35 protein-coding genes and 1 tRNA gene (1 of these 36 cut by a window edge) are annotated in these 54,955 nt (G+C 43.8%); 21 read left to right on the top strand and 15 right to left on the bottom strand.

All coding sequences use genetic code 11. From position 1 onward, the window contains the following. Positions 1–118: 118 nt before the first annotated feature. Positions 119–1,147, top strand: a complete 1,029-nt coding sequence (locus tag C8D84_RS04780) for a serine/threonine protein kinase (RefSeq protein ID WP_109590450.1) — start codon at positions 119–121, stop codon at positions 1,145–1,147. Positions 1,148–1,262: 115 nt separating this feature from the next. On the opposite strand, the gene C8D84_RS04775 is transcribed toward C8D84_RS04780, so the two are convergent. The 3 genes from C8D84_RS04775 to C8D84_RS04765 form a co-directional block, all read right to left on the bottom strand. Then, a tRNA-Leu gene (locus C8D84_RS04775) sits at positions 1,263–1,347 on the bottom strand. Positions 1,348–1,562: 215 nt separating this feature from the next. Then, complete coding sequence (locus C8D84_RS04770) at positions 1,563–3,386, bottom strand: sigma 54-interacting transcriptional regulator (protein ID WP_109590448.1); 1,824 nt, start codon at positions 3,384–3,386, stop codon at positions 1,563–1,565. Between the two features lie 62 nt (positions 3,387–3,448). Continuing rightward, on the bottom strand, positions 3,449–4,864 hold the full coding sequence (locus tag C8D84_RS04765; RefSeq protein WP_109590446.1) for a two-component system sensor histidine kinase NtrB: 1,416 nt from the start codon (positions 4,862–4,864) through the stop codon (positions 3,449–3,451). A gap of 135 nt (positions 4,865–4,999) precedes the next feature. Between C8D84_RS04765 and rimO the strand changes: the two genes are divergently transcribed. The 12 genes from rimO (at position 5,000) to C8D84_RS04705 (ending at position 20,235) form a co-directional block, all read left to right on the top strand. Beyond that, the gene (rimO, locus tag C8D84_RS04760; protein ID WP_109590444.1) at positions 5,000–6,607 is read left to right on the top strand and encodes a 30S ribosomal protein S12 methylthiotransferase RimO; all 1,608 of its coding nucleotides are present in this window, start codon (positions 5,000–5,002) and stop codon (positions 6,605–6,607) included. Between the two features lie 228 nt (positions 6,608–6,835). Beyond that, positions 6,836–7,561, top strand: a complete 726-nt coding sequence (gene pyrH, locus C8D84_RS04755; protein ID WP_045444979.1) for a UMP kinase — start codon at positions 6,836–6,838, stop codon at positions 7,559–7,561. Between the two features lie 136 nt (positions 7,562–7,697). Then, positions 7,698–8,252, top strand: a complete 555-nt coding sequence (frr, locus tag C8D84_RS04750; RefSeq protein ID WP_045444983.1) for a ribosome recycling factor — start codon at positions 7,698–7,700, stop codon at positions 8,250–8,252. Positions 8,253–8,565: 313 nt separating this feature from the next. Then, positions 8,566–9,324, top strand: a complete 759-nt coding sequence (gene uppS, locus C8D84_RS04745; protein WP_109590443.1) for a polyprenyl diphosphate synthase — start codon at positions 8,566–8,568, stop codon at positions 9,322–9,324. A gap of 201 nt (positions 9,325–9,525) precedes the next feature. Next, positions 9,526–10,335 (top strand): phosphatidate cytidylyltransferase, encoded by an 810-nt coding sequence (locus tag C8D84_RS04740; RefSeq protein WP_045451791.1) that lies wholly within the window; start codon positions 9,526–9,528, stop codon positions 10,333–10,335. Positions 10,336–10,488: 153 nt separating this feature from the next. Continuing rightward, positions 10,489–11,697, top strand: coding sequence for a 1-deoxy-D-xylulose-5-phosphate reductoisomerase (ispC, locus tag C8D84_RS04735; protein WP_109590442.1), 1,209 nt, complete (start codon positions 10,489–10,491; stop codon positions 11,695–11,697). An 85-nt stretch (positions 11,698–11,782) separates the two neighbouring features. Then, positions 11,783–13,159 (top strand): RIP metalloprotease RseP, encoded by a 1,377-nt coding sequence (rseP, locus tag C8D84_RS04730; RefSeq protein WP_109590440.1) that lies wholly within the window; start codon positions 11,783–11,785, stop codon positions 13,157–13,159. Positions 13,160–13,421: 262 nt separating this feature from the next. Continuing rightward, entirely contained in the window at positions 13,422–15,845 is a 2,424-nt protein-coding gene (gene bamA / locus C8D84_RS04725; RefSeq protein WP_055124445.1) for an outer membrane protein assembly factor BamA, read from the top strand. 146 nt (positions 15,846–15,991) lie between these two features. Beyond that, positions 15,992–17,008 carry a UDP-3-O-(3-hydroxymyristoyl)glucosamine N-acyltransferase gene (lpxD, locus tag C8D84_RS04720; protein WP_109590438.1) on the top strand — a complete coding sequence of 339 codons (1,017 nt, stop codon included), beginning with the start codon at positions 15,992–15,994 and terminating at the stop codon, positions 17,006–17,008. A gap of 111 nt (positions 17,009–17,119) precedes the next feature. Then, complete coding sequence (gene fabZ, locus C8D84_RS04715) at positions 17,120–17,590, top strand: 3-hydroxyacyl-ACP dehydratase FabZ (protein ID WP_198329829.1); 471 nt, start codon at positions 17,120–17,122, stop codon at positions 17,588–17,590. Between the two features lie 202 nt (positions 17,591–17,792). Next, positions 17,793–18,572: an acyl-ACP--UDP-N-acetylglucosamine O-acyltransferase gene (gene lpxA, locus C8D84_RS04710; RefSeq protein ID WP_109590436.1), complete on the top strand. Its 780-nt coding sequence runs from the start codon at positions 17,793–17,795 to the stop codon at positions 18,570–18,572. A gap of 310 nt (positions 18,573–18,882) precedes the next feature. Next, on the top strand, positions 18,883–20,235 hold the full coding sequence (locus C8D84_RS04705) for a sodium-dependent transporter (protein ID WP_087814621.1): 1,353 nt from the start codon (positions 18,883–18,885) through the stop codon (positions 20,233–20,235). 96 nt (positions 20,236–20,331) lie between these two features. Here C8D84_RS04705 and tgt read toward each other — a convergent pair whose 3' ends face one another. Next, entirely contained in the window at positions 20,332–21,483 is a 1,152-nt protein-coding gene (gene tgt / locus C8D84_RS04700) for a tRNA guanosine(34) transglycosylase Tgt (RefSeq protein WP_109590434.1), read from the bottom strand. 235 nt (positions 21,484–21,718) lie between these two features. Here tgt and C8D84_RS04695 point away from each other — a divergent pair, with 235 nt between their 5' ends. After that, positions 21,719–22,369, top strand: a complete 651-nt coding sequence (locus C8D84_RS04695) for an SOUL family heme-binding protein (protein ID WP_109590432.1) — start codon at positions 21,719–21,721, stop codon at positions 22,367–22,369. A 163-nt stretch (positions 22,370–22,532) separates the two neighbouring features. On the opposite strand, the gene asd is transcribed toward C8D84_RS04695, so the two are convergent. Continuing rightward, positions 22,533–23,666, bottom strand: a complete 1,134-nt coding sequence (gene asd / locus C8D84_RS04690) for an aspartate-semialdehyde dehydrogenase (protein ID WP_109590430.1) — start codon at positions 23,664–23,666, stop codon at positions 22,533–22,535. Positions 23,667–24,049: 383 nt separating this feature from the next. Here asd and C8D84_RS04685 point away from each other — a divergent pair, with 383 nt between their 5' ends. After that, positions 24,050–25,174 carry an endonuclease/exonuclease/phosphatase family protein gene (locus C8D84_RS04685; protein ID WP_109590428.1) on the top strand — a complete coding sequence of 375 codons (1,125 nt, stop codon included), beginning with the start codon at positions 24,050–24,052 and terminating at the stop codon, positions 25,172–25,174. Between the two features lie 494 nt (positions 25,175–25,668). On the opposite strand, the gene C8D84_RS04680 is transcribed toward C8D84_RS04685, so the two are convergent. Beyond that, on the bottom strand, positions 25,669–27,072 hold the full coding sequence (locus C8D84_RS04680; RefSeq protein ID WP_109590426.1) for a peptidylprolyl isomerase: 1,404 nt from the start codon (positions 27,070–27,072) through the stop codon (positions 25,669–25,671). A gap of 150 nt (positions 27,073–27,222) precedes the next feature. Continuing rightward, positions 27,223–30,372: an LPS assembly protein LptD gene (gene lptD / locus C8D84_RS04675; RefSeq protein ID WP_109590424.1), complete on the bottom strand. Its 3,150-nt coding sequence runs from the start codon at positions 30,370–30,372 to the stop codon at positions 27,223–27,225. Between the two features lie 417 nt (positions 30,373–30,789). Here lptD and C8D84_RS04670 point away from each other — a divergent pair, with 417 nt between their 5' ends. Together C8D84_RS04670 and murU are read left to right on the top strand one after the other, a co-directional pair. Then, on the top strand, positions 30,790–31,872 hold the full coding sequence (locus C8D84_RS04670; RefSeq protein ID WP_228244467.1) for an aminoglycoside phosphotransferase family protein: 1,083 nt from the start codon (positions 30,790–30,792) through the stop codon (positions 31,870–31,872). A gap of 134 nt (positions 31,873–32,006) precedes the next feature. Continuing rightward, positions 32,007–32,750 (top strand): N-acetylmuramate alpha-1-phosphate uridylyltransferase MurU, encoded by a 744-nt coding sequence (gene murU / locus C8D84_RS04665; RefSeq protein ID WP_087814613.1) that lies wholly within the window; start codon positions 32,007–32,009, stop codon positions 32,748–32,750. 161 nt (positions 32,751–32,911) lie between these two features. Here the strand turns inward: murU and C8D84_RS14020 are convergent, their stop codons facing one another. The 7 genes from C8D84_RS14020 to C8D84_RS04635 all read right to left on the bottom strand — a co-directional run bounded on the left by C8D84_RS14020 (position 32,912) and on the right by C8D84_RS04635 (position 42,539). Further along, a complete protein-coding gene (locus C8D84_RS14020) occupies positions 32,912–33,028 on the bottom strand; it encodes a DUF2474 domain-containing protein (protein WP_372815413.1) in 117 nt (38 codons plus the stop codon). Positions 33,029–33,119: 91 nt separating this feature from the next. Beyond that, positions 33,120–34,136 (bottom strand): cytochrome d ubiquinol oxidase subunit II, encoded by a 1,017-nt coding sequence (cydB, locus tag C8D84_RS04660; protein WP_087814612.1) that lies wholly within the window; start codon positions 34,134–34,136, stop codon positions 33,120–33,122. Next, a complete protein-coding gene (locus tag C8D84_RS04655) occupies positions 34,136–35,632 on the bottom strand; it encodes a cytochrome ubiquinol oxidase subunit I (protein ID WP_109590420.1) in 1,497 nt (498 codons plus the stop codon). The genes cydB and C8D84_RS04655 overlap by 1 nt, the downstream gene beginning before the upstream one ends. A 503-nt stretch (positions 35,633–36,135) precedes the next feature. Next, complete coding sequence (locus C8D84_RS04650; RefSeq protein ID WP_170108270.1) at positions 36,136–38,610, bottom strand: esterase/lipase family protein; 2,475 nt, start codon at positions 38,608–38,610, stop codon at positions 36,136–36,138. A 320-nt stretch (positions 38,611–38,930) separates the two neighbouring features. Then, the gene (locus tag C8D84_RS04645; RefSeq protein ID WP_109590417.1) at positions 38,931–40,091 is read right to left on the bottom strand and encodes a hypothetical protein; all 1,161 of its coding nucleotides are present in this window, start codon (positions 40,089–40,091) and stop codon (positions 38,931–38,933) included. A gap of 279 nt (positions 40,092–40,370) precedes the next feature. Continuing rightward, positions 40,371–41,009 carry a 2-polyprenyl-3-methyl-6-methoxy-1,4-benzoquinone monooxygenase gene (gene coq7, locus C8D84_RS04640; RefSeq protein ID WP_201539625.1) on the bottom strand — a complete coding sequence of 213 codons (639 nt, stop codon included), beginning with the start codon at positions 41,007–41,009 and terminating at the stop codon, positions 40,371–40,373. A gap of 198 nt (positions 41,010–41,207) precedes the next feature. Continuing rightward, a complete protein-coding gene (locus C8D84_RS04635; RefSeq protein WP_109590415.1) occupies positions 41,208–42,539 on the bottom strand; it encodes an MFS transporter in 1,332 nt (443 codons plus the stop codon). A gap of 596 nt (positions 42,540–43,135) precedes the next feature. Between C8D84_RS04635 and C8D84_RS04625 the strand changes: the two genes are divergently transcribed. Continuing rightward, positions 43,136–46,576, top strand: coding sequence for an autotransporter assembly complex protein TamA (locus C8D84_RS04625; protein ID WP_407691870.1), 3,441 nt, complete (start codon positions 43,136–43,138; stop codon positions 46,574–46,576). Positions 46,577–46,769: 193 nt separating this feature from the next. Continuing rightward, positions 46,770–51,764, top strand: a complete 4,995-nt coding sequence (locus tag C8D84_RS04620) for a translocation/assembly module TamB domain-containing protein (RefSeq protein WP_109590409.1) — start codon at positions 46,770–46,772, stop codon at positions 51,762–51,764. Positions 51,765–52,024: 260 nt separating this feature from the next. On the opposite strand, the gene hemP is transcribed toward C8D84_RS04620, so the two are convergent. After that, positions 52,025–52,183, bottom strand: a complete 159-nt coding sequence (hemP, locus tag C8D84_RS04615; protein WP_227672156.1) for a hemin uptake protein HemP — start codon at positions 52,181–52,183, stop codon at positions 52,025–52,027. Between the two features lie 295 nt (positions 52,184–52,478). Here hemP and C8D84_RS04610 point away from each other — a divergent pair, with 295 nt between their 5' ends. Together C8D84_RS04610 and C8D84_RS04605 are read left to right on the top strand one after the other, a co-directional pair. After that, entirely contained in the window at positions 52,479–53,597 is a 1,119-nt protein-coding gene (locus tag C8D84_RS04610; protein WP_109590407.1) for an NUDIX domain-containing protein, read from the top strand. Positions 53,598–54,037: 440 nt separating this feature from the next. Next, positions 54,038–54,955: the 5' portion of a lipocalin family protein gene (locus tag C8D84_RS04605; protein WP_109590405.1), read on the top strand. It continues 246 nt past the right edge of the window; only the first 918 of its 1,164 coding nucleotides appear in the window; it begins with the start codon at positions 54,038–54,040; its stop codon lies off the right edge, out of view.

Below are 54,955 nucleotides of genomic sequence, written 5' to 3'. Positions count from 1 at the left end.
TGTCGTCTTGTCATGATGATTAAGCTCATATGAGTAAATATAGAGTTACTATAGCTTATTCTAAAACAACTGTGCTAATTGATGACACGCCCTAGTTATATAGAGGTATCACTTTACCATGAAACATAATGCCAGTAATTCCTCTAATGCAAAAGCGTGTGCAAAACAAGCATTACAAATGCAAGCGCAGCAAATGTTGCCAATATTGACTGCGTTATTCTTAAGCTTGAATTATAGCGAGATTTCGCATCAGCGTATCAGCCAGCAAAGTAACAATAATAATAACGAGAATGACTACCAAGGCTTGACGCGTGCCCAGCATCCACAGTTTGGTCGAGTGATGATTAAATGGCAGTTAACGGCTGCTACCAATCAAAATTTGGCTGGCTTAACCCATGAAATCGGTATTCTAAAATCTATCAATAATTTATCAGCCAATCAAAAGAGATTTCAAGACAGTCTGTTTGCTATTGCTCCGCCAATACTCGCTTATGAAACTCTAAGGGTAAAGGTATTAGATCAGTTTTCGCAGCTGACGATACTTACCATGCCATATTATCCCAGTGGTAGCTTAGCAACTCAGCTTAATGTTCGAAATCATTCGTCATTAAATTTTCAACGAAAGCATCATTTTATGGTGCAATCTGCGCACCTTATCGCCACTCTACATAGCGCTGGCTGGCTACACAATGATATTAAGCCTAGCAATATTTTGCTAGATGATTTTTTGCCAAATCATGCGGATGATAGCTGTATCAAGGCTGATTTATTGTTAACCGATTTTGCCTTAGCAGAATGTCTTAATGCCCCAACTTTGGCAAGTCCTGCTGGTACACCTGCGTATCTTGCCCCTGAACGCTGGCAAAGTCAGAGTGCGACAGTGCAAAGTGATATCTATGCGTTTGGCATCATGATGGTTGAAATACTAACAGGCAAGCGACCGTTTCAAATAAGTGTTAACAGTAACGACAAATTAAAAGCATGGGCGATTCAGCATTGCCAACAGCCTATTCCAACCTTACCGTTAGAATATAGTCACTATCAATGTATCATTAATAAAGCATTGGCAAAGCGGGTGGAAAGAAGGTATCAGAATATGAAGCAGATACTTTTAGATTTAGAAAGTATTGACAGGTCATGGCTCTAAGCAAATAAATCGGAAAATATAAATCCACCACACTCTAAATACAAAAAGAACAGACACAAAAAAACCTGCTAAAAAGCAGGCTTTGATATTTGGTCTAAGATGTACTATCCGAAAATGGTGGGGCTGGAGAGACTCGAACTCTCACACCTTGCGGCGCCAGAACCTAAATCTGGTGCGTCTACCAATTCCGCCACAGCCCCATTTTCCGTTACTCTATCATTATTAGTGTTTAAACTCAAACACAATATAGACAGTTAACTGATTCGGTAGTGCGTCTCAGTGGTTGGCTATTATATAGAGTTTGAAACGTTTGGCAACCCCTATTTCCATTTATTTTTAATTATTTAGCATTTATTTTCACTTATATTTATAAGTTATTGATATTAATGGTATTCATGTTTATGGGTTTGCGCCTTTAATAACGATTATTTTGTCCTTCTTCTGAAGAAATATCTAATTGCTGTAATTTGCGTGTCAGGGTATTGCGCCCCCAACCGAGTAAATTAGCAGCAGCGATCTTTTTGCCACCACTATGGTTGAGCGCCGCCGTCAATAAAACGCGTTCAAACTCAGGGGTTGCCGTCTGCAAGATATCGGTTTCTCCTGTTTGTAGAGATTGCTTAGCCCAAGCAGCCAACGCTTGTTGCCAACTTGAACTGTGGGAGTGAGGGCGTATTTGGTCATTGTGAGTCATAGTTTGTGAAGGCTGACTTTGCTCTTGATACTCTTCTAAATCAGACGAGATATTTTCAAGTAGCTCTGGTGGCAAATCATCCACCATCACGGTGTCGCCTGTGGCCATCACCGTCAACCAAAGGCAAACATTCTCAAGTTGGCGGACATTGCCGCGCCATTCAAAAGCCTGCATGATATGTAGTGCTGTCGGATGCAGCTGTTTCTCTGCACTGTTCATCTGTTCAGCAGCGCGCTGCATAAAATAATGGGCTAATGCTGGAATGTCTTCAGGTCGTGTCCGTAATGGTGGCAGGGGCAAGCGAATTACATTAAGGCGATAAAATAGATCTTCACGGAATTTGCCTTGTTTGACCAGTTCTTCTAAGTTTTGATGAGTAGCGGCAATGATGCGTACATTCACTTTGACCGGCTGCTGTCCACCGACGCGAAAAAACTCACCATTAGCCAGTACTCGTAGCAGTCGAGTTTGGGTGCTATAAGGCATATCGCCAATTTCATCTAAAAATAATGTCCCACCATCCGCTTGCTCAAAACGCCCTTGTCGCGTCGTCGTCGCACCAGTAAACGCCCCTTTTTCGTGACCGAATAATTCAGATTCAATCAAATCATGTGGAATGGCGGCCATATTTAGGGCAATAAAAGGTTGCTGGTGACGCGGTGAATGCTGGTGCAGCGCACTGGCGACCAACTCTTTACCCGTGCCTGATTCACCAGTAATCAGGACAGTAATGGGTGAGTGTGCCAGTCTGCCAATGGCACGAAACACCGTCTGCATCGCTTGTGATTGCCCAATGATGCCGCTCGGATTGTCATTAGCACTGATGGCAGGTTTAACTTTAATTTTAGGGCTGGATGTTTTATTGGTTTGGCTGATCAGAGTAGCCTTGCTAGCAAGCTTGGATCTGGTATTGGGTTTTACCTTGATATTTGGTAAAGTATCTGATGAATTTTTGGTAACGGTCTTCGGAGTAGGTTCAGGAGTAGAGTTTGCTGCCGCCGCTGCCAGCATATTGGGCTGATAATTAATGGCTTTATAAATCGTGACGACTGCATCATCTAAGTCAAAAGGTTTTGGCAGATATTCAAAAGCACCTGTTTGATAGCTATTAATAGCAGAGGTGAGGTCAGAATGCGCCGTCATAATGACAATAGGCAGCTTAGGGAAATGCTCATGTACCCAGTCACTAAAAGACAACCCGTCCATCATGGGCATACGAATATCAGTCAATATCACATCGGGCAACTGAGCGGCTGATTCCTGCTGTTGCAAAATATCGTTGAGGCGTGTCCACGCCGCTTGTGCTTGAGTAAAGCTAATAACGTTTAAGCCGGCATCTTCAAAAGTATCTGCCAATACCAAACGCAGGGCTGCATCGTCATCGATGAGCCATAACGTTGCAGGGTTAGCATCAGGTGCATTATTGACCGTTACTTTTGTAGCTTGATTATCAGACTCTCGGTTACTAGATTCTTGATTGTCTGATGTTTGGGCAGAGCCTTGATTGTCGCTGTTAGATGTGGCGTTGTCATTATATGCAGTCATTTATCAGGCCTAATAAGCAAGTGATTCAGGGTGATTGTTTCATAGGTTAGGTACTGGCTGTTTTAAGCATGGTGCACTGGCTGATTGAAAGGCAAGTACAGCGTAAAACTGGTGTGTTGGTGGTTGTAGTCATTTTTAACACTGTCGTTAAGGTTTTTTGATTGTTGGGAGCTCACGTCAATCATACCATGGTGATGACTAATGATATCTTGCACGATAGATAATCCTAGCCCGGTCCCTGCGGCACGGCTGGTCACCATTGGGAAAAATATCTGTCCGATCAATGCCGGATCAATGCCTGAACCGTTATCGGTAATATTGATTTGTAGCACTTGCTTATGCTGTTGCCCAGCAATGGTATGTTGAAAGGCAATGCGAGTTTGAATGTGTAGCGTTGGCTTATAACTGGTGCTGTCGTTATTGCTCATTTGTGAAGTGAAAGGCTGTCGCGCCTTAGGCTCGGACAACTCTCTTTGCTGCAGCGTTTGCTCAAACTCAGTCATCGATTCACAGGCATTATTAATCAGATTTAAAAACACCTGTATTAGCTGATCTTTATCAGCGCATAACTCAGGCAGTGACAAATCATAATCGCGCTGTAGCGTCACTTGCGGATATTGATTGACGACCAAAGATAAAACATGCTCCAGTGGCTCATGGATATTTAGCGTTTGCCAATTTGGTAATTGATTGGAGCCAAGAAACTTGCCAATAAGGTGGGTTAGACGATCCGTTTCTGAAATAATGATATCAGTATAATTGCGCAGTTTTTCAGCCGTTTTTTGCAGGTGGCTATTCGGGTTTACCAGAGGGTTTGTGCCAAGAATAGCAGGAGAGGCACTATTAAGAGGCGAGGTGTCACTGAATTTGATGAATTGCCGCTGTAATAATTGCGCCGCCCCGCGAATACCGGCAAGCGGATTTTTGATTTCATGAGCGACCGAGCGCAGCATATGACGGGCAACATTATATTGTTGCTGTTGGCGTTGCTCCTCTGATATACGACTTTGGCGATCCTTGCCCCACATCTCAATAATAAAATAAGGTTGTTGCTCATAAATGACAGGGGTCACGCTATAATCAACTGAGAATGATAAATTACCATTTAGCGGTGTGCTGATAAGGTGATCATGATCGATAAAGGGTTGTTGATACTGCTTTGCTTGCTGAAATCGTTCTTTCAAAGAGCACGGTTGTTCATGGATATCTTCACCACTACTTTTATCGACAGTTACATGGTTATCACTGTCATGATTGCTATCGGCTGATTTCAATGCTTTGGATGTTTCGGATGCAAGCAGTGTCAATATAGACTGACCCAGTAAGCGTCCACTACTAATAGCGAGTAGTTGTTCGGCTTGGGCATTTAGCCAAGTGATCGATAAATCATCATTGATCCATAAAATAGCGGTGAACAAATGCTGTGACATAAATGCTAAGTCAGGTGTCGGTTTTACGGTTGTCAAATGGGTTGTCATGGCTATTGCCTAGAATAAAAGAAGACGCGATATAATATTTAACCATAAATCAACACTATAGAGCGGCAAAACTGGCGATTTTTGCAAAAAAAACGTACAATGCGCACAGCCAATTTATCTCTAGCAAGGTCAGCCATGCCCAACACTTCTACCGAGTCGGTTAATACGACTGTTACTACCTCACCGTCAACTTCTACGCCAACAGATTCTATGTTAAAAGACACTGCCACCGTTTTTAATCCTGCCAAACCAAATATAGCACAAGACAATCAGGCAGATGTCAGTCAAGCAAACACTAACCAACCTTACCATCATAAAGCCAATCACAATCAAAACCGTAGCATTGAGCAAAGCAGCGATGTGACTTCAGGTGCTTTATCGACTGAAAATGCGCCAGTGAGCGCAGCGCCAAAGATTGGATTTGTGTCGCTTGGTTGCCCAAAAGCCTTGGTCGATAGCGAGCGCATTATCACTGAGCTTAGCCGCGATGGTTATCAAGTGGCGAGTGATTACGAAGGTGCAGATCTAGTTGTCGTGAATACTTGCGGTTTTATTGAGTCAGCAGTACAAGAGTCGCTTGATGCCATCGGCGAAGCGATTAGCAAAAACGGTAAAGTCATCGTCACAGGTTGCTTGGGTAAAGAAGCAGATAAAATCCGTGAAATGCATCCCGCTGTATTGGCAGTAACTGGCGCTCATGCTTATGATGAGGTCATTAGAGCCGTTTCGCTGCATGTGCCCAAGCCTGACCGCAGTCAGGACGCTGGTTATGATCCAAAGATAGATTTGATTAATGAGGCGGGTATCAAATTGACCCCAAGCCATTATGCTTATCTAAAAATATCAGAAGGTTGCAACCATCGTTGTACTTTCTGCATTATTCCAAGCTTACGTGGCGATTTGGATTCACGTCCGATTGATAGCGTCATGAATGAAGCACTGGCGCTGAAAAATGCTGGCGTGAAAGAATTGCTTATTATTTCGCAAGATACCTCTGCTTATGGACTGGATTTGAAATATAAGACCAGTTTTTGGAATGGCATGCCGTTGAAGTCGAAGTTTTATGACTTGTGCCAAGCCTTAAATGACTTAGGCATTTGGGTGCGCTTGCATTATGTCTATCCATATCCGCATGTCGATAAAGTGGTTGAGCTAATGGGCGAGAAGAAGCTACTGCCTTATCTCGACATTCCGTTTCAACATGCCAGCCATCGCATCCTAAAAGCGATGAAACGCCCAGCGCATAGCGAAAACACCTTGGCGCGTATCCATGCATGGCGTGAGATTTGCCCTGATATCGTCATTCGCTCAACCTTTGTGGTGGGCTTCCCTGGCGAGACAGAAGAAGATTTCCAATGCTTGCTTGATTGGTTAGTAGAAGCTCGCCTTGATCGCGTTGGTGCGTTTACCTATTCAGAAGTCGAAGGCGCAGTGGCTAATGACCTGCCAAATCATGTGCCAGAAGAGATTAAGCAAGAACGCTATGAGCGTTTGATGACGCTGCAACAAGACATCTCAGCGCAAAAGCTACAAGAGAAAGTCGGTAAAACCTTGATGGTATTGGTCGACGAAATTGATAGTGAAGAGGGCGTTGCGATTTGTCGTAGCTATGCTGACGCACCAGAGATTGACGGTCATGTCTATGTCGATGACATTACTGCTCAAGTTAAAGTCGGACAATTCCTAACGGTCACGATTGACGACGCTAGCGAGTATGATTTGTTTGCCAGTTACAAAGGCTAAGCAGTCACTGTAGCTGATTAGTCACTACAATATACGAGTGAAAATTGCCCAATCGCGGGCAGTTTTTGCTACAATTAGCGCAATTTAGCCTTTTTACACGTTTGTCATCAGTTGCGGTGCTTCCTATATAGTACCTCGGTGATGACACTTCGAGTAAATTCGAAGGCAAACTCTATTTGTGTTTTACCGCTCATTTTAATTATAATTTAATGCTAACAAGGTGACCTCATGTCTGACAAAAACCCGCGTTACTCTCGTATCTTGCTGAAACTCTCTGGTGAAGCCTTAGCTGGTGGCAAAGAGATGGGAATTGATAGCGAAGTGCTCGATAAGATGAGCTTGTCTATCGCCCATTTGCGTGGTCTTGGTGTTCAAGTCGGTATCGTGGTCGGCGGCGGTAACTTATATCGCGGCGCGCAGTTGCAACAAGAAGGCTTAGTCGGCCGTGTGACTGGTGATCAAATGGGTATGTTAGCAACCGTTATGAACGGTCTGGCGATGCGTGATGCGCTTGAGCGCCGCAATATTAAAACCCGCTTGATGTCAGCCTTGCCAATTGGTGAAGTGACCGAAAGCTATAGCAGCCGTAATGCCATTCGCTATCTCAAAAATGGCGAAGTATGTATCTTTGTTGCTGGTACGGGCAATCCTTTCTTTACCACTGATACGGCAGCTTGCTTACGTGGTATTGAGATCGAAGCGGGCTTAATTCTAAAAGCCACCAAAGTTGATGGCGTTTATGACAAAGACCCAAGCTTACATGACGATGCAGTTAAATATGATGGTTTAACTTTTGATGAAGTATTAGAGCAAAAACTTGGCGTGATGGATTTAACTGCCATTGCCTTATGCCGTGAGCACAACGTGCCGCTACAAGTGTTTGATATGACCAAGCCTAATGCGTTATTAAACGTCATTATGGGCGAAAATGAAGGCACACGCGTTTATCACTGATTTGCCTGAATGCTCTAAATATTAATACGAGAATACCAGTCTTTAATAACTACCAGTCGCTAATAATTAGTAGTGAACACCCGTATATTTACTAACAAATGAATGATTTATCGACAGCGATAAATAAGGATATCTAATGATCAAAGAGATTAAGCAAGACGGCGAAGCGCGCATGCAAAAAACACTGGAAGCGCTTGAGAGCACTTTTAGCAAAGTCCGTACAGGGCGCGCACATCCGGGTATGTTGTCAGGCGTGATGGTTAGCTACTATGGGTCGCCTACACCTTTGAATCAAGTGGCGAGTGTCAACGTTGAAGACTCACGTACGCTCATGGTTCAGCCATTCGAGCGTACCATGGTACAAGCAATCGACAAGGCCATTCGCGAAGCAGATTTGGGTCTCAACCCAGTGACCGCAGATGTGATTCGTGTACCGATGCCAGCATTGACAGAAGAGACACGCCGCGACATGCAAAAGCTTGCGCGTGGAGAAGCCGAAAGTAGCCGTGTTTCTATCCGTAATATTCGCCGTGATATGATGAATGACATCAAAGAATTGGCCAAAGAAAAAGAGATCTCAGAAGACGACGAGCGCCGCGCCAGTGATGACATTCAAAAAATCACTGACAAGTATATCGAAACCATCGATAAACGTTTGAGCAAAAAAGAAACTGACTTGATGGACGTGTAAAGCACTGGTTTTTTCGATCATTTTAGAAAAAATCCGTTATGTCATATCCTTATAATAAGCAGCCAATCTGTCAGTACTATTGGCTGCTTATTATTGTGTAGACGGTACCGATAATAGCGTCAATATTATATCAATCGGATACGGTAATAGGCTTGCTCAGATTTGTAAACTGTATTTTATAAGCGTTATCTTGCAAACTAAATCACGCCCATAGACGGGTTTATGATAAGTTTGTGAATTATGGTTATGACGCTTTCTAATCGTTATCGCAGCCGTTATTATTATTTTACCTTAACAATAAGCACTTTCGCCTATGTCCACTTCAGCCGTTTTGGCTCCTGATCTTCTTCCACGCCATATCGCTATCATCATGGATGGCAATAATCGTTATGGTAAAGCCAATGATTTGGGCAAAGGCCAAGGGCATGTGGCTGGCAAAGATGCACTCGATCCTATCGTCGAGTATTGCGTCAATACGGGTATCGAAGTATTAACGGTATTTGCATTTTCTAGTGAGAATTGGCAACGCCCGCCCAGTGAGGTGGCACTACTCATGCAACTGTTAGCCTCGACCATTCATGAGCAAATACCACGCATGAATGAGTATCGTATTCGTCTGCGTTTTATTGGTGACCGCAGTCAGCTGAGTGATGATTTGCAAGCATTAATGGCGGACGCTGAAGCGAAAACAGCAGACTTTAAAGCCATGACTCTAGTCATCGCTATCAGTTATGGTGGGCAATGGGATATTGCCCATGCGGTAAAACAGCTGGCGCAGCAAGTAGAAGCTGGTCAGTTACGTGCTGATGATATTAACAAAGAATTGCTCGGTAACTATGTGCAATTAGCAGATGCACCAGCAGTAGATATGCTGATACGCACAGGCGGTGAATACCGAATTTCTAACTTTTTATTGTGGCAGTCAGCCTATGCTGAGCTATTCTTTACCCAGACATTATGGCCGAACTTCGCAGCCGATGAGCTGTCAGCAATGGTAAAAGAGTTCGCTCAGCGGCAGCGCCGTTTTGGCAAAACCAGTGAGCAGATAGTGATAGAGCAAGCAAGTCGTTAATGGTGTTAAGCATTTGCCTGTTATTTTGTAAAGGAAAAAGCTCTTACAAAGCCGCTATCGTATAAGTAGTTAATATTGCTTGTTTGTGAAATAATAAACCGCGTCAATAAGCGTCAACTGCTATTAGTGGGCTATTGTAGATTAGCTGCTATAATGCACGTTTTGACCATGCGTTTTTCATTATTATAAGGCTCAATAAGTATGTGGCAACGAATTAAGACGGCAGTTGTTCTCGTTATTATCGTTGGTATTGCAATGTTTGCGAGCCAAACTCCTATTTTATTTGCACCGCTGTTAGCGATTGGCGTCATTATCGCTGCTCACGAATGGACTAAGCTGATGCCCAAGTGGCGTCATCCTGCGCTGTTTGTGCTATTGGTTTTGGTGTTGACCCTAGTATCACTCATGTTTAAAGTGACATGGCTGTTTTGGTGGGTGGCTTCATTGGCTATATGGCTAATGGCGCTGTCTTGGGTGCGAGTGTTCCCGACTCATACCAATTGGTATGGCAAAAAACTGGCATTGATGGGTGCGGTGATATTGACCGCATCGATTACGGCGATGTTTTATTTGTGGCAATTGTCAGCATGGTGGTTGCTCTATGTGTTTCTCTTGGTCTGGTGTGCAGATAGTGGCGCTTATTTTGTGGGGCGTAAGCTCGGTCGTCGAAAGATGGCACCGAACGTCTCACCCAATAAAAGTATGGAAGGGCTGGCTGGTGGCTTGGTCACTGGTCTGCTCGTGGTCATTGCCATCAGTGTATTTAAGTTGCAATTGACGGGTGTGCCGTTAGTCGCATTTGTAGCATTATCAGCCTTGACCATTTTAGCCTCGGTACTTGGCGATTTATTTGAGTCAATGCTTAAGCGCCGCGCTGATGTCAAAGATTCAGGAACGATTTTACCGGGGCATGGCGGCGTGCTTGACCGTATCGACTCACTGCTCTCTGCCACACCGATATTTGCGCTTGGTTTTTGGGCGATACAGCAGTTAGGTTTGATAGTGGTTTAGGACTGAAAAAATAATTCATAGACGATGATACGCCCTAATTATAGTGGTTAAGATGAGTGACTCATCAATACACTGGATATCCTCCATCTCTTATTTATCAGACGTTTTGTCGATTTCTTATTTAATTTTTTAGAGCATCATTTACAGGCACCGATGGTTATGACGCAACGCATCGCCGTACTAGGCGCGACAGGTTCGATTGGCGATAGCACGTTAGCAATATTAGCGGCGCAACCACAGCTTTACACGGTCTACGCTCTGTCAGGCTATCACCGTTTAGACAAGCTGTTTGCACTTTGCCAGCAGTTTTTGCCAAAGCGCGTGAGCGTACCGACCGCTGCAGTCGATGATTTTGCCCAGCGACTCCGTGCGGCAGGTCTTGACATCGATGTGGTAGGCGGCGAGGCAGGGCTGGTCGACATTGCCACTGATTCGCAGACGGATACCGTTGTCGCTGCGATCGTAGGCGCAGCTGGTCTGCCTTCTACTTTAGCCGCTGCTCGTGCAGGTAAGCGTATTTTACTGGCGAATAAAGAAGCGCTGGTAATGGCAGGACAAGTGATGATTACTGCTGTCAAAACGCATAACGCTACTTTGCTGCCGCTTGATTCTGAGCACAATGCTATTTTTCAGTGTTTACCACTGGCTATTCAGCAGGACAATACCCAAATCCATCAGCCAAATCACGGCGTGCGCAAGTTATGGTTAACGGCCTCTGGTGGACCGTTTTTGCAAAAATCGTTTGCGCAAATGCAGCACGCGAGCGTCGCTGAAGCGGTCAAACATCCAAATTGGTCAATGGGTCAAAAGATATCCGTCGATTCAGCTACGATGATGAATAAAGGGCTTGAGCTGATTGAAGCCTGCCATTTGTTTGATTTGCCTGAAAATAAGATAAATGTGGTGATTCATCCACAAAGTATCATTCACTCAATGGTAGAATATAGCGATGGTAGCTTTTTGGCGCAGCTCGGCAGTCCCGATATGAAAACGCCCATTGCCCATGCGCTCAGTTACCCTGATCGTATTGATAGTGGCTCGCAGCCGTTAGACTTATTTGCGCTCAATGGTTTAGAGTTTATTGAGCCTGACTTGCAAAAATTTGCCTGTTTGCGTTTGGCAAGACAGGCGATGCAAGCGGGCACACAAGCGACGATTGTTTTAAATGCGGCCAACGAAATTGCCGTGGCGGCGTTTTTGGCTGGGAAAATTCGCCTGACTGACATTGCTGATATCAACGAGCAGGCTTTGAATGATATACAGCTACCACCGTTAAACGAAACGGCTGACATAGAAGATATTCTAGCAATTGATAAAATAGCACGTCACCTGACGGACAAACTTGTGGCAAAGTTGGTGTAACTGTATCAACAACTGCGTCGTTAAAAAACGATGTTAATAAAAGATGCTAAGAAAGAATGCTGAGAAACCATACTGAGAAAAGATCATGACGTTTTTATTAACGCTCCTTGCGGCAATATTTGTCTTAGGTCCGCTTATTGCCTTACATGAGTGGGGACACTATATCGTCGCTCGTCTTTGCGGCGTTAAAGTATTGACCTATTCTATTGGTTTTGGTCCCAAACTCTTTGGCTGGACGAGCAAAAAAAGCGGTATTGATTATCGCATTTCTGCTTTGCCACTTGGTGGTTATGTCAAAATGCTCGATGAGCGCGAAGGTAAGGTAGCAAAAGCTGAGCAACATTTGGCGTTTAATCGTCAGCATCCACTAAAAAAGATTGCGATTGTTGCGGCTGGTCCTATTATGAACTTTATCATTGCTATTGCGCTATTTTGGGTGTTATTTATGACGCCATCAGAGCAGCTGGCGACCAAGATTGGGCAGGTACTACCTGATACGCCTGCTGCTATGGCACAGTTGCCAGTTGGTGATAAAATCGTTGCGATTGATGGGCATGAGGTACAAACGTGGGAAGGCATCAACTATCGGCTTGCTGGACGGATGGGCGAGACGGACAATGTCAGTATTACTCTGCAATCAGAGACACAAGCTGATAATGCAATCAAAACTTATCAAGCGCCCGTAACTCAGTTTATGCAAGGCAGCGCGCAAGGTAAAGATGCGTTGACCAGCTTTGGCATGCTGCCATGGCAACCAGATATTGCACCGATAGTAGGTGATTTGACCGCTGATGGTGCCGCCAGTCGCCAAGGACTAAAAGTAGGCGATCGTATTATTGCTATCAATGATCAACCAATTAAAGATTGGCTCAGTGCCACTCGTATCATCCGTGACAGTCCTGAAACTTTGCTGAATTTCACAGTATTGCGTGATGGTAAACCTGTACAGCTTCAGATTATGCCGCAAGGCAAAAAAGACAATTTGGGTAACGATTATGGGCAAATTGGTGCTATGGTGGCACAGTCCGAAATTGTTATTCCTGACGCTTACAAGACCACCGTAGTTTATGGCCCTGGTGAGTCATTGGTGAAATCATTTGAGAAAACTGAACAGCTTGTAGTGATGACCGTCAGCTCAATGGGTAAGATGCTATCAGGCATGATTGGTTTGGATAATTTGTCAGGTCCGATTACCATCGCCAAAGTGGCCAAACAGAGTTTTGATATCAGTTGGCAGATGGTGTTATCGACGGCGGCTTTGATTAGTTTGAGTCTTGCTGTATTAAATCTTTTGCCCATTCCTGTATTGGATGGCGGTCATATTGTGTATTATCTTATTGAATTGATTCGTGGTAAGCCACTCTCGGAAGGGGTGCAAATGATTGGACTAAATATCGGTTTACTCTTGCTGGCAGGTTTCATGGTGTTAGCAATTGGTAATGATATCAGTCGGCTGTTTTGACCAGCGAATCGCTAATATGATCGATAAGGCACGAGATACTAATGGTTTTACGCCTATTATGGGATGATTATGACCATGATAGGTAGCATGCTTTGTATCATGGCCTCTGTACTAATCGTAATTTTTAGTTTATTTTGTGATGCATTTTATATAAAGTGTTCTGAGTCTGCTGCGTATGCGCTTAAATTTCATGCGAGATGCGCTAGACAATATGGGCTTTTTAACTTAACTTAAGCAAGTTTTTTATTGACGGATAGTGTTTATGCGTACGCCTTTATTTATGAGCGCGGCAGGGTTGCCGTTAGTTGTAGCGATGATGAGTATGCCAGTACAGGCTGCAGAATTTGTAGTCACTGACATCGGTTTCAATGGTTTGCAACGTTTAACCCCCGATAGCCTCTATCCGGTTCTACCTATTTCGGTAGGGGATACGGTAAATGACAGTAGTTTAGCAGCCAGTATTAAGGCGCTTTATGCGACCGAAAATTTTGCTGATATTCAAAGCCGTATCGAAGGTGGACAGCTACGGTTTGATGTCGTTGAGCGCCCAACGATTGCTGAAGTCAATTTTGAGGGCAATAAGCTCATTCCAAAAGAAGGGCTAGAGCAAGGGCTAGACAATGCTGGTCTGTCTGCCGGTAATGTGCTGAAACAAGCCACGCTACAAGGCGTCGCCAACGAGCTACAGCAGCAATATATCAGCCAAGGCTATTACAACAGCAATATCGAGGTTGATCAAACGTTACTTGATGGCAATCGCGTCAAGCTCGATGTGCGTTTTGTCGAAGGCAAACCTGCCAAAGTGGTCGATATTAATATCATTGGCAATAAACACTTTAGTGATGAAGAAATCAAAGACGTTTTTGCGGTAAAAGAGTCTTCGTGGACACGTCTGCTGTCAAAGTCTGATCGTTATGCCAAAGAAAAACTGGCTGCCAGTTTAGAGAATTTAAAAGCGCTTTACCAAAACGATGGTTATGTGCGTTTTGCAGTAGATAATGCGGTGCTCAACATCAGTGAAGATAAGAGCAGCGTGTTTATCGAAGTGAGTCTAAGCGAAGGCGAGCAATATCAGTTTGGTGAAGTGAATTTCTTAGGTAAGCCGACTTTTGAGAACAATGAACTAACAGAGTTGGTGACTTTTGCACCCAATGAAAAATACTCGCAAGCCAAGCTCGATGAAACCACCGCGGCACTTAAGAGTCGTTACGGTAATGAGGGCTATTATTTGGCGCAGGTGAGACCAGTACCACGTATCAATGACGAGACCAAAGTAGTAGATATTGATTATTTCATCGATCCTGCACGTCCCATTTACGTTCGTCGTATTAACTTTACGGGTAACATCAAAACTCAAGACGAAGTACTGCGCCGAGAAATGCGTCAATTAGAAGGCGCGTTGGCAACTAGTGACAAAATCCAGTTGTCACGGACACGTCTGATGCGTACAGGCTTCTTTAAAGCTGTCAACGTTGATGTGAAACCAGTACCGAACCAACCAGACCAAGTAGATATCAATTATACGGTTGAAGAGCAGCCTTCTGGTAGCTCAACGATTGCCGCGGGTTACTCACAAAGCGGCGGTGTGACTTTCCAGTTAGATCTAACACAAAACAACTTTATGGGTACAGGTAACCGTGTGAAAGCGGCACTATCGCGCTCAGAAACCCGTGATTCTTATAGCTTGGGTTATACCGATCCGTACTTTACCGAAAACGGCGTCTCACAAGGTCTTAGTGCCTATTATCGTGAAACGAAATACGATGATAGAAACGTCAGTAACTATGTCACCGATTCTTATGGTGCTACGTTGAACTACAGTTATCCTGTTGATGAAACCAAACGCGTTAGTGCGGGTTTGAACGTTGATAATACTTCAGTACGTGGTGGTCGCTTCTTAGGTGTATCAAACGTTCAGCAAATTATTGATGATGGCGGTACGTTTGAGAACTTTGTCAATGATGACAATGAGGATTCTGGACGCACAGGCTTTAAAAATGATTACAATACTTATAACCTACTATTTGGCTGGGACTATAGCACCTTAGATCGTCCAGTGTTCCCGACCAAAGGTATGAGCCATACGGTCGATGCCACCATTGGCTTGGGTGATACCAACTATCAAAAACTTGTTTATAGCGGCAACATCTATTATCCCTTCTACAAAGACTGGGTAGCACGCGGTTATACTAAGCTTGGCTATGGTAATGATTTGCCGTTTTATGAAAACTTTTATGCTGGGGGCTATGGCTCTGTACGTGGTTATGAGGCCTCAACCCTTGGGCCAAAATCACAAACGTATTATGATGCCATAAATGATGATGTGCGTTACAAAGACGAAGACATCGGTGGTAATGCGTTAGTCAGCTTCGGTAGTGAGCTAATTTTGCCAATGCCGTTTAAGGGCGATTGGGCAGATCAGGTGCGTCCAGTATTGTTTGCCGAAGGTGGTCAAGTATTTGATACGACTGATAAGGAAGATCGCACTTTTATCAATCCTAATGACGGTACTGATACGGGCGTACCACTGTTGACGCAAGACAATAGCATGCGCTTTAGTGCGGGTGCAGGTATAACCTGGTATACGCCAATTGGTCCAATTTCATTAAGTTATGCTGTACCTATTGGTGATAAAGAAGGCGATGAAACTGAAAAAGTTCAGTTCCAGATTGGTAATACGTTCTAACGTAGCATGATTGTTTGCGTTCATGTCATTAACCATAGCAGTTACTTGCATGAACGCAGCATCTGTTAGATATTAGTAGATCGCCAAGGTGATTGTTCAGCTTGGCGATTGTCTTATTCATAATAATATTTATATTAATAGTCACTATGATAACGATTGAGCAACTTATCACTCGGATTGAGCAGCGTCAGCCCATCACCAATAAGGCTGAAATCAGCGCTGAACAGTTACGTCAAAAATTCAGCAGTATTGGTAGTTTGACCACGGCTGGTCATAATCAGTTAAGCTTTTTGGCCGATCCTCATTATATTTCTAGTCTGGCTATTAGCGAGGCAGGGGCTGTATTGGTTACTGCAGAATATCGCGACCAAGTGCCCGCCACAGCGATAGCGTTAGTCGTTGCAAGCCCATACTTAGCTTATGCTGGTGCTAGCCAGTTGTTTGCTCGTGAGTCACTGTCTGGTGGTATTCATCCTAGCGCTGTGATTGCTGATAGTGCGGTCATTGGTGAGCAGGTGAATATCGGACCTTTTTGTGTGATTGCCGATTATGTGCAAATTGGTGCGCGTAGCTCACTTGCGGCGCATGTGATGATCGAAGAAAATACGACTATTGGTACTGATGGTGTTATCAAATCACAAGTGGTGATTGGGCATGATTGTGTCATTGGTGATCATGTGAGGTTACACGCGGGTGTCAGTGTGGGTGCAGAAGGTTTTGGTTTTGCACCAACCAAAGATCCTAGTACCACTGGCTGGGAGCGTATCGCTCAGTTAGGACGGGTCGTAATTGGCAATCATGTGCGAATTGGTAGTCAAACTTGCATTGACCGAGGTGCCATTGACGATACGGTCATTGGCAATCACGTTATTATTGATAATTTGGTACAAGTTGCTCATAACGTGCGTATCGGTGATGGCACAGCCATCGCGGCTCAAACGGGTATCGCGGGCAGTACTAGTATCGGCAAGCGCTGTATTATTGGCGGTGCGGTCGGTATCACAGGTCATATCGAGATTACAGATGATGTCACTTTATCTGGGATGACTATGGTAACCAAATCTATCAAAACCGCTGGTTCATACTCCTCTGGAACGGCTGCTATGCCGACAGCTAACTGGCGACGGGCAGCTGTACGCTTCCGTCAGCTTGGGCGTGATTAGCGAAAATATCAATGCATATATACAAACACAGTAAAATCATAGCGATTTGAAACATAGCAAGGAAGCACCATTATGAGCAGCACCGATATCGATATTTTGAATGATAAAGAAATGAAAAGCTTAGCTGAGCAAGGTCTTACGCTGCCATTAACTTATCATACGTTAAAGCATTATTTGCCACACCGTTATCCTTTTCTTTTAGTAGATAAGATTATTGATTGCACGCCTGGTGAGTGCATTACGGGTATTAAGAATGTGACTATCAATGAAGAGTTTTTCAATGGTCATTTTCCTGATGAGCCGATTATGCCAGGGGTACTTATGGTTGAGTGCATGGCTCAGGTCTCAGGCGTGCTCGGATTTATCAGTGCCGGTCTAACCGCAGAAGATGGTTATTTATATCTGTTTGCAGGTGTTGATAAAGTCCGTTTTAAGCGTCGAGTGATTCCTGGTGATCAGCTGACTATTCGTGCTAAAACAGTGATGCAGAAGCGCGGTATTTATAAATTTGACTGTACTGTACATGTTGACGATGAGTTAGCCGCCAGTGCGCAAATAATGATTGCTCGCCAAGAACAATAACATTTACCAATAGCCATTGTGCCTCGTAGCTGACCTAATTCTTTAAACAAAGCGTCTAAAGAATTAGGTCAAAGCGGGTCATAAGCATTATAATTGACACTCGCATTTAACAGCAGAGCCATGCTTAGGTTTTCTCATAAAACTAAATTGGCTGTATTTGTTTTACCATTTACTCGCATCAGATCATACAAAGGCCCACATTATGAGTCAGATTCATCCAACAGCACTCATCTCACCGTCCGCCCAAATTGATGAGACTGCTATCATTGGTCCGTATTGTATCGTCGGTGATGAGGTCACTATTGGCGCTCACACGGTTCTGCATCGCCATGTAGTTGTTACCAAATTGACTCGTATTGGTCAACACAATGAGTTTTATCAATTTGCGAGCATTGGCGAAGATCCTCAGGATTTGAAGTATGCTGGTGAGCGTACTTGGCTTGAGATTGGCGATCATAATACCGTTCGAGAAGCCTGTAGTTTACACCGCGGCACCGCACAAGATAGTGAGCTCACTAAAATAGGCAGCCATAATCTACTGATGGTGAACACTCATGTGGCTCATGATTGTGTGATTGGCGATCATAATGTATTGGCCAACAATGTTGGCGTTGCAGGGCATGTGACTATTGGTAATCACACGATCATTGGCGGTAATTCAGGTATTCATCAGTTTTGTACGGTTGATGACTATAGCTTGATTGGGGGCGCAAGTCTGATTCTAAAAGATGTAGCCGCCTTTACCATGGTATCTGGAAATCCAGCAACGACTCATGGTCTCAATGTGGAAGGCATGCGTCGTAAAGGATGGTCAAAAGAGACAATTGAGGTATTGCGTCAAGCTTATCGTATGATTTTTAGATCTGGTCTGACGACCGTGCAAGCGCTTGAGGTTTTGAATAATGAGCTGCTACCAAAAGAGCCGAAAATCCAGTTGCTCATTGATTCACTACAAAAAAGCCGTCGTGGTGTGGTGCGCTAGAACGGCGATTGGCTTTTGCTTAAAATCATATATAGTATGCCTTTTTTAATTAGCCAAACTCTTGTCAGTTATAGATAAAATTACCAGAAGCCATAACCAATTGTTATGGCTTTTTATGTTTATGAGCGCTTGACTTTTTTGGTGGCTTAGCAGAAACTGAGCCTTTACGATATTGTAAACAATTCTTTCTTAATGTTGCTGGACGCCTCACATTGAGGTGTTTATTGAATAGCTTGATATTTTTCATGGCTATTTATGATAATCAAGGAAGATTATCAGTGATGTTAATTGAAGCACGAGGACGGAAAAAATGGCTATTAATAAACAAGAACATGCACAGTGGAGCTCAAGTTTTGGCTTCGTATTGGCAGCAGTTGGTTCAGCAGTTGGTTTGGGCAACATATGGAAGTTTCCCTATATGGTCGGTGAAAGCGGTGGTTCAGCTTTCGTTATTGCTTATTTATTCTGTATCGCGCTGGTAGGTTTTCCGATTCTAGTTGCTGAATGGCTGATTGGTCGCCGTGGGCAAAAAAACCCAGTCAATACTTTTGCGGATGTTGCAGCAAGTGAAGGTAAGTCGCGCAGTTGGGGCATCATTGGCGCGTCAGGTATTTTAGGTGGTTTCTTAATTCTATCGTTTTATAGTGTGATTGGTGGTTGGGCACTCAACTATATTACTAAAGCAGGTACAGGCAGTTTTATTGGTCAAGACAGTGATTCTATTGCTGCGACCTTTGATGCTATGTTGGCTTCAGCAGGGACGTTGACGATTTGGCATACTGTGTTTATGGCTATCACTGCTTTGATTGTCGGTATTGGTGTGACCAAAGGTATCGAAACTACGGCTAAAGTTTTAATGCCACTACTAGGCGTGATTTTGTTCGTCATCGTTGGTTATAACGTGATAAACGGTGGTTTTGGTGAAGCAGTGGCTTATCTATTTACACCAGATCTTAGCAAGTTGACTGGCGATGTGATGCTTGCAGCATTGGGTCATGCATTTTTCACTCTATCTATTGGTATGGGTATTATGATTGCTTATGGCTCATATTTGGGTCGTGAAGTGAACTTACTAAAAACCGCCCGTACCGTTGTGATTTTAGATACGGTTATTGCTTTGGCTGCTGGTCTAGCAATCTTCCCAATCATCTTTAGCAATGGTCTAGACCCTGCTTCAGGTCCTGGTCTTATCTTTGTCAGCTTACCGATCGCTTTTGGTAGCATGGGCGCAGGGACGATCATTGGTACGCTGTTCTTCTTACTCATTACTTTTGCTGCTATTACCTCATCAATCTCATTGCTTGAGCCAACCGTTGAGTTTTTAGAAGAACGTACACCGATGAGTCGTACGGTATCAACCATCGTTGCCAGTACAGTGATTTGGCTATTAGGCGTTGCGGCACTACTATCATTTAACCTATGGTCTGACTTTACTATCATGGGTAATGGTATCTTTGATGCATTGGATAAAATTACCAGTAAATTCCTTCTCCCGCTAACTGGTCTTGCTGCAATTATTTTCGTTGGTTGGCAAATGGATCAACGCAGTATTCAGCAAGAGCTTGGTCTGTCTAATGGTGCATGGCAATTATGGCAAATCGTTGCTAAGTTTGTAGCACCAATTGCCGTGCTCGTGGTATTTGTAACCTCGTTAATGGGCTAGTACTGATTAACTAGAAATAATAAAAGCAACACACCAAAAAGGGCTTAAGATAATTCTTAAGCCCTTTTTATAGGTATGGCAATTGCAAAAATATGATTAGCGTAGATTTAACTCAGGTACTGTTTGTCCACGTTTGTTATAAAATTCGCTGACAAACTCATCAAATTTGTCTTGTTCAATGGCATCACGGATACCTTGCATCAAACGCTGGTAATAGCGCAAGTTATGGATAGTCGCTAATTGAGCGCCCAGCATCTCTTTACACTTATTAAGATGGTAGAGATAAGCACGGCTAAAATTTTGGCAAGTATAGCAGTCGCATTCAGGATCTAATGGGCCTTCGTCACTGCGATACTGGCTGTTACGGATACGTACCACACCAGCATTGTCTGCATCGCCTGTGACGAAGTAGTGACCATTACGCGCGTTACGCGTCGGCATCACACAGTCGAACATATCGACACCGCGGCGTACGCCTTCAACTAAATCCTCAGGCTTACCAACGCCCATCAGATAGCGTGGCTTATCTGCTGGCATATCATCAGGGAGGTAGTCTAGGACATCTATCATTTCATCTTTTGGTTCACCAACCGACAGACCACCGATGGCATAACCATCAAAGCCGATATCGAGCAGGACTTCAAGTGATTGCTGACGCAAATCAGGATACATACTGCCTTGAATAATGCCAAATAATGCGTTGGTGCTGCCCAGTCTTTTGTGCTCATCAACACAGCGCTGTCCCCAACGTAATGACAGCTCTAATGACTTTTTAGCTTCGTCATGAGTCGCAGGATAAGGCGTACACTCATCAAATTGCATGACGATGTCTGAGTTCAAGCTGTACTGAATCTGCATCGATTTTTCTGGCGACAGAAAAACTTTCGCACCATCGATAGGAGATTTAAAGTCGACCCCTTCTTCGGTGATTTTACGCATGGCACCCAGACTGAATACCTGAAAGCCACCTGAATCGGTCAGGATAGGCTTATCCCAATGCATGAACTTATGCAAGCCGCCAAACTTATCGATCACCTCGGTACCTGGACGTAACCATAGATGAAAGGTATTGCCTAAAATGATATCAGCACCAATGGCTTCAATATCACGTGGCAGCATACCCTTGACCGTACCATAAGTACCGACAGGCATAAACGCTGGCGTTTGTACGTCGCCATGATTGAGATGAACCGTACCACGGCGCGCACGCGTGTCACCGCTGGCCGTTTTATGTAAGACAAATTGCATATGATAACCGCTATGTAAGCTATGAAAATGGTGCTAATTATAGCATTGTTAGCATTTTTTTGGACATGGATGTTTATGAGGTATTGATATATCTGACAAATGTGTTTTTTGGTTAATAGTATTTTGTCATAACCAAAAGACACAGACAGTACTTATGAGTAGTTGGTAAAGTAGAAATCATAATGGCGAGACAGTAACCATTGCTAAGCGATGTTTTAACTGCTGGAGACATACTATGAAAAAGGCAACCTACTTATTATTAAGTGGTTCATTATTAACCTCAGGAGCAGCTATGGCGACCGAAGAGCCGGATTATACAGTGTTGTCGCAAATGGATGACTTTGAGCTGCGTCGTTACGATAAGCAGCTAGTGGCACAAACGTTGGTAAGTGGTGACCAAGACTCCGCCAGTCGCGAAGGGTTTAAAGTGTTAGCCGACTATATATTTGGCAATAATACATCGCCAACTGGCGGCAGTAGTAAAATTAGCATGACTGCGCCTGTTACGATGCAGCCTAATAACAAAAAGAGTGATAGCGAATCACAAAAAATTGCGATGACAGCACCAGTAAGCATGCAGCAAAACGATGGTGAGTGGCGTGTACAATTTACTATGCCCAGTAAATACACGATGCAAACACTGCCAAAGCCTAATAATCCAAACATCACGATTACCGAGGTGCCAGCACAGACGTACGGTGTGATTAAGTTTTCAGGGTTGGCAGGCAGTAAAAAAGTAGCGACTAAAACGGAAGAGCTACAATCTTGGATGCAAACCCAAAATTTGACTATAACGGGCGAGCCTGAACTGGCACGTTATAATCCGCCTTGGACGCTGCCTTTTTTGCGCCGTAATGAAGTGATGATTGCTTACAGGCCAAAGTAATACTAGCCTCAAAGCATAAGATGAGCGTTGTCACATTTGCTGAGCTTGTTATAAGTAGGACTTGCATTTGCTTGCCGTGCTATTCAAATTTTTGGAAATGATATGCCCATAAAAAAAGACAGCATTTGCTGTCTTTTTTGTACTGAATTTTAAGAAAATAAGCTTAGTCTTTTTGCTCACGGATGATATTAAGCATACGACGTAGCGGCTCGGCTGCGCCCCATAACAGTTGATCACCAACGGTAAATGCGCCTAGATACTCAGGGCCCATATTGAGCTTACGCAAGCGACCTAGTGCAACTGTCAATGTACCAGTCACGGCTACTGGCGTTAAGCGGTTCATAGTCGCTTCTTTGTCGTCTTCGACCAAGTCCAACCATTCATTGCCGCTGTTTTTAAGTGCTGCTTCGATTTCTTCTAGCGGAATGTCTTTTTTGAGCTTGATGGTAAGGCCTTGCGCATGACAGCGCATCGCGCCAACGCGCACACACATGCCGTCGATAGCAATCTTATCAGCTTCTGCGTTACCAAGGATTTTATTGGTTTCGACGCCGCCTTTCCATTCTTCCTTGGATTGCTTGTTTTCTAACTGAACATCGATATAAGGAATCAAGCTACCTGCTAGTGGCACACCAAAGTATTGCTTAGGAAAATCATCTGAGCGCTGAGTCTGAGCGATTTTTTTATCAATCTCAAGGATGGCGCTGGCAGGATCAGCCAACTCGTCTTTGACTGCATCGTGTAGCACGCCCATGCCAGCGATTAATTCGCGCATGTTGTTAGCACCAGAACCACTAGCGGCCTGATAAGTCATGGCGCTGACCCATTCTACCCAGCCTTTATTAAACAGCTCGCCAATCGCCATGAGCATTAGTGATACGGTACAGTTACCACCGATAAAGTCTTTTTTACCATTGGCTAGGGCGCTGTCAATAACGGCGCGATTGACTGGATCGAGAATGATGATGCTGTCATCTTCCATTCGTAAGGTGCTTGCCGCATCAATCCAGTAGCCATTCCAGCCACTATCACGTAGCGGTTGATGGACTTGCGAGGTATAGTCGCCGCCTTGGCAGGTAATGATGACATCACAAGCTGCTAGCGCGTCAATATCATGAGCATCTTTTAATTGGCCGGTATGAATACCATCAAGGCTTGGGGCATCACCACCTGCGTTGCTGGTTGAGAAAAACACGGGTGTAATACCGTCAAAATCTTTTTCCTCAGTCATACGTTGTATTAATACTGAACCGACCATGCCGCGCCAGCCTACCAAGCCTACTGTTAAATTACTCATGAAACTCAATCCTTTTTACCGTAAATTGTTGCATTGCCAGCCGATAACAATGCCGTGAATAGCCATAAAAAGCAAGGCGTTTTGGCCGTTTTTAGTGGTTTTTCATACACTATTAATGATGTTCAGTATAACTTTAAGTTATTAACCTAATGGCGATAGTGGCGATGCCTCACTCGCCACAAGTAGATAGCCCTAAAAATAAAATTCGTCCATAGTACCCGTTATGGTGGGCGAATTAAAAGTGTAATGTTTTATAGCGGTTAACGAATAATCCATGCTCATTAGTAGGCGATAACCTCCTGAAATGCTAAAGTAAACAGCTAACGTCAGTTCAGTTAAAACCATGGCGATATTCATCATTTAATAGACGGCTAATACATACTATGGATCTCTCACTATTATATTACAGCATACAGTGGCTAGCAGGGTTCATCGCATTTGTGACGATTTGGGGCTGGATACCACTGGATAATTGGTGGGTGCGCGGTGTTGAATTTCCGCGTATTCAGATCATGGTGTTGGGTGTCATCGCTTGGATTGGTATGCTGATTTTTTGGTCAGAGTGGCAGCTGGGACAGTGGCTGTTATTTACCGTATTAAGCATTACATTAGCCTTTCAGCTTAGGATGATATTGCCTTATACCAAGCTATGGAAAAAAGAAGTTCAAAAGGCAAAAGACAAGCCAGAAGGGCAGGTGCATCAACTAAAAATAATGGTATCAAACGTACTAACGCCCAATGATGACACCCAAAAACTGGTGGATTTGGTGAAGCAAAGACAGCCTGATATTTTAATTACGCTAGAGAGTGATGACAAATGGGAAAAAGCGCTGCATCAAATCGAAGCTGATTATCCTTACACCGTAAAAGTGCCACTAGATAATCTGTATGGGATGCATCTTTATTCTAAGCTTGAGTTGATTGATCCTGAAGTTAAGTACTTGATGATTGATGATATACCTTCTATTCATGCCCAACTGCGCCTGCAAAGTGGTCGCGTGATTTGGTTGTATTGCTTGCATCCCATGCCGCCAAGCCCGACGGAAGCGGATAAATCTACTACCCGCGATGCTGAGCTATTGATGGTTGGCAAACACATCAAAGAAAACAAGCAAACGGCGATATTGGCAGGCGACCTCAATGATGTAGCATGGTCAAAGACGACTCGACGCTTTCAACGTATCTCAGGATTGTTGGATCCGCGTATTGGTCGACATTTTATCAATACGTTTCATGTCAGCTATCCATTTTTACGTTGGGCGCTGGATCATATTTTCCATAGTGCTTGCTTTACGGTAGTGGATATTCGGCGTATGCCTTCGATAGGTTCGGATCACTTCCCTGTTATGACGACTTTACAATACGAACCAGAAGAGGAGAGCAATCAAGCGCAAAATGCCCCTACTGCAGAAGCGGAAGATATAAAAGAGACTGATAATAAAATAGTAGAAGGTAAAAAAGAAGGTGAAAAAGTCTCAAAGGAACATGCAGAAGAGCAGAGAAGTTAGGGTTGATAGCCTGCCATTACTATAGCCATCGTATGATGCAATGTTAAAAGAGGCTGTAAGCATATGCTTACGTTAAATAAGGTCTTTAGCCTCTAGTCGCATTAAACTGATTACCCTACAATACCTGCATCAACACAAGGATACGCATGGATGCAGTGTTGAGACAGTATCAATAAAAGCACAGGTCAGCCCGCTGTCTTATAGGATACTGTTTATGACTTAGGATGAGTCAGCATGGAAGAAATAATAACAACAATATGAAGCGCCATAGCCCCGAACCAATCGCCCTAGGTTCGGGGCTTTTCTTTGTGTGTGCAATGCTTACATTTATTTTATTCGATATTCTTGTGTTTGGACATCCTGCAATATATTTGAGATGACCTTCTGATTTTTTTATCGCATAAATGAACGTCAATAAAAAAAGGGTACATGCATTAGCATATACCCTTTTTGACAAAGCATTATTAGATTTGACTTATCGATGCCTATATCAGTTAGCCAAGTACTTGGATGTAAGCACCTGCGCGTAGCTCTTGTAGCCAGTCTTCTTTGGCTTGCGGTGCTAAGCGCTGATAAAGCGCTTGACGTGCCATATTGCGACGATATTGATCGCTAACATCTTGTTGGCGTTTGCCTTCTATTTTCAATATATGCCAGCCAAACTGGGTTTTGAAAGGAGCAGAGTAGTCACCAACAGCTGTGTTTTTCATCATGGCTTCGAATGGACCAATCATGTCTTCTTCACTTACCCAATCAAGATCGCCACCGCGGCCAGCTGAACCGGGATCATCTGAATAGGTCGATGCTAAACCAGCAAAATCAGCGCCGCTGCGTAACTGTTCATACAAATCATTAATCTTTTGCTCAGCAAGCGCGTCTGTCTGTAGCTCATCAACTTTTACCAATATGTGACGAGTACGCCACTGCGGTATCAGCATGGTGTCGCTGGCTTTTTTGTCAGCAAGTTTAATGATATCGATACCTTCAGGCGTTATTAATGGTGCGCTGACCGCGCCAACCTCAAGTTTGGTAATCTCACTTGATAGCTCTGTAGGTAGAGACGCGGCTTTATGAAAGCCCATATCGCCACCTTGTAGCGGAATAGGATAGTTGCCTTGGCTAGCAGCGACCGCTTCAGCGACATCAACGTTTGGTGCAAGCAGGCGAGTACGCAGAGCTTCTGCTACCTTTAACGCCTCATTGCGTTGGGCTTCTGAGAGTCGGCTGTAGTCATCCATGTAAGGTACTCGTACATGAATCGTTTGATACTCACTCTGGTTTAAGCGCTTGGCTTCAGGCGAGGCCAAAAATGCATCAATATCTTGTTCGCTGATGCGCACGCGGTTACCGATTTGGCGCTGTTGCAAGGCTTGAATGGCTGCGTCTTCGATTAATTGCGCACGTAGCGCCGCATAGCTACCAGGTTTTGCTGCATCCAAACGCTGTTGCAAAGCTGAGATGCTCGTCAGCCCTTCTGCTTGAGCGATTTGACTAAGGCGCTGATTAATAGCCGCTTCATCAGGGTTTAAACCGACGCGTTTGACCATCGATAGTTGTAACTCACGCAATATGAGCGCATTTAACACCTCAGACTGTAGCTGTGCTGAGTTTGCTATTGGTTCACCAGCCGCTTGTGCACGTGCTTGTGCTTGAGTGATAGCATCGATCAAATCACTCTTTAAGATAGCATTTTCATTGACTAAAGCAATAATACCGTCGGTGCTATTGGCTGGCGTCAAACGATTGACGTTATTCTGCGCGGTCACGGCATTTGCTTGAGGCGCTTGTGATTTTGCAGGTTTAACGGTGGCAGCTTGGGCGCTCAATGTAAGCGCAAGGCTGGCACTCATAGATAGCAATACAGCACGGCTGGTTTGACGTAAAGAAAAAAATCTCATGATGCTCCTCATCAATGTCATCGCATCGGATGGTAGTTGGTCAACGCTGTTTAATACTTTTAACAGTCAAATATTAGACAGGGTTGACCATAATAGGGTTACAAACAGGGTTATGAAATACATAGCAAAAATATTTATACAAGCACGGTCTTAATCTTTCCAAGCAGTCTGGACAGGTTCAAAGCCCAAGATTTTATCAGAGAGTAAGCGAGTCAGGCGGCTGCTACCACTACCCAAACCATTCAATCTAATCTCTGCCATAATAGCTTGCGTTGGTTTGTCTTTGACATTTAAGTCATTATAGTAACGACGACCATAAACTGCAAAACCAAAGCAGCAATCTTCGTAATCAACGCCGACCAACGAATCAAGGACTTTATCACGATTGTAATCGTATTGACCTTGAGCCAAGATTCGCCAGCTGTTATTGATTGGAAAGACAGCCGATGCGGTAAAAGCAGAGAGTGGCAGCTGATCGGTGTTTTCATCACGTTGACGTTTGACAAATCCAACATTAAACAAGCTGTTGTCAGACGGCTGATAACGCAGCTCAGTCGTAATATAATTTAAATCATAATCATTGGTCAGTGCGCCACTAACATCAACCCAAAAGTTGTTGTAAGGTTGCGTGCTGGTATCCCAAACCATCCCTGAAGATGAAGAGGTGAAGACAGGTTGCTGATCATCAAGCGTAACACGTCCATTATCGATATAAAACTGCTCTGCAATGCTACCATCAAAACGTGTCACACCCGTTGCGTCGATGTAACGATAATTGATACCAGGAGTAATCGAATGCAAATCTTGCAAGCGATCATGCCCTAAGAACCAACTGTCAGAAAACAGCTGTTCATAGTTAATAGAGGCAATACGCGTATTAAAGTTCGGAATATCGTTTTGGTCTTCATATGGCGAGTAGGTGTATTTCAATCGTGGGCTTAGCAAGCGATAGCCACCCATGGTATCGTCGAATGCGCCAAAAGGCGAGCCTGCTTGATAGAAATTCAGACCTGCATCGATACTGGCTTGAGGTACAAATACCGACTGGCTACCGTCTTTATCACTCAACTGGTTGTCGGCTAAGCTGTCCTCGTCATAAGAAGTATAGAGATGTTGTAAGCTCAGTTTGGGCTTGATATAACCCCAAGATTTTTCCATTGGATAAACGGCGCTGAGTTTATTATAAATTCGCCCGCCACTTTTTTCATTCTCAGAGCCATCGTCGATGGATTTTTTGAAATAAGCGGAATCATGTACACCAGTGATATCGAAGCTCTTCGCCCAAGGCAGTCGATAATCGAGCTTGAGCTGCGGCAATCTTGAATAAGGTTTATCTTTGTCTTCTAAGGGTTTACCATTACTGGTAAAAGCGTCTAGAGTTTGAAAGGTTTCTACCTTTAATTCACCATCAACATAGTCATTATAATAATTGACACGCGCACGGCGTGGTAAGTTTATGGTGCTGTCTGATAGACCCAGCGTGTCAAAATCATTGAGGTAATCTGAATCTGACACATAGCTGTATTTTGCATCACCGCTTAAGCGTGGAATGCTCTTAGATGACCAATAATGATCATAAAAGAAGCTAGAGCGGTCTTCGTCATTGTACTCTTTGTCATTAGGCAAATATGAACCATTAAAAATACCTTCGCCATAACTTTCGGTCAGATAGCGAAACTCGCCTGACACCATAGGATTACGATCGGTATAAATATGGGTATTGAGCGTGGCATCATAATTGGGTGCCAAATTGAAATAGTAGGGTATATCAACCTCAAGACCGCTTTCACTACTGATACTGGCATTCGGCAATAAAAAACCACTGGTGCGACGATTATCAATCGGGAAGTTGAAATAAGGCAAATAGAACACAGGCACGTCAGCGATACGGAAAGTAGTGTTATAGGCTTCGCCGCGACCTGTATCGGTATCCAAATCAATGCTTTTGGCATCAAACTGCCATTTACGATTGGTTGGTGGACAGGTACTAAACATGACGTCATCTAGCTCATATTGACTGTCATTCGGTCTGTTCAAGCGCTTGGCATAACCATGAGCTTGCAGTTCTACACTAGCAAAAGCCACATCATTGGCTGTCGACTGTCCAGTTTCAGTATTATAATTTAAACTATCGGCGACCCCAATAAGCCCGTCTTTTGATGCTTTCTCAGTGAAATTGGCTTGGGGGTTATTCGATGAGCGGTTTGTTGCATTGCTATCTAGTGCGTTGCTGCGTAATACTTGCTGACCTGTCGCTTGGTCAGTAAACATGACTTTGCCTTGAGCGGCGGCAACGCCATTGCTCAAATCTAACAAGACTTTTTCTGCTTCTATCTGCTGGGTACCCTGATTGATGATGACATTGCCCGACAGCTCTGCATAGTCGACATTGTCATAATAACCATAATCTGATTCTGAAAACAGCGGCGCTTGATTATTCGGGAGACCATTTAAGTTTGGCGCAGGCTGCCCATTGGTTGCTCCTGCCTCATTGACCGCGCGTTGATAGTTGGGGTTGCTCTTTGGATAAACCCATTGACCTTCGCAGCGTTGGGCGCTATCTACAGCATTCGGTAATAACTGTAAGTTTTTACCCACTTTTGGAATGGTTTGCGGGGTAGGTGTTAGCTCGTTTTGAATGACATTTTGGTTAGCATTATCACCATTGTTTAACGTTGAGGCATCTGTATCAGGTGTCAGCTCATAAAATTCTGCTAAACGCATCAGACTATCTTGAATACTTTCATCACTCACATCAACTTTACCAGTCTTCTGTGCGGCTTTAGGTGCAGTGGTTTCAGCAAGCTGGGCAGTGCTATTGTTCTGAGTGGTCGCAATCGTATCTGATGCTGGTACAAAACCTTGATCATCACTCTCGTTGATGGCGGTAATTTCTAGAGGGCGGTTGTCTAAAGGACTTTCATTAGTAGCATTCTCATTAGAGATGCTGTCGTTAAAGGTGTTTTCACTAAAGGTGCTTTCATTAAAAGTATTGTCAAAACTACTGTCTGAAGTATTGTTATCAGTAGCAGCCTTTTGAGACGTATTACGCTGAAAGTCAGTCTTTTGATTATTGCTATTTTGATAGCGGATATCATTATAGTCGCTGTCTTTTTGGACGCTACTGCGATTGGCATCAGGTGTAACATCAGAGATATAGCGGGTGCTACTGTCAGTGATTAGCGACTCAGTTTGCTGTGTGTCAGCATTGCTGGGCGCAGCACTAACGGTTAGGCTGGACAAGCCTAAGGCACCAAATAAGATCAAACGGATGCTTTGGTAAAGCGGAGAATATAACAAGGGCACACCTATGATTGCAGAGCCTATTGAATTGCGATACTGAATTTAGTAACCATATTATTAATCATGTATGGCGGTTAATAAACGACTAAAAAATCACTGATTGATAATGCTATCTTAAGAATTTGGCTGTTTTACATATAATGACGACTAATCATAGTCAAAAAAAACCAAATCAGCTACACTATTTACCAAAATTTATAATATAGCCGAGCTGTTTTTTGAATGGTTGCTGAGGTTATGCTCAGCGCTAGATGTCGAATGATATCCCAATACGCCTGCTATCGCAGTTTTTTTGGCTCAAGACGTTGCTATTTTAACAAGGTTTTGCCTGACTTATCACTACTTTAATTGTTTATGACTTATATTTAACCTGCGATGCCCATTATGACTGATAAAATACTTTTAGAGCCTAATATGATCGATACCAAACTCAATAGCCGTCTACAACAATTAGAGAGCTGGTTGCAGCAAGTATTTGCTGGTCAAACGTTCCAACTCGATAGTCTACCCGGTGACGCAAGTGCTCGCCAATACCATAGAATCCAGCTGTCAGACAGTAATGACACGACAGTCGCACATTATATTGTCATGGATTCAGCGGACGAACAAGACGCCATGCGCCAGTTTATCAATGTGACTAAGCTGATGGCTCCAGCGATCAATGTGCCGACACTCATTGCGCAAGACGTGACGAAAGGATTTTTGGTGTTGCAGGATTTTGGTGCGATAGAGTTCGCTCATCTGCTCGTTGATGCGACGCCTGCGCAGATAGATGAGCATTATCAGTTGGCAATGCAGACGTTGGTCGCGCTACAGACCGTGCCAGTTGAAACAGCAAAGTCGCAACATCAATTGCCAGATTATGATACCGAGTTATTAGATCGTGAGATGGATTTATTCAGCGATTGGTTTATACCTTATATCGGTGTCGAGTTTGATAAAGCATTATGGAATACTTTAAAAGAAGCCTTAATAAAAGAGATTTTGCAGCAACCACAAGTCATCGTCCATCGTGATTATCACAGTCGCAATTTGATGCAGGACCAATCGGATCGCTCGCGCTTAGGCGTGATTGACTTTCAAGACGCCGTCATCGGCTCTTATACTTATGATTTGGTGTCATTGCTGCGAGATGCTTATGTAGAATGGCCAGAGAGTCAAGTCTCTGCATGGATTAATGATTTTTGGCAGTTGCAAAAGCAGGCGGGCTTGACTACGGTAGATAGCATAGATCAGCTCGAAAATGATATGAATGTCATGGGTGTACAGCGACATTTAAAAGTGTTGGGAATTTTTATTCGCTTGTCTGAGCGAGATGGAAAAGACCGCTATTTGGCGGATATTCCTAAGGTGATGCGTGATTTAATGTTTGAATTAGAATGGTTAGAGGCGCACGGTAGACCGCATATGCAACAAGCAGTAGCGCCGTTTAATGAGAGTTTCAGGGATAATATACTGCCAGCTTATCAAAGTAAGTTCGTACAGCAATATATTTAGAACGAACCACTTACGAGCTTTATTTGACGCGAATGCTCATCTGATAAGTAATGCTCATTTGATAAGTTACGTTAAAACATTAGCAAATTTTAATCTGAATGTATAATCCCATAAAATAAAAAAAAGGAGCGCACATGTCTGAGATTGACCGAGCAATGATTACCCAAGCAATGATTTTGGCTGCTGGTAAGGGCACGCGTCTGCGTCCGTTAACACTGGATACACCCAAACCTCTGGTCGAGGTGGGTGGACAGCCGCTTGTCGTCTGGCACATTAAAGCGCTACAAGCAGCTGGTATCACTGATATCACCATTAATGCATCATGGCTGGCTGATAAGCTGATGGATACGCTGGGTGATGGCAGTCAATACGGTGTTAAATTGCATTGGTCAGCAGAGGATGATGAGCCTCTAGAGACCGCAGGTGGTATTTTTCAAGCGTTGCAAACTGGCAAGCTGCGCGATGAGCCATTTATCTTAGTGAACTCAGATGTATGGACGACCTATGATTTTGCGCAGTTGCGAGATTATAAGCTTGGCGCTGATCAGCGCGCACATCTGTTATTGATTGACAATCCAGAGCATAATAACGGCGGTGATTTTGCGATCAATAATGGTTTAGCCAGCGAGCAGCCGATTGGTGATGCAGACAAATACACCTTTGCTGGCATTAGTGTGATGTCACCACGATTGGTCGATGGGTTGGTATCAGGTCAGCCAGCGGCGTTGGCACCATTGCTCAAGCAAGCGATGATAAAGTTCCAAATCACGGCTGAAATCATTTCTGATAATTGGATCGATGTGGGCACGCCTGAACGCTTAGCGCAGGTAAATGAATTTATCAAAAGTAACGGTATTGATCACCATCAAGGCGCTTAGATTATGGCGTTTAGACTATGGTATTTATAATAAAGGGCTTAGATTAAGATGCCTAATTATTACCAATCTTACATAAGTAGTCGTATAAAAAAGCAGCGTCGATTCATCGACGCTGCTTTTTTATATGATATAGCCATGGCTAAGTGGGCTGTAAATGACTGCTAGATACCCATAGCCAACTTGATTAATTGAGCAATCGTAAAAATAACTGCAAACCCTGCTATATATAGCCCAATGAACCATGCCCATTGTGACTGCTTCTTACTGAGCTTCTTCATGCTCGCCTCCTACTACGTGTTAATACGCTTTAAAAAGTGTAGCCACTGCTAATATTTGCAGTAGCCACATTTTTATATCCTTTGTTTACCCTTAGTACATATGCTCATGTCCAGTTTTACCCTTAAAGGTGTAATAGGCAAAAGCGGTATAACTCAGGATAATCGGTAGCATTATGACGGCACCAACTAACATAAAGGATAGTGAGGTGTCAGCTGCGGCTGCCTCATAAATCGTCATCTGATACGGTACGATGTATGGGAACATGGCGAAACAAACCCCGATATAGCCCATCAAAAACAGTGCCACAGTCAACAAGAAAGGACGATATTCGCGCTCGCCACCTAAGTCTTTACGCATCAAGAAAAATAATAGTAAAACTATAATTGGCATAGGTGCTAGATATAATAGACCTGGGAAACCAAACCAGCCTTCGAGAGCATTAATGTCTGAAAAATACATAAACGCTGTGACGACGATCATTGCCACTACCAAAGCAGACAGCATCCAGCCAGACACTTTGCGTGCCCAGACTTGTAGGGTATGCTCAGTTTTGATAATGAGCCATGTAGAGCCAAGTAAGGCGTAACCAATAATCATGGCAAAGCCGCAGACAATCGAGAAAGGTGTGAGCCAGTCAAACGGCCCACCAGTATATAGGCGGTTGCTTGCCTCAAGACCTTGTACAAGCGCCCCAAGCATAATACCTTGAGAGAATGTAGCAACGACTGAACCAACAAAAAAGAAAGTGTCCCATACGTGACGACGTGACGATGCTTTGAAGCGAAATTCAAATGCCACACCGCGCATTATTAGACCGAATAGCATAAAAGTAACAGGCAGATAAAGCCCCGTCATAATGATGCCATAAGCCACTGGGAAAGCAGCGAACAAGCCGCCACCGCCCAATACTAGCCAAGTCTCGTTACCATCCCAAAACGGGGCAATAGAGTTCATAATGCGGCTACGGTTTTTATCTGAGCCAGCAAAGGGAAACAAAATGCCGCAGCCCAAATCAAAGCCATCAAGCAATACATAGATAAAGACGGATAGAGCGATCAGTCCGCCCCAAATTAAAGGTAAGTCTAATACATCACCGTAGTTAAACATTAGCGTAACCCTCCATCATCGACGTCGTTTGCAGGAGTATCTATATCTTCTTCAGTACTCTTAGCAGGATTGCTATCGCCACTGAGCGCACGACCTTGGCTTTCGGTCACTGAGTGCTCATAGAAATTATCATCGGCAGGATCTTCGTACGGTTTTGGCCCTTGAGCGATCAAGCGTAGAATATAAAAACTGCCTGCACCGAAGACAAATATATAGAGGACAATAAAACCAATCAACGTGGTTGCTACTTGCTGTGCTGCGAGCGGTGACATGCTTTCTGCGGTGCGTATCACACCATATACAGTCCATGGTTGACGACCTGTCTCGGTCACAAACCAGCCCGCCAATAATGCGATAAAGCCAAGTGGTGTCATCATCATCCAAGCACGGTGGAACCAGACACTTTCGGGATTATATTGCTGTTTTTTAAAGTATTTATAGAGACTAAATAAGCCGACCAGCACCATTAACATGCCAATACCAACCATGATGCGAAATGCCCAGAATACAATCATGACCGGTGGTTGGTCTTCAGGTGCCCAGTTTTTTAGACCTTTTACTTCCCCATCTAACGAATGGGTAAGAATCAAACCTGAAACATAGGGAATGCTTATTTCATATTTATTGGTTTGGTTTTCTTGGTCAGGAATAGCAAATAGGCGTAACGCTGCGCCGCGCTCATCCTCCCAAATACCTTCCATCGCTGCGACTTTGGCTGGCTGATGCTCTAAAGTGTTTAGACCATGCTCATCGCCAATTAATACTTGAGCGGGTGCGACAAATATCGCCATAATCATGGCCATACCTAGCATGACACGACCATGCTGACGGTGTTCGGTGTGTTTTTTGGACTGAATATAATAAGCACCAACCCCGCCAATGACAAAGGCTGTCGTCAAGAATGCCGCTGTCATCATATGAGCATAGCGGTAAGGGAATGAAGGGCTAAAGATGATCTCAATCCAGTTGGTAGGATATAAAAGACCATCTGCGCCCATCATAAAGCCTTGCGGCGTCTGCATAAAGCTGTTGGCGGCTAAAATCCAAAAGCCTGAAATCAGTGTACCAATGGCGACAATGGCAGTGGAAGCAAAGTGCATACGCTTGCTCACACGCCCCCAACCAAATAGCATAATACCTAAAAAGGACGCTTCTAAGAAAAACGCGGTCAATACTTCGTAGGCGAGTAGTGGGCCTAAGACGTTACCGGCTTTGTCAGAAAATACCGCCCAGTTAGTACCGAACTGGTAGGACATTACTACACCGGATACCACGCCCATACCGAATACCACGGCAAATATTTTGACCCAATGCTTGTAGACTTCAGCATAGATAGGCTCGCCTGTTTTGAGCCAACGGAATTCAAGCACCGTCAACCAACTGGCAAGTCCGATAGAAAAGGCAGGAAAAACAATATGAAACGAGATAACAAAAGCGAATTGGATACGCGCGAGCATCAGCGCATCGAGCTGGTCAATCATAAACGTAGCGAACATAAACGGTTACCCTTATCTGTTAGCTGAATAGCGCTGGCTTCCATAAAACGCTCAAGTAACTGCCCGCAATCGTCTATAGATTAAGGTAAAAAATAATACGGGCAATGGCTCAGTGTTGATTAGCGAGCAATCTTAGGGATAGAGTGCGGCTAAGCTAACGACTGTTTAGCTGAATTAAGTAATTTATATCCCTATAAATTAATACATTACTGTCAGGTGCTGTCAATATATTATGCGCTTCCCTCGATGCACACGCAAGCTGCGCAACAGATTGGTCGCATACCTGATAGTCATTAAAAACTGCTGAGATAAACCCAGATATATCAGACTAATCGCTTGGGAAAACAAGATGTTATCAAGTTTACCTTAATAACAGTAATGTTTTATTTATATACTAATATAGGCACAAATATCCAACAGAGTACAAAGTTGCAAAGCCATCTGCTTTACTCTTAGTTTTAAAGCGCAAAGACTAGTACAGTGCTATATGACATAAGCAATCATCATTCCTGCAATTGTTTATGTAGAATCTGGCGCAATGTCAAAATAGTTTGCGGGTTAGTTTGAATGCTATGACCACCGCTGATAATCGTCTCAGAGGCCGCGCCATCAAGATGAGCGCTAGTATAAGGAACAATACCATCTGATAAACGTTCAGTTAGCGCTTGGCTGATATCTTCATTGACGGTGACGGCTGCAACCAGTGGTTGGGCAGAGAGCTTTGAGCTATCAGAAGGGCTACTTGTACCGACTGTTTCATTTTCAATGTCTTCTTCTACTGCTTGCGATAAATCAACCTTTGCACCGGCTGGCTGCATTTGCGCCAATCCTTTAGTAATATCGGCATCATTATTGGCAATGATAGAGTGATAAGTAACACGATCATTGATGGTGATGTCTTTCGTCAGCTGTATAAAAGAGGATTTGTCGCTCAGCTGACTTGCGCCATTTTGTAAATATAACGCACCCAAAGGATTTTGTGCCAAATCACCTTGCGTGGCAATGGTGGCTAAGTTGTCCGTGACAGTTTTTACCAAACCAACTGGCAAATAGACAATACGGCGCAGTGCCCGAGTGAACCAGCGATCTGCATAGTCAGTTCCACGAAAAGGCGCTGATAAAAAGACAGCCGTATCTACTTGTGGTAAGGCTTTTAGCTCAAAGCGTTCTTTTAGCTGATCTTCGCCAAATGATGCTTTAAGTGCGTCACGAATCTTACGTTTTTCACTATCAGACAGCACATTTTGATCGTCTAGTCGATCTAGGTCATCGACTAAGTTCTCATCAGATAGCATCATGCGGGCGATAATGGCACCCATGCTATGACTGATAATCACGCTGTTTTTGCTGGCTCGATTTTGTCCTTTAGGATCAGTTTGCTGGTAGGTGCTGTTGATTAACTGTTGTATTTGATAACGGTTTTCTAAAATGGGTAAATTGGTTGGATAGAATATCTGCCACACTTGATAGTTATCACGCAACTTATCGTCGTTGAGAATATCGTTGGTTAAATTGACCCAAGTGGCAGGGCTAGAAGCCAAACCATGCAGCATAATCAGGACGCGCTTATTGGGATCATAAGGCTCAAGCATGAATAATTTGGGCAGTCTGGCCTCTGGCTGGCGAGTGATTAAATTGAGATAACCGACGCCATCCAGTTGGTTCTCTGACAGCCACAAGCCATAACCTGCAGAAAAGTTAGCCACCAGTGGATAGTCACTATTAAGGATATTGACGCTTTCGCTTTGGTATGGGTTGTATAAATGAATATCGAGCTTGCGACTGCTTAGTACATCCAATACGCTATCGCCGCTTGGTTCAATCAATCCTGTTAATAGCAAATGTCCAGTAGGGTAGATACGCGAACTTGGCTTACTCTCATCTGTGTCTCCATCTTTCTCATTGGTCAATCGACCTGACAATGATGACACTAATAATTGGCGAATCGTGGTGGTATAACGGTCATCCAGTGAGGCCACCAAGCTGATACCTAAGCCTGGACGTTTGCTAATTGAGTTAAGCCCAGAGAGGCGTAATTCGTATGTGGAAACCAAGTCTGCTAGTGCAGAGGTCTGCTTATGTGCATTTTGCAAATAGTTATTTTCATTAGGCAAATAAACACCAAGATCATAATCATCAATTTGTATTTTCATGACGTTGACTTGATCAGTCGGTTTGCCCTTGAGCGGTGAGTAATTGGCAATCGCGGCTTGGTTACTGTCATTAAGAGTGCTAGCGGATGTGGGCAAATAATCTACTTTGGTGCCGCCCATCAATTTATTTGAGCCGTTGGTTGATCTATAAAGCTGGGTTATCACATCATTACTGGCGGCATTATAGATGTCTTGGGTCTGAATGTCGGTGTCATTCGGAATACGGTTCTGTGCCTGAGAGGGGCTTTTGTCTTGATCTGCGCCCTCAAAATCATGCGTCAAACTGTCATAAAATAAATAGGTATAACTGGATTTGATAGCATCGAATAGCCGCTCTTGATAACCTGTTAGACAGCGATTGGTGTTTTCTTGCTGGACTTTAGCTTCTGTATCCTCTAAAGGTGCGTTGGCATAATAAGGATCAAGTGGCGGGCGAGCCAGCGCATTGCGGCAGTCCTGAGAGGCAGAAAGCTGTCGCGCTTTTGCGTAGTGTAACTCTGCAAAAACTGCCAAAGTAGGACGGTAGTGTTCATTCAAAATACTGTCAGTAAGCTGAGTAAGGCATAAATCAAACTGCTGCATACAGGCTTGCTCATTAAGCCCTGCCGATAAGAGCGCTGATGCCGTGTCACTGCTTAATTTTTTGGTAGTGACAATATTACCGCGCTGCGCAGTAATCGTCTTCGCTGACGCTTGCTTATTCACTGATACCGTACTGCACGCAGGTAGTAATGCTACCGCGGCTATCAAGGCGACTGATGTGATCGAAAATGGGGTTTTCTTAGCATGCGTCACCATATTTTTGATAGGGCTAGCGAAAGTCATAGGTGAGTCCAGTTAGTCGTAAAAGCATGATTGAGTCAGTAATTTATAAGAAGAAGTGTAGCGTAACTTTTCGCATTAAACTATTTTATTTAAATTTCAAAAATACGGTTTAAACTTCGATAATTGAATTGAACACGCATTTAAATAAGGTAGACAGCAAGTTGGGTTCAATGGAGTTTCGCTAGACATAAAAAAGCCCCTGACTCTATATTGAAGTAATTTCTATATAAAGTCAGGGGCTTAGTCGAGTCAATCTAGCTTATAGAGCAATCATGGTATTTGGTGGACTTGCTTAATGACATTTAAATACCCAATCAATGTTAAGCACTAGGCTTAACATTGATGTCAGGCGCAGGTATATCCCAAATGTAGAATTTACCCTCTTCAATAAGTTTGATTTGCTGACGAATGATGTCATTGTTAGGATTTTTCTGTTCAAGACGACGTAAGCGCTCTAGAGCGTTATCGCGGCGGTCACTTAATAAGTCTGACTGTGCCAAGCTTTGCTCTGCTTCGGTATAGCCAAGAGACACTGCGCGGTCTAGGTATTTTTGACCTTCTTTGAAGCCACCGCCTTCTGACAACATCATGCCATATAAGAAGTTGGCTTCGCCGCTATCAGGTTGCAGTTTAATGGCACGGTCAACATATTTTCCACCGCGTATCGTATAGTCTGATCCCAAATCTAAGTTACGTCCCATGCCATTAAGTTTAGCGGCACGAATTAATACATCATAAGAGGCATTTGGTGATTCAGCATAAGGCTGTATCCATTCAGCCAATACTTTGATTTTTTCACGCGTATAATGGCGCTGTGAGCGGTTAGGGAAGTTTGGTGGGTAATGACGGGCATTAGGTGAGACGTCTTCGATGAAGTCATCAAGCAAGCTCACGTCTAGCTGATCGTTGTTATTACCGTTTTGCTGAGGAATCAACACAGTCGGTACAAAGCTTACGTCTGACAATTGCACTTGCGGCGTTGGTATATTGGCAAGCTGACCACTACGCAGGTCGACACCAGTAGCGGTCAGTGGACCAGGTTCATAAACTCGAGTGGTGCCAGTGAACTCAGGTATTTTTGGTGCTGGTACAACATCTTGTGGTTGCAATGTACTCATTGGCGCACGATACGGCTGAGCATTATTTGGCAAAGGAGCGCTTTGTGGAACGCTACTGCTTTGAGGGTCAGTTGGTTGAGTATTGGCTGTCACCGCCGCAGTCGGTAAAGTACCCTCTTGTGCTGTACTAGCCGCAGTCGGTCGAGCAAGGCGAATCACACGTTTGCTAGAATCCATAGCGCTAGGCACCGATGTGGCAGTAGTATCAGTCTTCGCAGCATCTGTTGCCGCATTGGTTTCTGCCGCATTGACAGGCGCTGATAATAGCATGGCACAAGCTGTTGCCAGTGCTGTCAGAGCTGCCAGTTTAGGCGACTTGCTAGACGCACGGGCAGAGAGAGTCGATTGGTTGATGGCTTTCATAAAAATCGTTACCTTAATTTATTTAGTTGTTATTTAGCAATTGAATGGTTATTAGCTCATGTCTTTGCGGCAAAATCATACAAATTTTTAATACCCTAACAAATTCAACTGAGCGCTATCAGTAGTAGGATTGTTAATAGTAACGCGATAGCGTGTACGTTATGCCAGCGACAGCAGAGTAAATGAGAGCAATATCAATGATAAAGCGCACTGTACTTACCCTCACAACGAACTTGCCACCACAACCTATCGCTCAAAACCTGCTATCAAAGATGGCAATTATAAGTGATATGCCGTGGCTTTCATGCGATTGGCCATCCAGCGCATAGTATGGCGTACAGGCGGTGATAACGCTGCGCCGCCACTTGCTAATGCCAGCTCACGATGATGCAACTCTTCAATATCCATTTGTGCCAGTATCTCTTTTGAGCGTTTATCGTGCTCTGGTAATTGGGTGATATGGTCTTGTAAATGTTCGCTGACTTGAGCTTCTGTCTCTGCGACGAATCCCAAACTAAATTCATTAGAGATGGCACCCGCGACTGCGCCAAGACCGAAAGACATGCCATACCATAATGGCGTAAAGACACTGGCATGACTGCCAAGCTCGTCTAATCGCGTCTCGCACCAGACCAGATGATCGACCTCTTCTTCGGCTGATTGCTGCATGGCTTGCTTGACGCCATTGTCTTTGGCGGCAAATGCTTGACCATGATACAGACCTTGCGCACATACTTCACCAGTATGATTGATACGCATTAACCCTGCGACATGTCGCGCCTCGGTGATAGTGAGCTCAGGAATCTCGTCACTGCTGACTGGTAGTGGACGAGTGCTAGGGTTTGAATGTGGTACGACAGCTCGTAATGCCTTATCGACCCCAAGTAACAATTGGTCGACTTTTGATAAGGGACGCAGGGCCATGATTCACTCCTGATGGCTTAAATACGATCATAAAATTAAACTTATCTGTTCTGCTAAAAACATTATCTGTTTTTCTAAAATAATGATAGTGATTAACGCATAGACATTACTATAGCAAACAATCCAAATTATCAGCATCAATATTATCCATTTGATAACATACCGATTGCTATAGCAGTATGTCAATCTTACTTATGGAGCCACTTCATCATGCGTTTGGATGACCGCATTTTTAATATGTTTATTGAGTTTACTGTATAAAAAGGCACCGAAGGCAATGTTTATGAGTCCTGTCACTAAAAATAGCTGAGGTAAATTGAATCCCAAAGCGTTCAAGATAACGATAGAGAAAATCGCTGAGGTGACCATAAATATCGCGTTAAAGATATTGTTGGCACCAACGACGCGCGCGCGGTGGCTCTTGGGTGCATAGGCCTGCATAGAAGCATATAACGGTACGATGTATAAACCGCCGCTAAAGCCCAAAAAGAATAAATCAGCAAACACGCGCCAGCTGCCACTCACCACAAATAACTCACTGATGCCAAACAGAGTTGCATTATTCACATTGATGTTGAGACTTGACAGTGAAAAATACAAATCAATCGCAAAAATACTTAAGCCGGCGATACCAAAGGGCAAAAGACGTAAGCTGACTTGGTTTTTGGTTAGTGATTTGCATAATAATGAGCCAATCGACACACCAACAGAAAACAGGGTTAATAGGAAAATAACCACTGATTCATCACCATGTAAGATGACCTTGCTGAATTCTGGCGTTTGGGTCAAAAACGTCGCGCCATAAAACCAAAACCAACTATTACCAAGGATGACAAAGAACAAAAAAGGCAATGAATATAAGTAGCGCACCGTCGCCACACTAGTGGTCACAATGTTCCAATTGATTTTTAGGTTTGGCTGCATCGCTGGCATGTGGGGTATCAATCGTGCGACAAAATAACCCAATACGGCGATGACCAATACGGTCACACTTATCCAATAGAGCGGCTGTGCTATCTGGGTTAAAACACCCGCGATAATCATACCGAGTAAGATCGCTAACGATGTTCCCATTTGAAACAAACCATTAGCACCAACCAATTCATCTTCTTTCATCGCTTGTGGTAAGTAGGCGTATTTAATAGGCCCGAAAAAAGTAGATTGAGTGCCCATGAGAAACAACGCAACAAATAACAATGCGTACCATTCAAACACGAACCCTACTGCCGCAATTACCATAATTACGAACTCAAGCAGCTTAATCAATCGTGTGAGTTTTGATTTTTCGAATTTATCCGCGATTTGTCCTGCCAGTGCAGAAAACAAAAAGTAGGGCAAAATAAACAACATCGCGGCCAAGTTATTCAAAATACTGACTTCCATGCCTAACTGACTCGCAGCAGTGTAAGTCAGAACCAGTATGAGTGCTTGCTTAAAAATATTGTCATTAAACGCGCCCAAAAACTGGGTAAAAAACATGGCGCTAAAACGGCGGTGCTTAAATAATTGAAACTGATTGGCCATGAAAATTCCTACAGACGGGTCGCGGTTGCTAGATCAAAGAAAAGCGCTGTATACCGCTTTTAAAGTGAAAGTAATTATCGATATAATTATTAACAGTATCAAAAACTTATCGAAATATAGCATAGGTTTTATCAATATTAAGCCGTATAATAGCAAGGCTTTGGTAAAAATACATGCGCTCGACGCTATGATTTCATAATTATCTAAGTTATGATTTGTAAATTTTGCATGGTTGCGTCGCGAGGTGTGAGTAATGGCAAAGGCTTGCTACCACTCACGCATGTCCATATTTTGATAAAAACATGGTGCTAATCTGACACCAAGGTTTGCGTTATAAACGGTCATTATCTAAAGCAAGACAGTAAACCATAATTCAGCCAACTGCTATAAGTTTATTCACCGGTAAGACTAGGCGATTGTTATCGTTCATAATATTGTGCCGCGTGAGGTGATAGGAAATACACATGAAACACCAGCCTTCAACGCTCGCGCGCAATGTATCGATGATGCAGTGTGATACAGATAATGTTCAAGAGGATATTGAAATTCAAGATTTTCAGAGTGACCGTTTTCAAAAAACACGTCGTACAGCAGCTATGGCAAATCATGGCAATACGCCGCGCATTCATTTTACGCGTTCAGCACTTTTCACTGCGCTAGCGACCAGCCTAGTGGGTTTCGGTATGGCACCTGCTGCATTGGCTGATACCACAAATAATATCAGTTCTCCTAAACAACCTACGAGCAATCAAATAGCTGTCGATCAATCAAACAGTCAACCAACCAGTACTCAATCAACAAACACTCAATCGACCACACTGTCAGATGATGATACTCAGCTCGATATTGCTTTGGATGCATTGCGCCTAAAAAAGGCAGTAGAGCAGGGCATTATTGATCAGTCAGTATTGGATGAGTACAGCGAACAAAGCCTAGGCATTAAGAAGTCTGATGCTCAAGATAAAAGCGCTAAAAAACCAGTTGCTCAGCCTCAGGGTACGGCTAATTCTCAGGCAAATGCCATGGATAATATGGCTGGCGCAAATGATGCTCAGCTCGATCTTTCCGATAACGCCAATGATGGTTTGTTGCAACAAGCCGCAGCCATACAGCAGCAGGGTTATCAGATGATGACGCCCGAGGAGATTGATCGTGAGCTGGCTGCGATGGACATGCAGAATGCCAAAGATATTGATGACATCAATAATAGTACCAACGTTAACTATAACAATTACAGTAACAATAATAATGATATCAGCAATAACGATCGAGATTTTGACGCGCCAATTGCTACATTAGATGATACAACCCCGCCTATTGGTTTAGATGTGGATTTGGATGCGACCAATCTGCCAGCTCCTAACAATCTTGAGACATTAGGTAGGAATGAGAGCGCTGCTGAAAGTGCACAGACGGCTGAAGTTATGTCGCGTCCGATCGATGTTAGCGACTCTGTCAGTAGTGGACGCGTGGATGGAACCGGTACTTTCGATAATGAGAGTGTTGCCAATGCCAGTGATGAGACCAATGAAGATGGTACAACGTCAGATATCATCAATCCTGATGACTACTTGCCAGACTATCAAGCGGACTCTCAGGGAATAAACCAGAGTATCGAACAAGCCAGTAAGCCCAAGCCAATGGCGCGTAATAAAGGCAATATCGTGAAACGCCTTTATAACCGTTTATTCAATGCAGGTGTGATGGCATTACCACATGTAGATACCACAATTTATCTACGGCAGGCGACCGCTGAAGGTGCTGTCGATGGTAAGCCAAAGCTCACCAAAGCGGACAATGACGTTCAGCCCATGAAAAACATCAAGGCTGCCCTTGATGATACGACAGTTCAGTCAGTTACCGACTTTACGGCCGCCTTGCCACGCCTACGCCAAACAGCATTAGAGGCAGCTCAAGCAGTGGGTTACTATGATATTACGTTACGCCTACGTCAGCGCAATGCTGACACGATCGATGTCATTATCGAAGAGCTGGGCGAGCCGGTACGTGTGGACAGCCGTATTGTTGAGATTCGCGGTGAAGGCAGTGAACAACCAGAATATATAGCACTTGAAAAAGACTTGCCGCCACAAGTGGGTGATATCTTCAATCACCGTGTTTATAAAGATAGCAAGGCGGCCCTTGAGTCGCTGAGTAATACTTATGGCTATTTTGATCAATATTGGCTCAACAAATCCGTTGATATTATCTTGCCAGATAATACTGCAGATGTGTCGCTGGTCTACAACACTGGGGATCGTTATGAGTTTGATGACGTTGTGTTTTTTACATACGATGAAGAAACCAACACCTTAACCCAAGATCCTGACAAGCTACCTGTTGAGTTGTCACTATTACAACAGTTGTTTGACTTTAAGCCCGGCGATCCTTTTTATCGTCCAGCGGTGACCGAGTTTAGCAATGACTTATCAGCGACTCGTTATTTTAATACAGTCAACGTTGAGTCGATATTGCCGCCAGATGAACGCAGTGAAGCCAGTACTTTGGCTTTTGATAACACGCCTACCAATAATAGCGGCACACTCGACGACGATATTAATAGTGATGGCGCCTCAGACATTGCGGGCAATAATGGTGCTGAAAGTTCAGCTGCTTCTAATAGTAGCCGTGTTAATCAAGACAATAACGCTGATGATGGTGATGAAAATAACGCAGAGAGTGAGGGTAATACGACTGCCAATAGCGGTGAAACAGTCAATCCCGCCGATATTGCGGCGATCGATTTTGAAGCTGATGCAGCAACACTTGATAAACTACAAGCTATCAAACAAAAAGCAGAGCGCTTGAGCCGCTTACCAAATGACCGTGTATTGGATGAAAAAGACCAAGAGGCGGACAATCTTTTGGGTAAAATAAGCGACGGCATCAGTAATATTGCGCAAAAAATATTCCCTGATGAAGAAAGCTTAATCACTGATGAAAACTTTGTACCACCAACGCTGGCTGGTCGAAAAACGCCGCGACAAGTGGCAGAAAGTAAAAAAGTACCGTTGTATGTTTTTGTCTCTTCAAGTAAGCCGCGCGATGCCCAAGTAGGTCTTGGTTACGGCACAGATACGGGCGTGCGAGCGACGGCAAAAATAGACTATAATTTGCTCAATCGTAAAGGCTACCAAGCTGGTGCGGAGACCGAGGTTTCCAGAATTACTAAAAACGTCGCTGTTTATGCCAGTCGACCTTGGAAACATCCACTTAACGATAAATTAGATGCGCGTCTTACCTATGAAGAAGAGGTCATCGACCAAGGTGAAGGCAACTTTGACTTATCTACTACGACGCTAAAAGCAGCATTAGCGCGTAATATTCGCCGTGATAGTGGCTGGAATCGCAGCTACTCTGTGAATTACCGTTTAGATGAGCTAGAGACTGGGGTCGATGAGACAGAGTTGGACGACCTACCTATTCGCTTTACTTCCTCTAAGCCTAAGCAGCAAGCGCTGCTATTTGGTTATGGTATGAACAAAACCGATGTAGACAGTGTGACCAATCCGACTCGCGGTATGCGTCAGTATTACTCGCTTGAAGCAGGGGCTGATAAAGCCCTTAGCGACACTAATATGGCAATCATTCGCGCAGGTGTCAGCGGCATTTATAGTTTTGGCGATGAGCAAAAGCATCAAGTGCTGGGCAGTCTGAATACGGGCTACATCTGGGCAGATGATTTTTATGATGTGCCTTATAAATTACGCTTCTTTGCGGGTGGTGACCAAAGTATTCGTGGCTATGACTATGAGAGCTTGTCACCGCTCGACAAGGGCTATTTGACTGGTGGGCAAGTGCTCGCGGTTGGTAGTGCAGAGTATAACTATGAATTTAAACCAGGATTCCGCGGGGCATTCTTCACTGACGTGGGTAATGCTTACGACAAAAACTTCGAGACTGAGACAAAGGTCGGCGTCGGTGTTGGTATCCGCTGGGCATCGCCAGTCGGTGTGGTAAGAGTTGATGTGGCTGCTGGGGTGACAGAAGAAAGCATACCCGTTAGACTGCATTTCTTTATTGGCTCGCCTTTATAGTCATATAATCCAGTAGTGACATCATTGTAGTGACATCATTGTAGTGACATCATTTAGCGCGTATTGATCATTATTAAGTCGTCTCCGTTAGTGACATAGAGACAGGTTCAACACGCGCTATTAGCAATATCCGTTGTATTTCTTATTTATCGTGCCGATTGCCGGTGACCATTCTTTAACGTAGTTGAGTGTCATGCTGACAAAAAATACCCCGCCTAATAACGCCCCAGATGAAGATCCAGCACAGCGAGACGCTCGTGCCGTCAGACGTTGGTATCCGCTGTCATTTTTGCTCAAATTACTGGTGCTTATTTTAATTGTGCTGGCCATCATGTTTGCTGTGTTTTTTTACGCAATGGGCACAGAGTCGGGTACGAAGTTTATATTAGAGAAAGTCAGTGCTGAGACGGGCATTGATTTTAAATATGGTCGCGGTAATTTACGTGATGGTATCTGGGTCACTGATATCGATATCAAGGCGACTGAAGACCTTGAAGTATTGGTTGATAAAGCTTACGTCAAGATAGGCTGGCGTGCCATATTTGCCAAAGAAGTGCATCTGCGTGATGCAGACATACAAACCATTGAGATTATCAATAACAAGCCACCAACGGGTGAGCCGTTCGATTATAAAACGTTACAGCTACCAGTGAACTTACGCTTTGATCACGCTAAAATAAAAAATATTACTTATAAACAAGTGACCAAAGAGCCCATCGTTGTGCAGGATATTGTTGCCCGTGATTTGACATGGGTCGGTAGCACGGTAACGGTTGGTCGCGGCGATTTACAATATGCTGATATCGTCAAAATCAGTGCCTTACAAGGTGAAATTGATTTACAAGGCGACTATCCGCTAGATTTAAGCGCGATTGCAGAAGTCAGTGCGCTAGAAAAAGCCTACGTTGATCCATTGAATATCACAGCAACAGGGACGCTAAAACGTACGGTTGGTAAGGTTCGTAGTCGCTACAATGACAGCGATGTGAGCGGTAATTTTGTTGTACAAGGTCTAGATGAGGATTCGCCGTTCCAGGCAAAATTGCAATGGGATGATATTTTGATCCCTTATGCTGAAAGCCAAAAAATTCGTTTAAAAAGTGGTACTGCTACCGCGACAGGGGTTATCTCTGAAATACGTCTGCGTATCAATACTGAGCTGACGGCTAAAGACATTCCGTCTGGTCACTATCAAGGTCGCGCCGTCATTGCAAACAGTCAGTTACGTATTGATCGCTTAGATGCTCAGGTGCCAGCTGGAAATTTAATTCTGCAAGGTATTTTAGATTGGCAAGACAGTTTTGATGCAAAAGTACGAGCGACAGGTAGCAATTTTGATATTCGCCGCGTTATTCCTAATGACTATGCTGATTTCAAAGCATATGCACCGCAAAAGCTGAATGGTCGATTGTCACTACATTATCAGCAGCAAAACAGCGCTGGTAGCATAGCGCTTGATGCAGATTTGCGTCAACGTGATGGCGAGCATGTGAATGCTAATATCGTCCAAGGCAAAACGTCAGCGAAGTCGACACAGGTAGCGCCTTGGTATATCGATGCCAAATGGCAAAACCTAATCCGCCGCGATGTACCTAATATCGGTAATATTGATAGTCCGCGTGGACAGGCGGATGTCATCATTCGTGGCTCACGGTTATCAGTAGATGCCAATGCGGTCATTAATGAATTGAATGCCGCTCCTAAAGGCAACTATGACGTGAGCGTGCGCAAAGCTGGGGATGTCATCGACATCAATCGCCTGAACTATAAAGGGGTCGTGGGCGACTTATCAGGTACTGGGCAGATTCAATTGGCAAATAAAAAGCGTCCGCTCACATGGCAGATAGATGCGCGTACCAATGGATTATTACCCAAACAGTATCGCAGTGATTTGCCGCTTGAGCGCCTAACCGGTAGTGTCAGCGCGCGTGGTCGTTTATTGACTATTACCAAAGGTGGCGTTAGTGGTCAGCGTCATATTATCACCTTAAACAAGACCGACTTGCAGGCGCAACTTGATGCGACTCAAGATGGCCGTGCTATTGGCATAACGGGTGCGGGTGATGCCAAAATCGATATCGTTGGTGGCGAGCTGTCTATGTTCGATGCGCGCTTCAATGGACAAGTCGATACTGCAGATGTACCAAAAGGACGCCTATCTATTGATGCGGCTGGCACGCCAAAGTTTATCAGTATTCGTAAGCTCAATTACAACGGTGAAGCGGGCGCAGTGAATGCCAAGGGCGTCATCGATTTGCGTAAAAATATCGGCTGGACGATAGATGGTCGCTTTGATAAATTTAATTTGGGTTATTTCTTGCCCAATAATCCAGCGATTATCACCGGTGATCTAAAAACCAGTGGCGAGTGGCAAACTGCGCCTAAAAACAATGCCAATACCGCAGGCAAACTGCAACGTTTTGCGGTGAATTTCGATGGAGTGCTAGATGCTGAGCAACTGCCAGCGGGCAAGCTGACCATCGACGCCAGTGGTGATGACCAGCTGATTCGTATCAAGCGTTTCCGTCATGTGGGCGCGGCAGGCAGTATTGATGCCAAAGGGACGGTTGATGTACGTCAAGGCATTGCGTGGGATATTGACGCAGTGATGGATCGTTTTAATATTGGTTATTTTCTCAAAGATACTCCAAGCCTTATCACTGGCACTATCGATACGGATGGGCGCTGGAGTGACTCGCAGCAAATCATTAATATCAAAAAAATTGATTTAAGAGGTATGCTAAAGGGTCAACCGCTTAGTGCCAAAGGTAGCTTAGCGGCGAAGATGCGTCTGCCAAAAGATTTGGCAAGCTATTTCAAGCGCCTACAAACGCAAGATGCACAGGCGCAATATAAGCAAGTAAATGCCTTGATAGACAGCTTAAACGCGGATAATTTAGTGCTACGTTGGGGTGATAATTATGTCACTGCTAATGGCAATGCTAAGCAATTACAAACCAAAATTAACATCACCAGTCTGGATCAGTTGTCAGATAAATTGGCTGGCAAAGTCACTGGCGGTGCGACCTTATCACAGCCAGTAGGACAAGCGCTGCCAACCATTTATATCGATTTAGTCGGTGAGCGAATTGCACTGCCGGGCTTTATTTTGCGCCAAGGTCGCGTGCGCGGTAAGCTGGTCAATTTAGCAAACAGCCCAAGTCAGCTTATTATCACCGCTGAAGGTTTAGATGCAGCTGGACAGAGTTTTAAAAGCGTTAAAGCGACTTTTAATGGTACTGAGCAAGCGCATGTGGTCAATCTTGACGTTGCCAATGAGCAGCTCACGATTGGCGCAAGGCTTAAAGGCGGCTTCAATCGAAATAAACTGAGCTGGTCTGGCGTCATCGGTAAGGGCCGTGTTCAATCCAAATATGCGACCTTAAATCAGTTACAGCCCGCGCAGTTAATTGTTAATTTACCTAACAATCAAAATGGCAATAATAACGATTTAAAAGTACAGTTGGCAGCGCATTGCTGGCAAGCCACCGATCAAACGGGCAAGGTATGCTTACGTGAAAACTTAATCGCGTCACCTGATAAAGGTGAGGTGAATATCGCCTTGCAAAATCTAGATACGTCATTACTATCGGTCTTTTTACCCAAAGATATTGACTGGCATGGCAAAATTAATGGTAAGGCGATTGTTGGCTGGCAACGTGGTCGTCCACCGACGATTAATACCACACTGTATTCAGACAACGGCAAAATCGGCTTGATTCAAGATGGTGATAGTTTACCCGTCACTCTGCCTTATAAGCGGGTCTCATTGATTGCACTGTCCGTCCCTGAGGGCATCAAACTACGTACCGATATTAATACTGGTGGCGGTGCGCGTGGCTATGCTGAAGTGGTCGTTGATCCTTATAAGACGCCTAAGCCAATTTCGGGCGCTTTGGTATTGAATGAGCTCAACCTTGCGATATTCAAGCCTTTCTTCCCAGGTATGCGAGTGCTAGAGGGCAATGTCACGATGGCAGGAGGATTGGGCGGTACATTAGATAAGCCGCAATTCTATGGCGATGTGAAACTTGCTAATGGCCGTATTGCGATGCTTGATTTGCCCATTAATTTAACCAATGTAAATACTGACGCCAAAATTCGTGGCACGCAAGCCACTATTGATGGAACCTTTAGCAGTGGTACGGGTAAAGGGGTTTTGACTGGTACTGTTAATTGGCAACAAAAACTCCAAGCCAAGCTTAGCGTCAGCGGCGAGCGTTTGGTGATTACTCAGCCACCATTGTTAGTGGCAGAAATCAATCCTGATATTGATATCATCGTGCGTCCAGGCGATCGTTATGTCGATATTAAGGGGGCGGTCAGCGTACCGTCAGCGACCATTCGTCCGCCAGAAGCCAGCGAAGATATTATTACTCAAACCGAGGATGCAGTGGTTCTTGATCGTCGTCTCATTGGCAATATTGACGAGGTATTGGCAATATCGAAACCTTGGTCAATCAATGCGGATATCGGTGTCGACTTGGGTGATGATATCAACTTCCGTGGTTTTGGTGCTGTTATTCCTTTAGCTGGTGCGATTAATATCACTCAAAATGGCACGGGTGTTATGCGTGCAAAAGGGGTGGTGCAAGTATCACGTCGTACCAATATCAATGCTTTTGGTCAGAATCTAGAGCTTAACTACGGACAAGTGCGCTTTAACGGTGATGTGATGAAACCTAACCTCAGTATTGAGGCGGTTAAAACGATCAGTGGCAAAACGGTAGGTGTGCGTGTCAAAGGCAATACAGAAAGCCCCAATATTATTGTCTTTAATAATGCAGGCTTGACTCAACAGCAGGCGATGAATGCTTTGGTGACAGGTCGAATTAATAACAAGGGCGCCACCCAAATCAGTGAGCAAGGCTTTAAATCGCAAGTGACGAATAACCTAGCCGCCGCGGGCTTAAGCTTTGGACTGAGTGGCACGCGCAATCTAACTAATCAAATCGGTCAGATTTTTGGTTTTCAGAGTTTGACCGTTGATGCCTCAGGTAGTAGTGAAGACACCAACGTCAACGTCACCGGTTACGTGACGCCTGACTTGTATATACGCTACGGAGTAGGGGTGTTTAATGCTCAAAATAGCTTATCTATTCGTTATCAGTTAACTCGACGTATTTATGTAGAGGCAACCTCAGCGGCAGAAAACGCGGTGGATGTGGTTTACAGCTGGCAGTTCTAAATCGCATCGTTTTATCCAATAAAAAACGCCTTTTAATGAAGGCGTTTTTTTATAGGTAGGCTAGGATGTGTCCTCAATTCAATCGATAGTTATCTAAATGGGTTAAAAATGGCTAAATCTTGCCAAACGGCGTCAAATAGTTGACTAATATCTCGATATTATCGGCGCTATTTTCCCTTGTTTGACGGCAATTTATCTCATTTTTATCACCATTTTTAAAATGAGGACACGCCCTAATATTGATGATGAATGATATTAATCTATTTAGTCAAGATTAAGCGATTATTACGTGTCAAACGTAGTCGATACTCTTCACCCTCATGCTCGATACGCACTTCTTTAGTGAGTGCAAATAAGTGTTGTGATTGCAAAGTTGGTAAACGGTTTTCACGGCAATTCAAGTAACGAGAGATAACCATGCTCATAGTAAATTCCTTTTGATAAAAAATGGCCGAATAGTAATGGCGATACAGTAACTATCTTTAACGATAATAATTATCATTTACATTGAAGGATTTTGCAAGGTAATTGATAAAATAAAATGCAGTCATTGTGTAAACTTATCTAAAGCAATTTTCGTAAATGAGGTTTAAATAAATAAAAATTAGCTAATTATTATTATAAATCAATAGGTTGGTTCTAAATTGACTTGGTTTTTGAAAATATAAACCAATCAAATCACACTTTAAAAAAATAGTAATAAAGGAGACGCCGATGCCAAATGAAGCAGATAACCACACTGATAGCTCATTTAACAGCGAAAAAGTACTTATCGTAAACGTGGCAGTTGCGGTCATTCATCATGAAGCCCAATATTTACTTGGATTTAGAAACGCCGCCCAGCATCAAGGCAACCGCTATGAATTTGTAGGTGGCAAAATAGAAGCCAATGAAAACGCCGAGCAGGCGTTAATTCGGGAAGTTGCTGAAGAGACAGGCATTGAAATTTGTGACAATACGATGGTCAAGCTTGGACGTCTACATCATAATTATGGTGATAAGCAGGTCAGTTTACAGATTTACAAAGTTGAGCTGACTGCGCAGCAGTATGAGCAGCATAAGTATCGCCAATATGGGCTAGAAGGTCAGGCGCTAACGTGGGTAAATAAGGCAGATTTATTAGCAGGAAAGTATCATTTACCGGCTGCTAACCAGACGATCCTCGAATGGCTGAGTGTGCCAACAACGATAGCAATTACCTATCCATTGACGCATTTTGATGCCACTCCTGATCCAGTGGCCGCATGGCTGACTTTTCATCAAAACAAGTTAACAGCCAATGCTTGGGTATATATTCGAATAAAGGCAGCTGGCTCAGAAAGTATAGCAGCGCAGTTGATGCATATGCGTCCAGATATTAAGGCGATTGTCCCTTGTGATGTCAATGCACAGACCCTAACCATTGAAGCGCCGCTAGCAATGAAAGATACAACCACTGCCAATTCAATCGTTGCCAATTCAATCGTTGCCAATCAGCTGTCTCATACCGCATTGTTGCAATGGTCGGAGGATACACAAGATAGAGTGCTGTCTAAAAATTATCCGTTAATAGTCAGTTGTCATGATGCCGCCAGTATTGATGCTGCCAATAAACTGGCTCATGCTCGGTTACAACAGCAATTACCGCCCGTCATTGGCGCCTTTTTGTCTCCTGTACTAGTCACCCATACACATCCTGATACTGTGCCACTTGGTTGGGAATCATGGTCAGCATTGGCACAATTGGCTGACATGCCGATTATCGGTTTGGGTGGTTTATCACCTGTGATGATTCATCAAGTATTAGAGCATGGTGGTATCAGTGTTGCTGGTATTCGAGAGTTCTTTGAATAGTAAAAAACTAATAGAGGGAGTGTTGGCACCAATGCTGACCAGTCCTGAACTAGAATTGCCATTAATTGGCATCTATCAGGGCAAATAATTGATTTTTAATATATTTATCCAATCAGTAACTATGTGTTTATTCGGTATTTATTCTACTGCATAAACGCATAGTTACTTACAAACCGTTGCTTTTTCCTACATTGCGACACTGTTTTAATAGTCGAGCTGCCATTAATATATATCACCTAAACAAAGAGTATTTACTCTATATTCTTATAAGCGAATTGCTTATCAATATACCTCTTAAGTTCTCTCATAATATTTTGCTTCTGTAGCGCCAGCTTTTACATTCAATATATTTTTAAAAGTTGAAGAGGCACAGAAGATGAGAGTACATATAGGGCATATAAGAAGAATAGTTAACAGTCACTATCAATAATGGTACCTCTATGAAAACCAATAAGTTACCTCAATCAGCATGGTCTGATACAAAGGAAGCTGGTTCTCAATCTAAGCAGACTACCCAGTCGCGCCACTATCATCTGAATGAGGATAGTACACGGCAGACAGGTAATGCCAGCAACGATGCTAGCTACAACCATGATAATCTAAATGACCAATATTCTGCCCATTTGGCAAAAAAAACGTCTTCGCAAGATCACTATTTTGGATATAAAAGCGCCGATAAGAGCCCACTACGGGCAAAAGAGTCTGCTATGATCAACAGCAACAATAATAAAGACGGCGATTCAAAACATAGGGAAAGCAGTAATTTTGTTAGTGATTACTGTACCAAGGATAGTGGTCACTGCACTAACGATTATAAATGGTCACAAGAGTTGAGCGAAAAAGAATCTGGACAGAATCACCATTCAACGCACAATGCTGATTCATCATCAACCTCTACTTACTCATCATACAAAGAAATACCGGAGCGTATATTTATGAATGGACTTATCAAGCATACGGGCATAGCTCTAGCAATTATCATCCCATTAGCTGCATTTTCAGCGTATGCGGCGACGCCACTGGTTACTGCTACCGCTGACATGACTGCTAACGCCACTACAGAGACACTGTCAATTAAGCCAAGCGCCATCATTCATAAGTCTGCAAGCACACCGACCACAGTGGATAGCGTTGATCTAAAAAGGTATGCAGGGACATGGTATGAGATAGGTCGTTTGCCCATGTATTTTCAGCGCAATTGTGCCAGTGATGTCACCGCCAATTATACGGAAAAAACCGACGGTTCAGGTATCATAGTCACTAATAAATGCGTACAGAAAGACGGTTCTGGTATTACTTCTGAGGGTATCGCTAAGCCTGTTGATGAGTCAGGCAGTAAGTTAAAGGTCACCTTTTTA

It is taken from the genome of Psychrobacter immobilis, assembly GCF_003148585.1.
Classification (GTDB): domain Bacteria; phylum Pseudomonadota; class Gammaproteobacteria; order Pseudomonadales; family Moraxellaceae; genus Psychrobacter; species Psychrobacter immobilis.
Note: the sequence above shows the minus strand (reverse complement) of the source record. Positions and strands in the feature narration are given on the sequence as shown.

Excerpts from the sequence above, each read along its gene's own strand:
- C8D84_RS04680 (WP_109590426.1), bottom strand. The coding sequence starts at position 27,072 with ATGAGATTTTTTTCTTTACGTCAAACCAGCCGTGCTGTATTGCTATCT.
- C8D84_RS04765 (WP_109590446.1), bottom strand. The coding sequence starts at position 4,864 with ATGACAACCCATTTGACAACCGTAAAACCGACACCTGACTTAGCATTT.
- murU (WP_087814613.1), top strand. The coding sequence starts at position 32,007 with ATGTCTGAGATTGACCGAGCAATGATTACCCAAGCAATGATTTTGGCT.
- C8D84_RS04610 (WP_109590407.1), top strand. The coding sequence starts at position 52,479 with ATGCCAAATGAAGCAGATAACCACACTGATAGCTCATTTAACAGCGAA.
- cydB (WP_087814612.1), bottom strand. The coding sequence starts at position 34,136 with ATGTTTAACTACGGTGATGTATTAGACTTACCTTTAATTTGGGGCGGA.
- C8D84_RS04670 (WP_228244467.1), top strand. The coding sequence starts at position 30,790 with ATGATCGATACCAAACTCAATAGCCGTCTACAACAATTAGAGAGCTGG.
- C8D84_RS14020 (WP_372815413.1), bottom strand. The coding sequence starts at position 33,028 with ATGAAGAAGCTCAGTAAGAAGCAGTCACAATGGGCATGGTTCATTGGG.
- bamA (WP_055124445.1), top strand. The coding sequence starts at position 13,422 with ATGCGTACGCCTTTATTTATGAGCGCGGCAGGGTTGCCGTTAGTTGTA.
- C8D84_RS04770 (WP_109590448.1), bottom strand. The coding sequence starts at position 3,386 with ATGACTGCATATAATGACAACGCCACATCTAACAGCGACAATCAAGGC.
- asd (WP_109590430.1), bottom strand. The coding sequence starts at position 23,666 with ATGAGTAATTTAACAGTAGGCTTGGTAGGCTGGCGCGGCATGGTCGGT.
- C8D84_RS04625 (WP_407691870.1), top strand. The coding sequence starts at position 43,136 with ATGGCAAATCATGGCAATACGCCGCGCATTCATTTTACGCGTTCAGCA.
- rseP (WP_109590440.1), top strand. The coding sequence starts at position 11,783 with ATGACGTTTTTATTAACGCTCCTTGCGGCAATATTTGTCTTAGGTCCG.
- lpxD (WP_109590438.1), top strand. The coding sequence starts at position 15,992 with ATGATAACGATTGAGCAACTTATCACTCGGATTGAGCAGCGTCAGCCC.
- uppS (WP_109590443.1), top strand. The coding sequence starts at position 8,566 with ATGTCCACTTCAGCCGTTTTGGCTCCTGATCTTCTTCCACGCCATATC.
- fabZ (WP_198329829.1), top strand. The coding sequence starts at position 17,120 with ATGAAAAGCTTAGCTGAGCAAGGTCTTACGCTGCCATTAACTTATCAT.
- pyrH (WP_045444979.1), top strand. The coding sequence starts at position 6,836 with ATGTCTGACAAAAACCCGCGTTACTCTCGTATCTTGCTGAAACTCTCT.
- lpxA (WP_109590436.1), top strand. The coding sequence starts at position 17,793 with ATGAGTCAGATTCATCCAACAGCACTCATCTCACCGTCCGCCCAAATT.
- C8D84_RS04650 (WP_170108270.1), bottom strand. The coding sequence starts at position 38,610 with ATGACTTTCGCTAGCCCTATCAAAAATATGGTGACGCATGCTAAGAAA.
- C8D84_RS04655 (WP_109590420.1), bottom strand. The coding sequence starts at position 35,632 with ATGTTCGCTACGTTTATGATTGACCAGCTCGATGCGCTGATGCTCGCG.
- ispC (WP_109590442.1), top strand. The coding sequence starts at position 10,489 with ATGGTTATGACGCAACGCATCGCCGTACTAGGCGCGACAGGTTCGATT.
- C8D84_RS04705 (WP_087814621.1), top strand. The coding sequence starts at position 18,883 with ATGGCTATTAATAAACAAGAACATGCACAGTGGAGCTCAAGTTTTGGC.
- C8D84_RS04620 (WP_109590409.1), top strand. The coding sequence starts at position 46,770 with ATGCTGACAAAAAATACCCCGCCTAATAACGCCCCAGATGAAGATCCA.
- hemP (WP_227672156.1), bottom strand. The coding sequence starts at position 52,183 with ATGGTTATCTCTCGTTACTTGAATTGCCGTGAAAACCGTTTACCAACT.
- C8D84_RS04780 (WP_109590450.1), top strand. The coding sequence starts at position 119 with ATGAAACATAATGCCAGTAATTCCTCTAATGCAAAAGCGTGTGCAAAA.
- C8D84_RS04685 (WP_109590428.1), top strand. The coding sequence starts at position 24,050 with ATGGATCTCTCACTATTATATTACAGCATACAGTGGCTAGCAGGGTTC.
- C8D84_RS04695 (WP_109590432.1), top strand. The coding sequence starts at position 21,719 with ATGAAAAAGGCAACCTACTTATTATTAAGTGGTTCATTATTAACCTCA.
- tgt (WP_109590434.1), bottom strand. The coding sequence starts at position 21,483 with ATGCAATTTGTCTTACATAAAACGGCCAGCGGTGACACGCGTGCGCGC.
- C8D84_RS04645 (WP_109590417.1), bottom strand. The coding sequence starts at position 40,091 with ATGAAAGCCATCAACCAATCGACTCTCTCTGCCCGTGCGTCTAGCAAG.
- frr (WP_045444983.1), top strand. The coding sequence starts at position 7,698 with ATGATCAAAGAGATTAAGCAAGACGGCGAAGCGCGCATGCAAAAAACA.
- rimO (WP_109590444.1), top strand. The coding sequence starts at position 5,000 with ATGCCCAACACTTCTACCGAGTCGGTTAATACGACTGTTACTACCTCA.
- C8D84_RS04635 (WP_109590415.1), bottom strand. The coding sequence starts at position 42,539 with ATGGCCAATCAGTTTCAATTATTTAAGCACCGCCGTTTTAGCGCCATG.
- C8D84_RS04740 (WP_045451791.1), top strand. The coding sequence starts at position 9,526 with ATGTGGCAACGAATTAAGACGGCAGTTGTTCTCGTTATTATCGTTGGT.